Origin of the sequence: Neobacillus citreus, assembly GCF_018343545.2 — a bacterium.
GTDB lineage: Bacteria > Bacillota > Bacilli > Bacillales > Cytobacillaceae > Neobacillus > Neobacillus citreus.
The window spans coordinates 1-56,780 of the sequence record NZ_JAGYPE020000023.1 but is presented as its reverse complement, the minus strand read 5'-3'; the positions used below and the strand labels follow the sequence as shown (position 1 = coordinate 56,780).

63 protein-coding genes and 2 riboswitches (1 of these 65 running past the window's edge) are annotated in these 56,780 nt (G+C 40.5%); of the genes, 16 read left to right on the top strand and 47 right to left on the bottom strand.

Going from position 1 to position 56,780, the window contains the following annotated elements:
- Positions 1–221, bottom strand: partial view of an SA1362 family protein gene (locus KHB02_RS14105; RefSeq protein ID WP_338088288.1) — the 5' portion only. Its footprint begins 169 nt before the window's first position; the window shows 221 of its 390 coding nt (coding positions 1–221); it begins with the start codon at positions 219–221; its stop codon lies off the left edge, out of view.
- A 57-nt stretch (positions 222–278) separates the two neighbouring features.
- Positions 279–1,223 carry a DUF1385 domain-containing protein gene (locus tag KHB02_RS14100; protein ID WP_213144878.1) on the bottom strand — a complete coding sequence of 315 codons (945 nt, stop codon included), beginning with the start codon at positions 1,221–1,223 and terminating at the stop codon, positions 279–281.
- Positions 1,224–1,461: 238 nt separating this feature from the next.
- Here KHB02_RS14100 and KHB02_RS14095 point away from each other — a divergent pair, with 238 nt between their 5' ends.
- The 3 genes from KHB02_RS14095 to efp all read left to right on the top strand — a co-directional run bounded on the left by KHB02_RS14095 (position 1,462) and on the right by efp (position 3,678).
- On the top strand, positions 1,462–1,959 hold the full coding sequence (locus KHB02_RS14095) for a YqhR family membrane protein (protein ID WP_213144877.1): 498 nt from the start codon (positions 1,462–1,464) through the stop codon (positions 1,957–1,959).
- A 78-nt stretch (positions 1,960–2,037) separates the two neighbouring features.
- A complete protein-coding gene (locus KHB02_RS14090; RefSeq protein WP_213144876.1) occupies positions 2,038–3,099 on the top strand; it encodes a M24 family metallopeptidase in 1,062 nt (353 codons plus the stop codon).
- 21 nt (positions 3,100–3,120) lie between these two features.
- Positions 3,121–3,678, top strand: a complete 558-nt coding sequence (gene efp, locus KHB02_RS14085) for an elongation factor P (RefSeq protein WP_213144875.1) — start codon at positions 3,121–3,123, stop codon at positions 3,676–3,678.
- Positions 3,679–3,824: 146 nt separating this feature from the next.
- Here efp and KHB02_RS14080 read toward each other — a convergent pair whose 3' ends face one another.
- The 6 genes from KHB02_RS14080 to KHB02_RS14055 all read right to left on the bottom strand — a co-directional run bounded on the left by KHB02_RS14080 (position 3,825) and on the right by KHB02_RS14055 (position 12,673).
- Positions 3,825–5,201 carry a sensor histidine kinase gene (locus KHB02_RS14080; protein ID WP_213144874.1) on the bottom strand — a complete coding sequence of 459 codons (1,377 nt, stop codon included), beginning with the start codon at positions 5,199–5,201 and terminating at the stop codon, positions 3,825–3,827.
- Positions 5,177–5,887, bottom strand: a complete 711-nt coding sequence (locus KHB02_RS14075; RefSeq protein ID WP_213144873.1) for a response regulator transcription factor — start codon at positions 5,885–5,887, stop codon at positions 5,177–5,179. The genes KHB02_RS14080 and KHB02_RS14075 overlap by 25 nt, the downstream gene beginning before the upstream one ends.
- Positions 5,888–5,989: 102 nt before the next feature.
- Positions 5,990–8,404, bottom strand: a complete 2,415-nt coding sequence (locus KHB02_RS14070) for a heavy metal translocating P-type ATPase (RefSeq protein WP_213144872.1) — start codon at positions 8,402–8,404, stop codon at positions 5,990–5,992.
- A 40-nt stretch (positions 8,405–8,444) separates the two neighbouring features.
- Positions 8,445–8,651, bottom strand: a complete 207-nt coding sequence (gene copZ / locus KHB02_RS14065) for a copper chaperone CopZ (protein WP_213144871.1) — start codon at positions 8,649–8,651, stop codon at positions 8,445–8,447.
- Positions 8,652–8,951: 300 nt separating this feature from the next.
- Positions 8,952–11,507 carry a vitamin B12-dependent ribonucleotide reductase gene (locus KHB02_RS14060; protein WP_213144870.1) on the bottom strand — a complete coding sequence of 852 codons (2,556 nt, stop codon included), beginning with the start codon at positions 11,505–11,507 and terminating at the stop codon, positions 8,952–8,954.
- A 329-nt stretch (positions 11,508–11,836) separates the two neighbouring features.
- Positions 11,837–12,673 (bottom strand): lipoate--protein ligase family protein, encoded by an 837-nt coding sequence (locus KHB02_RS14055; RefSeq protein ID WP_213144869.1) that lies wholly within the window; start codon positions 12,671–12,673, stop codon positions 11,837–11,839.
- Positions 12,674–12,854: 181 nt separating this feature from the next.
- On the opposite strand from KHB02_RS14055, the gene KHB02_RS14050 reads away from it, so the two are divergent.
- Positions 12,855–13,238 (top strand): rhodanese-like domain-containing protein, encoded by a 384-nt coding sequence (locus tag KHB02_RS14050; RefSeq protein WP_213144868.1) that lies wholly within the window; start codon positions 12,855–12,857, stop codon positions 13,236–13,238.
- 135 nt (positions 13,239–13,373) lie between these two features.
- Here KHB02_RS14050 and gcvPB read toward each other — a convergent pair whose 3' ends face one another.
- From gcvPB to gcvT, 3 genes are read right to left on the bottom strand one after another with little or no spacing between them, the layout of a single operon-like run.
- The gene (gene gcvPB, locus KHB02_RS14045) at positions 13,374–14,834 is read right to left on the bottom strand and encodes an aminomethyl-transferring glycine dehydrogenase subunit GcvPB (RefSeq protein WP_213144867.1); all 1,461 of its coding nucleotides are present in this window, start codon (positions 14,832–14,834) and stop codon (positions 13,374–13,376) included.
- Positions 14,827–16,173, bottom strand: a complete 1,347-nt coding sequence (gene gcvPA / locus KHB02_RS14040; protein ID WP_213144866.1) for an aminomethyl-transferring glycine dehydrogenase subunit GcvPA — start codon at positions 16,171–16,173, stop codon at positions 14,827–14,829. The genes gcvPB and gcvPA overlap by 8 nt, the downstream gene beginning before the upstream one ends.
- A gap of 18 nt (positions 16,174–16,191) precedes the next feature.
- Positions 16,192–17,298: a glycine cleavage system aminomethyltransferase GcvT gene (gcvT, locus tag KHB02_RS14035; protein WP_213145301.1), complete on the bottom strand. Its 1,107-nt coding sequence runs from the start codon at positions 17,296–17,298 to the stop codon at positions 16,192–16,194.
- Positions 17,299–17,449: 151 nt separating this feature from the next.
- Positions 17,450–17,526, bottom strand: a riboswitch (glycine riboswitch).
- Positions 17,527–17,529: 3 nt separating this feature from the next.
- A riboswitch (glycine riboswitch) is annotated at positions 17,530–17,619 on the bottom strand.
- Between the two features lie 159 nt (positions 17,620–17,778).
- Between gcvT and KHB02_RS14030 the strand changes: the two genes are divergently transcribed.
- Together KHB02_RS14030 and KHB02_RS14025 are read left to right on the top strand one after the other, a co-directional pair.
- Complete coding sequence (locus tag KHB02_RS14030) at positions 17,779–19,467, top strand: DEAD/DEAH box helicase (RefSeq protein ID WP_213144865.1); 1,689 nt, start codon at positions 17,779–17,781, stop codon at positions 19,465–19,467.
- Entirely contained in the window at positions 19,445–20,236 is a 792-nt protein-coding gene (locus tag KHB02_RS14025; RefSeq protein ID WP_213144864.1) for a YqhG family protein, read from the top strand. Before KHB02_RS14030 ends, KHB02_RS14025 begins: the two co-directional genes overlap by 23 nt.
- A gap of 269 nt (positions 20,237–20,505) precedes the next feature.
- Here the strand turns inward: KHB02_RS14025 and KHB02_RS14020 are convergent, their stop codons facing one another.
- The 8 genes from KHB02_RS14020 to comGA all read right to left on the bottom strand — a co-directional run bounded on the left by KHB02_RS14020 (position 20,506) and on the right by comGA (position 24,884).
- Positions 20,506–20,700, bottom strand: coding sequence for a YqzE family protein (locus KHB02_RS14020; RefSeq protein ID WP_213144863.1), 195 nt, complete (start codon positions 20,698–20,700; stop codon positions 20,506–20,508).
- Between the two features lie 56 nt (positions 20,701–20,756).
- Positions 20,757–21,137: a competence type IV pilus minor pilin ComGG gene (gene comGG / locus KHB02_RS14015; RefSeq protein ID WP_213144862.1), complete on the bottom strand. Its 381-nt coding sequence runs from the start codon at positions 21,135–21,137 to the stop codon at positions 20,757–20,759.
- Positions 21,134–21,574 carry a competence type IV pilus minor pilin ComGF gene (gene comGF, locus KHB02_RS14010; RefSeq protein ID WP_241113858.1) on the bottom strand — a complete coding sequence of 147 codons (441 nt, stop codon included), beginning with the start codon at positions 21,572–21,574 and terminating at the stop codon, positions 21,134–21,136. Before comGF ends, comGG begins: the two co-directional genes overlap by 4 nt.
- The gene (comGE, locus tag KHB02_RS14005) at positions 21,558–21,890 is read right to left on the bottom strand and encodes a competence type IV pilus minor pilin ComGE (protein WP_241113857.1); all 333 of its coding nucleotides are present in this window, start codon (positions 21,888–21,890) and stop codon (positions 21,558–21,560) included. The genes comGF and comGE overlap by 17 nt, the downstream gene beginning before the upstream one ends.
- Positions 21,874–22,314 carry a competence type IV pilus minor pilin ComGD gene (comGD, locus tag KHB02_RS14000; protein WP_213144861.1) on the bottom strand — a complete coding sequence of 147 codons (441 nt, stop codon included), beginning with the start codon at positions 22,312–22,314 and terminating at the stop codon, positions 21,874–21,876. Before comGD ends, comGE begins: the two co-directional genes overlap by 17 nt.
- Complete coding sequence (comGC, locus tag KHB02_RS13995) at positions 22,311–22,667, bottom strand: competence type IV pilus major pilin ComGC (protein WP_213144860.1); 357 nt, start codon at positions 22,665–22,667, stop codon at positions 22,311–22,313. The genes comGD and comGC overlap by 4 nt, the downstream gene beginning before the upstream one ends.
- Before the next feature lie 146 nt (positions 22,668–22,813).
- Entirely contained in the window at positions 22,814–23,848 is a 1,035-nt protein-coding gene (gene comGB / locus KHB02_RS13990; RefSeq protein WP_338088287.1) for a competence type IV pilus assembly protein ComGB, read from the bottom strand.
- Complete coding sequence (gene comGA / locus KHB02_RS13985) at positions 23,832–24,884, bottom strand: competence type IV pilus ATPase ComGA (protein ID WP_213145298.1); 1,053 nt, start codon at positions 24,882–24,884, stop codon at positions 23,832–23,834. The genes comGB and comGA overlap by 17 nt, the downstream gene beginning before the upstream one ends.
- A gap of 258 nt (positions 24,885–25,142) precedes the next feature.
- Between comGA and KHB02_RS13980 the strand changes: the two genes are divergently transcribed.
- The gene (locus KHB02_RS13980; RefSeq protein ID WP_213144859.1) at positions 25,143–25,841 is read left to right on the top strand and encodes a helix-turn-helix transcriptional regulator; all 699 of its coding nucleotides are present in this window, start codon (positions 25,143–25,145) and stop codon (positions 25,839–25,841) included.
- A gap of 85 nt (positions 25,842–25,926) precedes the next feature.
- The gene (locus tag KHB02_RS13975; protein WP_213120184.1) at positions 25,927–26,169 is read left to right on the top strand and encodes a DUF2626 domain-containing protein; all 243 of its coding nucleotides are present in this window, start codon (positions 25,927–25,929) and stop codon (positions 26,167–26,169) included.
- A 33-nt stretch (positions 26,170–26,202) separates the two neighbouring features.
- Here KHB02_RS13975 and KHB02_RS13970 read toward each other — a convergent pair whose 3' ends face one another.
- Together KHB02_RS13970 and KHB02_RS13965 are read right to left on the bottom strand one after the other, a co-directional pair.
- On the bottom strand, positions 26,203–27,300 hold the full coding sequence (locus tag KHB02_RS13970; protein ID WP_213144858.1) for a class I SAM-dependent methyltransferase: 1,098 nt from the start codon (positions 27,298–27,300) through the stop codon (positions 26,203–26,205).
- 186 nt (positions 27,301–27,486) lie between these two features.
- Entirely contained in the window at positions 27,487–28,122 is a 636-nt protein-coding gene (locus KHB02_RS13965) for an MBL fold metallo-hydrolase (protein ID WP_213144857.1), read from the bottom strand.
- A gap of 94 nt (positions 28,123–28,216) precedes the next feature.
- Between KHB02_RS13965 and KHB02_RS13960 the strand changes: the two genes are divergently transcribed.
- Positions 28,217–28,693, top strand: a complete 477-nt coding sequence (locus KHB02_RS13960; protein ID WP_213144856.1) for a hypothetical protein — start codon at positions 28,217–28,219, stop codon at positions 28,691–28,693.
- Between the two features lie 103 nt (positions 28,694–28,796).
- The gene (locus KHB02_RS13955; RefSeq protein WP_213144855.1) at positions 28,797–28,973 is read left to right on the top strand and encodes a DUF2759 domain-containing protein; all 177 of its coding nucleotides are present in this window, start codon (positions 28,797–28,799) and stop codon (positions 28,971–28,973) included.
- A gap of 31 nt (positions 28,974–29,004) precedes the next feature.
- On the opposite strand, the gene KHB02_RS13950 is transcribed toward KHB02_RS13955, so the two are convergent.
- The 22 genes from KHB02_RS13950 to KHB02_RS13850 form a co-directional block, all read right to left on the bottom strand.
- Positions 29,005–30,141, bottom strand: coding sequence for a YqgU-like beta propeller domain-containing protein (locus KHB02_RS13950; RefSeq protein ID WP_213144854.1), 1,137 nt, complete (start codon positions 30,139–30,141; stop codon positions 29,005–29,007).
- A gap of 257 nt (positions 30,142–30,398) precedes the next feature.
- Positions 30,399–31,367 (bottom strand): ROK family glucokinase, encoded by a 969-nt coding sequence (locus KHB02_RS13945; RefSeq protein WP_213144853.1) that lies wholly within the window; start codon positions 31,365–31,367, stop codon positions 30,399–30,401.
- Positions 31,368–31,388: 21 nt separating this feature from the next.
- Entirely contained in the window at positions 31,389–31,586 is a 198-nt protein-coding gene (locus KHB02_RS13940; protein WP_213144852.1) for a YqgQ family protein, read from the bottom strand.
- A gap of 67 nt (positions 31,587–31,653) precedes the next feature.
- The gene (locus KHB02_RS13935) at positions 31,654–33,036 is read right to left on the bottom strand and encodes a rhomboid family protein (protein WP_241113856.1); all 1,383 of its coding nucleotides are present in this window, start codon (positions 33,034–33,036) and stop codon (positions 31,654–31,656) included.
- 223 nt (positions 33,037–33,259) lie between these two features.
- On the bottom strand, positions 33,260–33,382 hold the full coding sequence (locus tag KHB02_RS29785; protein WP_277398253.1) for a hypothetical protein: 123 nt from the start codon (positions 33,380–33,382) through the stop codon (positions 33,260–33,262).
- On the bottom strand, positions 33,376–33,570 hold the full coding sequence (locus KHB02_RS13930; RefSeq protein ID WP_213144851.1) for a hypothetical protein: 195 nt from the start codon (positions 33,568–33,570) through the stop codon (positions 33,376–33,378). The genes KHB02_RS29785 and KHB02_RS13930 overlap by 7 nt, the downstream gene beginning before the upstream one ends.
- Before the next feature lie 90 nt (positions 33,571–33,660).
- Positions 33,661–34,617 carry an L-lactate dehydrogenase gene (locus tag KHB02_RS13925; protein WP_213144850.1) on the bottom strand — a complete coding sequence of 319 codons (957 nt, stop codon included), beginning with the start codon at positions 34,615–34,617 and terminating at the stop codon, positions 33,661–33,663.
- Positions 34,618–34,644: 27 nt separating this feature from the next.
- Positions 34,645–35,430 carry a DUF92 domain-containing protein gene (locus tag KHB02_RS13920; RefSeq protein ID WP_213144849.1) on the bottom strand — a complete coding sequence of 262 codons (786 nt, stop codon included), beginning with the start codon at positions 35,428–35,430 and terminating at the stop codon, positions 34,645–34,647.
- Positions 35,427–35,993, bottom strand: a complete 567-nt coding sequence (locus KHB02_RS13915; RefSeq protein ID WP_213144848.1) for a 5-formyltetrahydrofolate cyclo-ligase — start codon at positions 35,991–35,993, stop codon at positions 35,427–35,429. Before KHB02_RS13915 ends, KHB02_RS13920 begins: the two co-directional genes overlap by 4 nt.
- Before the next feature lie 56 nt (positions 35,994–36,049).
- Positions 36,050–36,199, bottom strand: coding sequence for a 50S ribosomal protein L33 (gene rpmG / locus KHB02_RS13910; protein ID WP_082692947.1), 150 nt, complete (start codon positions 36,197–36,199; stop codon positions 36,050–36,052).
- Between the two features lie 54 nt (positions 36,200–36,253).
- A complete protein-coding gene (locus tag KHB02_RS13905) occupies positions 36,254–36,892 on the bottom strand; it encodes a hypothetical protein (RefSeq protein ID WP_213144847.1) in 639 nt (212 codons plus the stop codon).
- Positions 36,893–36,908: 16 nt separating this feature from the next.
- Positions 36,909–38,150 (bottom strand): glycosyltransferase family 4 protein, encoded by a 1,242-nt coding sequence (locus tag KHB02_RS13900; RefSeq protein ID WP_241113855.1) that lies wholly within the window; start codon positions 38,148–38,150, stop codon positions 36,909–36,911.
- Complete coding sequence (locus tag KHB02_RS13895) at positions 38,143–38,829, bottom strand: DUF4912 domain-containing protein (protein WP_213144846.1); 687 nt, start codon at positions 38,827–38,829, stop codon at positions 38,143–38,145. The genes KHB02_RS13900 and KHB02_RS13895 overlap by 8 nt, the downstream gene beginning before the upstream one ends.
- A 327-nt stretch (positions 38,830–39,156) precedes the next feature.
- On the bottom strand, positions 39,157–39,816 hold the full coding sequence (gene phoU / locus KHB02_RS13890) for a phosphate signaling complex protein PhoU (protein ID WP_213120170.1): 660 nt from the start codon (positions 39,814–39,816) through the stop codon (positions 39,157–39,159).
- A 13-nt stretch (positions 39,817–39,829) separates the two neighbouring features.
- Positions 39,830–40,603, bottom strand: coding sequence for a phosphate ABC transporter ATP-binding protein PstB (gene pstB, locus KHB02_RS13885; RefSeq protein ID WP_213144845.1), 774 nt, complete (start codon positions 40,601–40,603; stop codon positions 39,830–39,832).
- Positions 40,604–40,615: 12 nt separating this feature from the next.
- Complete coding sequence (pstB, locus tag KHB02_RS13880; protein WP_241113854.1) at positions 40,616–41,437, bottom strand: phosphate ABC transporter ATP-binding protein PstB; 822 nt, start codon at positions 41,435–41,437, stop codon at positions 40,616–40,618.
- A gap of 14 nt (positions 41,438–41,451) precedes the next feature.
- Positions 41,452–42,339, bottom strand: coding sequence for a phosphate ABC transporter permease PstA (gene pstA, locus KHB02_RS13875; protein WP_213144843.1), 888 nt, complete (start codon positions 42,337–42,339; stop codon positions 41,452–41,454).
- Positions 42,336–43,259: a phosphate ABC transporter permease subunit PstC gene (pstC, locus tag KHB02_RS13870; RefSeq protein ID WP_213144842.1), complete on the bottom strand. Its 924-nt coding sequence runs from the start codon at positions 43,257–43,259 to the stop codon at positions 42,336–42,338. Before pstC ends, pstA begins: the two co-directional genes overlap by 4 nt.
- Positions 43,260–43,353: 94 nt before the next feature.
- Positions 43,354–44,262 carry a phosphate ABC transporter substrate-binding protein gene (locus tag KHB02_RS13865; protein WP_213120166.1) on the bottom strand — a complete coding sequence of 303 codons (909 nt, stop codon included), beginning with the start codon at positions 44,260–44,262 and terminating at the stop codon, positions 43,354–43,356.
- A gap of 189 nt (positions 44,263–44,451) precedes the next feature.
- Entirely contained in the window at positions 44,452–46,539 is a 2,088-nt protein-coding gene (locus KHB02_RS13860; protein WP_213145295.1) for a peptidoglycan D,D-transpeptidase FtsI family protein, read from the bottom strand.
- Between the two features lie 173 nt (positions 46,540–46,712).
- Complete coding sequence (locus KHB02_RS13855; RefSeq protein ID WP_213144841.1) at positions 46,713–47,930, bottom strand: MFS transporter; 1,218 nt, start codon at positions 47,928–47,930, stop codon at positions 46,713–46,715.
- Between the two features lie 113 nt (positions 47,931–48,043).
- Positions 48,044–48,652, bottom strand: a complete 609-nt coding sequence (locus KHB02_RS13850; RefSeq protein ID WP_213144840.1) for a superoxide dismutase — start codon at positions 48,650–48,652, stop codon at positions 48,044–48,046.
- A gap of 370 nt (positions 48,653–49,022) precedes the next feature.
- Between KHB02_RS13850 and KHB02_RS13845 the strand changes: the two genes are divergently transcribed.
- The 4 genes from KHB02_RS13845 to ispG all read left to right on the top strand — a co-directional run bounded on the left by KHB02_RS13845 (position 49,023) and on the right by ispG (position 52,241).
- A complete protein-coding gene (locus KHB02_RS13845; protein ID WP_213144839.1) occupies positions 49,023–49,718 on the top strand; it encodes a Crp/Fnr family transcriptional regulator in 696 nt (231 codons plus the stop codon).
- A 109-nt stretch (positions 49,719–49,827) separates the two neighbouring features.
- On the top strand, positions 49,828–50,601 hold the full coding sequence (locus KHB02_RS13840) for a DUF1189 domain-containing protein (RefSeq protein WP_213144838.1): 774 nt from the start codon (positions 49,828–49,830) through the stop codon (positions 50,599–50,601).
- Between the two features lie 95 nt (positions 50,602–50,696).
- Positions 50,697–51,026 carry a hypothetical protein gene (locus KHB02_RS13835; RefSeq protein ID WP_213144837.1) on the top strand — a complete coding sequence of 110 codons (330 nt, stop codon included), beginning with the start codon at positions 50,697–50,699 and terminating at the stop codon, positions 51,024–51,026.
- Between the two features lie 114 nt (positions 51,027–51,140).
- Positions 51,141–52,241, top strand: coding sequence for a flavodoxin-dependent (E)-4-hydroxy-3-methylbut-2-enyl-diphosphate synthase (ispG, locus tag KHB02_RS13830; protein WP_213145294.1), 1,101 nt, complete (start codon positions 51,141–51,143; stop codon positions 52,239–52,241).
- A 54-nt stretch (positions 52,242–52,295) separates the two neighbouring features.
- On the opposite strand, the gene KHB02_RS13825 is transcribed toward ispG, so the two are convergent.
- Positions 52,296–52,655, bottom strand: coding sequence for a DUF4190 domain-containing protein (locus KHB02_RS13825; RefSeq protein ID WP_213145293.1), 360 nt, complete (start codon positions 52,653–52,655; stop codon positions 52,296–52,298).
- Between the two features lie 371 nt (positions 52,656–53,026).
- On the opposite strand from KHB02_RS13825, the gene KHB02_RS13820 reads away from it, so the two are divergent.
- Positions 53,027–53,629, top strand: a complete 603-nt coding sequence (locus KHB02_RS13820) for a 5' nucleotidase, NT5C type (protein WP_213144836.1) — start codon at positions 53,027–53,029, stop codon at positions 53,627–53,629.
- A gap of 57 nt (positions 53,630–53,686) precedes the next feature.
- On the opposite strand, the gene zur is transcribed toward KHB02_RS13820, so the two are convergent.
- From zur to KHB02_RS13805, 3 genes are read right to left on the bottom strand one after another with little or no spacing between them, the layout of a single operon-like run.
- On the bottom strand, positions 53,687–54,097 hold the full coding sequence (zur, locus tag KHB02_RS13815) for a zinc uptake transcriptional repressor Zur (RefSeq protein ID WP_213145292.1): 411 nt from the start codon (positions 54,095–54,097) through the stop codon (positions 53,687–53,689).
- Positions 54,098–54,113: 16 nt separating this feature from the next.
- Positions 54,114–54,953, bottom strand: a complete 840-nt coding sequence (locus tag KHB02_RS13810) for a metal ABC transporter permease (RefSeq protein ID WP_213144835.1) — start codon at positions 54,951–54,953, stop codon at positions 54,114–54,116.
- A gap of 1 nt (position 54,954) precedes the next feature.
- The gene (locus KHB02_RS13805; RefSeq protein ID WP_213144834.1) at positions 54,955–55,722 is read right to left on the bottom strand and encodes a metal ABC transporter ATP-binding protein; all 768 of its coding nucleotides are present in this window, start codon (positions 55,720–55,722) and stop codon (positions 54,955–54,957) included.
- 179 nt (positions 55,723–55,901) lie between these two features.
- Here KHB02_RS13805 and KHB02_RS13800 point away from each other — a divergent pair, with 179 nt between their 5' ends.
- Positions 55,902–56,159, top strand: coding sequence for a DUF2624 domain-containing protein (locus KHB02_RS13800; RefSeq protein ID WP_213144833.1), 258 nt, complete (start codon positions 55,902–55,904; stop codon positions 56,157–56,159).
- Positions 56,160–56,780 lie beyond the last annotated feature (621 nt).

Here is a 56,780-nt window from a genome sequence, read left to right as displayed (position 1 = left end):
CTTGCTGCTTTAAGAAATGCCCGCTGCTCTTTTTTCTGAGGGCTCGAATTTGAAAACTTGCGAACAACAAAATATATGACCAAACCAATTAAAACGAAGACAGCTATTTTTTGCAAAAATGCAGCCGGGTCAGCCGTAAAAGAACCATAAAGCCCAAGTAAAGCAAGGATAATTAGTACCCCCACAATATATGCGGATGTCCGATTTTTCAAGAAAGCCACCTCCCTAAGAGCATCATAAGCATTTTTTTATCCTTTTAAACACTTCCTAACAACGATTTAGACAATTTCTTCTTGTTTGACGAATCTGTCTGTTTCCTCTTCCCTTCTTAACAATTCCTTAAAGGAGAGTATGGCTACTTCCACCTGTTCATCATTTGGCTCCTTGGTTGTAAGAAGCTGAAGCCAAAGACCTGGCAGACCTAGATATTTTAAGACAGGAACGTCTCTTAGTTTATTTGTAAATTGGAGAATTTCGAAGGAAATCCCCAACACTACCGGTATTAATAAAAGGCGGTCAACAATCCTCAACCACAACGGCGAGGTCGGTACCATCAAATATACAAAAACACCGACAAAGACAGTAAATAGGATAAAACTACTTCCACAGCGGTAATGAAGCCTTGAATGGGCCTGAACGTTAGCTACTGTCAGCTCAGCTCCGGACTCGTAGGTATTTATTACTTTATGCTCAGCACCATGATATTGAAACACCCTTTTAATCAACGGAGTTAAGGAAACAAAATAAATATAGGAAAGGAGAAGGATAAGCTTGAAGAAACCTTCAATCATGACCTGGGAAAAATCCGATGAAAAAATGGGCTTTGTCAATTCCGCTAAGAAAACAGGAATAAGCGTGAAGGCAAATTTACCAAATAAAAATGAAATAACCCCGATTACCGCCACACCCAGGTACATCGTCATTTTAGAAACTTCTTTTTCCTTTAAGGTGTCATCCTCCTTTGGGTCTAAATCAAATCTTTCAGTTGAAAAATTTAAATGTTTAGAACCATTGGCACTTGCTTCTATTATAGCAACGATTCCACGAATAAACGGAATTTTTTTAATTTTCGTTAAATAAGGATTCGTTTTACGTGGCAGATGGAAATATTCGACCGAATGGTCCTTTCTCCTTATTGCGGTAACATAATGATGTTTACCGCCGAACATAACTCCTTCAACCACGGCTTGACCGCCATAAACATTCTTTTGTGTATCAGACATTAGCTAGAACACCAACCTATGCAAAAGTAGCACGATAGCAGAAATGATAAATCTGTATGTACTTAAATGTATTCTACTAGAAAAACGAAAAAACCTCTAGGAAATGACATACATTTTCCATTTAAATTAGAAAAAAATTTTTTTATGCAAGGATTGTTGTTACAGGGGCATAATAAAATTGGTATTTATTAAGGTACGAATCAATAATTTGTATCAAAAAGTTATGGAGGTTGTTGTAATGGCTTCTGAAAAAAAAGCGGGAAAATATCCTAAGCCGATGTCCTTGCCGGTAATGGTCTTTTGGACTGGTTTATTTGGAGGTGTTTTTTGGGGAACGATTGGTTTTTTTGCAAGCTACTTTAGTTTAACGGAAATTCGTCCAAATATAATCCTTGAACCATGGATGCTGGGGAACTGGAAATATGGCTGGAAAGGAACGATTTTGTCCATTCTCATCATGGGCGTGCTATCAGTTGGTGCAGCCTACCTATATTATGCGTTATTAAAAAAGCTGAAAGGTATGTGGATTGGCTTAGGATATGGAATCATTTTATTTTTAATTGTTTTTGTTGTTCTGAATCCTCTTTTTCCTGGGATGAAACCAATATTCGATTTAAGCAGAGATACCATCCTGTCTTCCCTTTGTCTCTATATTCTGTATGGGATTTTCGTTGGTTACTCGATCAGCTATGAATATCAAAATCAAGAAGTACAAAAAAACGAACCAGCCACTTAAACTGTTATTAGTCGTATTTGTGTGGTTATGATAAAATAATTGTGTCCGTTAACGGATTGGAAAAGGAGAGTGGACACGATGGAGAAATTAGAAAAATTAAGGTCAAGTTTTTCAGCAGAGGGAATCGATGGCATACTTATTACAAGCCCCTATAACCGCCGTTACATATCAAATTTCACAGGTACAGCAGGCATTGTTTTAATCAGTGCTGATAAAGCTCTATTTATTACAGATTTTCGTTATGTTGAACAAGCCCAAAAGCAATGTGAAGGGTTTGAAATCATTAAATTTTCAGATACGCTTCCTAAAGAAGTCGCTGAACAGGCGAAAAAAATAGGGATCCAAAAATTAGGTTTTGAAGAGGACTATTTAACATACTCTTCCTTTAAAGTATATGAAAAAGAGGTAGAAGCTGAACTTGTCCCTGTTTCGGGATTAATCGAAAAGTTACGCTTGATAAAGACCGATTCAGAGATTAAGATATTAAAGGAAGCAGCGGATATAGCTGATGCCGCATTTAAACATATTTTAGACTTCCTTCGGCCGGGAAAAACGGAGCTGGAAGTATCGAATGAGCTGGAATTCTTTATGAGAAAAGCCGGAGCAGTATCTTCTTCCTTTGATACCATCGTCGCTTCAGGGTATCGCTCGGCCCTTCCGCATGGTGTTGCCTCTGATAAGGTCATTGAAAAAGGGGATATGGTCACCCTTGATTTTGGTGCCTATTATAAAGGATATGTTTCCGACATTACAAGGACTGTTGCTGTCGGCGAGCCTGACGCCAAGCTGAAGGAAATTTATCAGATTGTCCTCGACGCTCAATTACGCGGCATCGATGGTTTTAGACCTGGAATGACAGGAAAAGAAGCGGATGCTTTAACTCGGGACTACATAACAGAGCAAGGGTACGGAGAGTACTTTGGACATTCCACCGGACATGGGATTGGGCTTGAGGTTCACGAGGGACCGGCTCTTTCATTAAAATCTGACATTATCTTAGAACCAGGTATGGTTGTAACTTGTGAACCGGGCATTTATATTCCTGGACTTGGCGGCGTTAGAATTGAAGACGATACGCTTATTACGAAGGATCATAACGAAAGGCTCACACATTCTACAAAAGACTTAATTATTTTGTAACTATTTTAGGAGGATTTGCCAATGATTTCTGTTAACGACTTCCGTACTGGATTAACCATTGAAGTGGATGGCGGCTTATGGCGCGTCATGGACTTCCAGCACGTAAAACCTGGTAAAGGAGCAGCGTTTGTCCGCTCTAAATTGCGTAACCTGCGTACCGGAGCCATGCAGGAAAAAACATTCCGTGCTGGCGAAAAAGTAGAAAAAGCACAAATTGATAACCGTAAAATGCAGTATCTGTATGCAAGCGGCGACCAACACGTGTTTATGGACATGGATTCCTACGAGCAGGTTGAACTGCCTGCTGCAAGCATTGAATATGAATTAAAGTTTTTAAAGGAAAACATGGAAGTTCATATCATGATGTTCCAAACCGAAACACTTGGAGTTGAACTGCCAAACACGGTTGAACTTGAAGTAACTGAAACTGAGCCTGGCATTAAAGGTGACACTGCATCAGGCGGCTCCAAGCCGGCTACGATGGAAACCGGTCTTGTTGTTCAGGTTCCTTTCTTCATTAACCAAGGTGACCGCTTGATCATCAACACAGCTGAAGGTACTTACGTATCCAGAGCTTAATTGTTAAATGAAAACTCGCCGATTGGTGAGTCCGTAAGGACGATGACAGAGGCGTAGTTGAATTTATGCGTTAAGAAAGTATAAAATTTGGGAAAATTTTATACTTTCTTATTAGCTAAAAGAGCCTTAAGACCCTATTTGGGCGCTTAAGGCTTTTTTATTTTCGGAAAACAGATGGTAAATTTACTACCTATTCCTTCTTCACTCTCTGCTTCAATGGAGGCATCGTGCAGTTGTAAGATGTTTTTAACAATGGTCAGGCCAATTCCATTTCCCTCAATTTCCTGCCTGCTTTTATCTCCCCTGTACAATCTTTCGAAAATAAAAGGGAGGTCCTCTTTGTTAATACCAATGCCAGTATCAACTACTTCCACAATAATATCATCATTCTTTTCATATAATTGGACAAGAATCCTGCCGCCTGCAGTAGTGAATTTAATGGCATTTGCCAGCAGGTTAACAAATACCTGCTTGATTTTATCTTTGTCTCCGGTAATTGAAAACTTTTTATCCGGTTGAATGGCGAGATCGATTTTAAGTTTTTTCTTTTCAGAAGGTGCATGAAAATCACGACAAAGCTCCAGAAGCAATTGATCAAGTTCGATGATTTCATAACTAAGCTTGGTGCTTTCAGACTCAAATTCCTTTAAGACATTTAAGTTGTTAATCAGTCTGCCAAACCTGATTACCTCCTCATTTAGATAATGAAGCTTTTCTTGCGTAACTGGATATACCCCGTCAATCATGGCTTCTAGATTGTTTTGCAGGACATTTAACGGTGTCCTTATTTCATGTGAAATATCTGAGATTAATCTCTGTCTGAGCATATCCTGAAACTGTAATTTACCAGCCAATATGTTTACACTTTTTCGCAAGTCCTCTAGCTCGTGAATGTTGCTTTTCACAACGGATTTACTGTTAAAATTTCCCTTGGACAAGTCAACAGAAAGCTTGGCTACTTCCTTAATAGGACTCGAAAATTGCTTCGAAAAATAGAGACCTAAACCAGTTATGATGAGGAGGGTCAACAGTCCGCTGGCAATTATGCTTTTATTTATGGACGATTTAAAGTTTTGATCTTCCTCCGTTAAGAGGACAGAAGAATACTGGCCGATATCCACATAGCCAACTACTTTATCTTCCTCATTAAGCTTAAATGTCTTTGTGGTATAAACTCCTTTTTGCTGGACTGGCATTGTCCCCATGTTTAATTGGTTTTTGATTTCCTTCGGGTCCATTCCCCAAATCGTTTGCTCATGCTGGTCCCTTAACGTAATGCAATAATTGCCCATATAGGCCTCATGCATGAGTTCAATTCCGGTATTTTCTGTTAATCTGCCATCTTTTTTATAGGCATCTTCAAAATAGGCAATAATTCTTTCGTACCTCTTGTTTTGAATGTCCATCATGTATTGATTAAATTTATTGGTAACTGTAAGATTTACAGTCAATGTCACAAGCAGGATAGAGGCAATGGTGCAAGCAATAAAAAATAAACTTAATCTGCGGCTAATGGAATGCATTTTAGCTCACCGCCAAATTTATAGCCTGCTTTCAGGACCGTGATAATATATTTTGGGTTTCTCGTATCCATTTCAATTTTCTTGCGGATATTTTTGATATGGACATCAATAGTCCGATCAAAGCCATCAAAATTTTCACCATATACCTTCCCAATTAGCTGCTCTCTTGATAATACCTTGCCCTTACTAGCCGCTAATGCCCAGAGAATATCAAATTCATTCGGTGTGAACGGGATTTCTTCTCCCCTCACGGTAACCAGCCTTTTTTCAAAATGAATGGATAAGTTCCCATCATCAAAAATCATCCAGACTGATGAGTTTGTGCCGTTTAATCTGCGGAAAAGAGCATTGACCCTTGCTGTCAATTCCCTTGGACTGAAGGGTTTAACTAGATATTCATCGGCGCCAATATTCAATCCTTCAACACGGTCATTTAGAGAACCTTTTGCTGTCAGCATAAAAATATGGACATCTGATGTTTCCCGCATAATTTTGCAAACATCCTCTCCAGCCATATCGGGGAGCATCAGGTCGAGAATAACAAGGGCTATATTCGTTGATTTAAAGATTTCCAATCCTTTTGATCCATTGCCAGCCCAGTAGACTTTGTAGCCGTTCTTCTCTAAATAAGCTTTGATTACATCTGATACGCTTCGTTCATCCTCAATCAATAAAATTTGGTTCATTTGAAATCACCTGATTGCTTTTTTTGATAAGTAAAGTATACTTGCTGGCAATGGTGAAAACGCAGGAAAAGGCTGACAATTGTGTGTCAGCCTTTTAAAAATTTATAGTTTAACTTTTTGTAATCTAAGTGCGTTCAGAACAACAGACACCGAACTGAACGCCATTGCTGCCCCAGCTAGCCAAGGAGCTAGGAACCCAAGGGCTGCAATCGGAATGCCCAGGGAATTGTAGGCCATCGCCCAGAATAAGTTCTGCTTTATGTTTGTGATTGTTTTTTTGCTCATGAAGATAGCATCTGCAATGCTGTTTAAGTCACCGCGAATGAGCGTGATATCAGCCGCTTCCATGGCGACATCGGTGCCTGTCCCAATGGCCATTCCAATATCTGCCACGGCAAGAGCAGGTGCATCATTAATGCCGTCCCCGACCATTGCCACTTTCTTGCCTTCCGCTTGCAGCTTTTTAATTTCTGCTGCTTTTCCTTCAGGCAAAACCTCCGCGATGACGGTGTCAATTCCTGCTTGGCCTGCTATGGCCTTTGCTGTCTGCTGATTATCACCAGTAATCATGATAACCTCAAGACCCATCTTTTTGAGGCGGCTGATGGCTGTTTTGGAGGTTGCTTTAATTGTATCAGCGACCGCCACAATCCCTGCATATTGCCCGTCGATAGCCGCTAACATTGCAGTTTTCCCGGCTCTTTCGAGTTCTTCCATTTGAGGAAGTACAGCTTCAATTTCCACATTAAATTTCGTCATAAGCTTTCTTGTACCAATTATTAATTGCTTTCCTTCCAGTGACGCTTTTATTCCAAAACCGGGGATGGCTTCAAAATCGGTTGGCTCCTTTAATAATACACCCTTGTCTTTAATTCCCTGCACAATGGCCTGGGCAAGCGGATGTTCTGATTGCTTTTCAGCCGAACCAACCAAGCTTAAAAATTCTTCCTCAGTAATTGAATTGGTGTGGCGGACATCAGTTAACACCGGTGTCCCATTTGTTACTGTACCCGTTTTATCCAAAACCACCGTTGTGATGCGGTGGGTCATTTCCAAATGTTCGCCGCCTTTAAAAAGAATTCCATATTCAGCGGAACGACCGGAACCGGCCATGATTGAGGTAGGTGTCGCCAATCCTAAAGCACACGGACAGGCGATCACTAATACAGCAATCATTTTTTCTAAGCCTTCAGCGAAATTACCGGGTTCTACCCACAAATACCAGATCATAAAGGTTATTACAGCAATGGTCACGACAACTGGAACAAAAACTCCGGATATTTTGTCGGCAAGCCGTTGGATAGGGGCTTTGGAGCCCTGCGCCTCTTCAACCACTTTAATAATTTGTGCTAAAGCGGTATCCCGGCCAACCTTTGTTGCTTCAACTTTTAGAAAACCATTTTTGTTCAGCGTGGCTCCGATGACTTCATCGCCAATTTTTTTATCAACCGGAACACTTTCACCGGTCAGCATTGTCTCATCGATAGCAGATTGGCCCTCTACAATTCTGCCGTCAACAGGAATTTTTTCGCCTGGCTTGATGTAAAGGATATCGCCGACAATGACTTCTTCAATCGGGATTTCCATTTCGCGGCCATCGCGGTTTACATTAGCCGTTTTGGCTTGGAGCCCCATCAATTTTTTGATTGCCTCTGAGGATCGTCCCTTTGCTCTTGCTTCAAAAAGCTTGCCTAATATGATTAAGGTGATTAAAACAGCACTGGTTTCATAATAGAGTTCCACCATATGAACACCTTTGCCAATCGTGGTGATCGACAAATATAAACTGTAAAAATAAGCGGCCGATGTTCCCAATGCAACAAGTACATCCATGTTGGCACTTTTATTTTTTAAGGCTTTATAGGCACCGATGTAAAACTGGCCGCCAATTAAGAATTGAACCGGTGTAGCGAGGAGCAGTTGAAACCATGGATTCATGAACATATCCGGTACCCAAATAAAAGATGTAAACGAAAAATGCCCTGCCATTGCCCATAAAAGCGGAAAAGACAAAATTGCCGAGAAGATAAATTTTTTTGATTGCTTTTGGATTTCCTTTTGGCGATGGTCTACTTGATCTTTTGTTTCCTCTTTGAGTCTTGCCCAGTAGCCAAGATTTTCAACCTTTTTTATGATGTCTGCAGTTGTCAGGGCGGAACCGTTGTATTCTACAGTTGCTTTTTCAAGTGCCAGGTTAACGTTTGCCTTTGTGATGCCATCTAGCTTATTTAAGCCCTTTTCAATCCGTGCCGAGCAGGCTGCGCAAGTCATTCCTGTAATATCAAATTCCACTTTTTCGGTTACGACATCATAGCCTAAATCTTTAATCTTCTGTTCGATTTCTTCCAGTTTTATCTGGGAAGGATCGTACTTAATTGCCGATTTTTCTAATGCAAGATTGACAGTTGCTGTTTCTACTCCGGTTAGTTTTTTCAGACCCTTTTCAATTCTGGCCGCACAGGCTGCACAGGTCATACCGGAAATTTGCAGGCTTGTTTCTTTTATAGTTTGACTCATAGTAAGTCAACTCCTCATATAGTGAGTTGAAATTGTCTTTTTAAACTACATCATAGCCTTGATCATCAATTGTTTCTTTGATTTGATCGAGGCTGACGGTTTGCGGGTTGAACTCGACATCAACCGTTGCTGCGTCTAAATTCACCTTAACGGCAGTGACACCATCCAGGGTCCCAACGCTTCCTTCAACCGCCTTTACACAATGTCCACAAGACATTCCTTTTACGTTTAATGTTACTTTTTCCATGTTAATCATCCTTTCAAAAATGTATTTGTTATTTTTGATTTCTAATTTTATGTTACTATACCCCCCTACCCTATGTAAAGTGTTTTGTCTGGGTTTCACAAAATGTCCACATATGCTGCTGTAGCTTTGTTTATGTTTTTAATCTAGCAAAACAATATAAAGACCGTATGTAGTTTTTTATGTGTCATGAAACGGTCAAATTTAATATGCCCCCTATTGTTTTGAAGGGCACCGGTTTGGGCAAAATAAATATAAAAAATAAGAGAATGGAGTAAATCTCCATCCTCTCTCAAAAGCATTTTATAGACCACACTTTAATTGTGCGCCACAGTTTGTGCATGTATTACAGCCGCCAATTTCTTTAACTTTTCCTTTGCGGCATACCGGGCATGTGTTGCCGACTTCAGAACCAATCGTTACGTCTGTTGAACGAAGGTCAGTGATGGTTTCGACTAAGACTACATGCTGCTTTTCTTCTTTTTCAAAGATAGATAATTGTTCATTTGTGTTTTCTTCAGCTTTCAATGTTAAAACCTGAGAATCACGTGAACCGTCCACATAGACAGTACCACCTTTTGCACCGCCGCGATATAAACGCTCGTATACCTTTTCAACCTGCTCAACGCTGTATCCTTTTGGTGCATTAACTGTTTTACTGATGGAACTGTCAATCCAGCGCTGGATGACACATTGGACATCTGCGTGTGCCTCAGGAGCAAGATTCATCGCAGTCACAAACCAGTTTGGCAGGTTATTTGAATCTGCTTCTGGGTTACGGTCTAAATACTCTTGAACGATGTCTGCTTTTACTTCGATAAATTTACCAAGGCGTCCGCTGCGGAAATATGAGAATGAGAAATAAGGCTCTAATCCAGTTGAAACGCCAACCATGGTACCAGTGGAACCCGTTGGAGCAACAGTTAGCAAATGGGAATTCCTTATTCCGTTTTCCACAATAGATTCACGGATTTCTTCAGGCATTTTCTTCATAAATCCGGTATTAATGAATGCTTGGCGCAAGCGGTTTGTTTCCTCAAGTGTTTCACCAGTTAAGAATGGGAAGCTTCCCTTTTCTTTCGCCAATTCAACAGATTCTTTGTAAGCTGTAGTTGCAATTGTTTCGAAAACTTGATCGACCAGGTTATTTCCTTCAGGTGAACCGTACTCAGTTTCGCAGTAGATAAGCAGGTCGTGCAGACCCATTACCCCAAGACCGACGCGGCGTTCACCAAGTGCTTGCTTTTTGTTTTCGTCTAGGAAGTATGGAGTAGCATTGATGACGTTGTCCTGCATACGGACACCGACTGCTACTGTATTTTTTAACTTTTCAAAGTCAACTGTCTTAGTTTCCTTATCCGCCATTTCTGCAAGGTTTACTGCAGCAAGGTTACAGACGGAAAATGGTGCAAGAGGCTGCTCACCACATGGATTCGTTGCTACTACCTGCTGACCATATGCTTTAGCATTTGTCATGTCATTTGCATTATCAATGAAGAAGATACCAGGTTCTGCAGAGTAAGTCGCACAAATATTAACTAAGTTCCAAAGTTCTTTTGCCTTAATTTTTTTGTACACACGAACTTTATGGCCCAGTCTTTCCCACTCACGAACATCTCCAACTTCATGCCATTTTTCATTATAGATTTTCATTTCCTCTTGGCCGTAGTTTTCTACGTAAGGGAAACGAAGTTCATATTCACCATCATTTTCAACAGCTTCCATAAATTCCTTCGTCAAGCAAACAGAGATGTTTGCTCCAGTGAGGAACTCTGGATTATGAACTGAATAAGTACCGCCAGTTGCGAGTTTTTCCTCAGCATCTGCAATAATTGATTCGCTGAAACCACCATAACCAGGAATGTTTTTATAATTTACAATTCCTTGGTACATCGCTTCTTCTTGAAGGGTGAATGGTTTAAATTTCAGCTTTTCTTTAGCAAGCTTTTTGATTGTTTCATCAGATGTATTTTCAATTAAGAATCTAAGGATTCTAGGATTTTGCATCTTAGAAATAATGAATTCAATGATGTCAGGATGCCAGTCCGCCAGCATGATCATCTGGGCGCCCCTGCGCGAGCCACCCTGCTCAACAAGGTGAGTCAACTTCGCAATATCATCTAACCAAGAAACCGAACCAGACGATTTGCCGTTTACGCCTCTTGCCAAGGTATTCCTTGGCCGTAATGTCGAACCATTGGTTCCAACACCGCCGCCGCGGCTCATGATTTCCATTACCTGCTTGCGGTGGTCAGAGATTCCTTCACGGGAATCCGCTACGAACGGCATTACATAGCAGTTGAAATAAGTTACCTCAGTGCCAGATCCCGCGCCATAAAGAACACGGCCGGCCGGAATGAAGTTCAAGCTCACTAGCTCTTGATAGAACTTTTCTGTCCATTCGATGCGCTTCTCTTCCGTCTCTTCTACAGCAGCAATGCCAGTCGCAACACGTTTAGCAATCTGCTCATAGAAAAGCTCTAACGGCTTCTCAATGACATCGAGCGAACTAAAAATAACTCCAGTTTCTGCTGCTTCACCATCGAGGACACCTCTAAATTCCTCTTCTACTAAAACCTTAGCTTTCTTCTTCTCCCAATCGATTTCCTGAATGTATCCTAAGCCGCGTGCCGGGAATTTTGGATCTTCTTTAATCGTAAGAACAACAAAGTCGCCATTTGTGAGGGTGATTTTTTCAGTATCTTTGAAGGTGTAGCGGTCTAACATGACTAAACGCGAAACACCCTTGTGAGTTATTTTCATATCAGGGGTGACCGGGTGCACCTGTGGAAATAGGCGGATATCCTCATTCAACCTCCCAAAATCAATATTCAATTCTTGTCTAAAAACTACAGACATGAATACAACTCCTTTATCTATATATTCTCTATCTTGTGTAAGAATCTAGTAAGCTTTTGCTTATCTAGTTGATTTAATAAATTTAAGTTACCATATATGAACATAGCATGGCAACAAAAAATCAATATATAGTACCGAAAATATTTTCGACACCCCTATATATTGTATGTCATGCAAAAAACAATTATTTTGTCAAACTTTAAAATAAATAGATTCACGAGAAAATAAAAGATATAGTGCAATTTTCGCTATAAAACGAGAAATTTTAACAATTTTCGCCGGTTGCCTCCAATGAAATAGGAAAAAAGCGGCAAAGCCGCTTTAGCAAGTCATCTCTTAAAATTCCACTCATCATTTTCATACCGTTCTTTTGCGAGCTTATTAACATAGGCAAGCTCTTCATCTGTCAACTGATAGGATTCAAGCTCAATATTTAAACCTTCTGCGAATCCTTTATAAAAAGCTTCCTTGGCCTCATCGAGAGTAATCCTTCGCGGACTAATCGCATTAATGGCAACAGCCTTATCCTTGAATGCTTTTTTCATCCGCTCCTTCACCCGGTCATTCGGGTATTTGAATAAGCTAAAAAGCTTTTCTTCATCCAGATCCAAAAGAATCGAGCCATGCTGGAGAATGACACCCTTCTGCCGTGTTTGAGCACTTCCTGCGACCTTGCGCCCTTCCACCACCAACTCATACCAGCTGGGGGCATCAAAGCAAACCGCGGACCTAGGATTTTTTAAGGCATCCCGTTCCTCTGCTGTTTTCGGAACAGCAAAATATGCTTCTAGTCCCAGTTGATGAAATCCTTTTAAAATCCCTTCAGAAATAACACGATAAGCTTCAGTAACTGTTTTGGGCATTGCTGGATGCTCCTCTGAAACAATGACGCTGTATGTCAGTTCATGCTCATGGAGAACGCCTCTGCCTCCAGTTGGTCTTCTGACAAAGCCAAGCCCGTGTGTTTTTACCGCTTCCATATCAATTTCTTTTTCAACCTTTTGAAAGTAACCAACGGACAGCGTCGGCGGGTTCCAGCCGTAAAATCGGATCACCGGTGGAATCTTTCCTTCGCTGTGCCAATCTAACAAGGCTTCATCCAATGCCATGTTAAAAGCAGGAGTACTATTACCAGAATCGATAAACCGCCATATTTCCTTTTCCATAGAAAAACCTCTTTTATTTATAATTTCCTTTTACTAGTCTATCAAAATGAGGGGGAATTTCAAAATGAGATGTTTTTGGTATAATTTTTTAAGAAGATTTTTGTCCATTCTTCTTTATCTTTAAGAAAATGACTAATATAATATATACTAGTGCAACAAGCTAGAAGGGGGCAAATAGAAGTTGAATTCACTTTATGTTTTATTAATCATTGTCGTAGCGGTTATCATCTACTCTGTTTTTACTTTTTTTTATCAAAAAAGGATTGTAAAAACAGTAACAGAAGAGGAATTCCGTGCAGGATACAGAAAGGCACAGCTGATTGATGTTCGTGAACCAAATGAATTTGAAGGCGGACATATTTTAGGAGCACGTAATATTCCAATGTCACAAATTAGAATGCGCATGAAAGAAATCAGACCGGACATGCCTGTTTATTTATATTGCCAAAGCGGCATGCGCAGTGCTCGTGCAGCTCAATTTTTACACAAAAAAGGCTACAAGGATCTAACCCAGCTTCAAGGCGGGTTCAAAAAGTGGTCAGGTAAAGTGAAAGCCAAGAAATAATCGTAATTAATGGGCTCCAGAACCTTTCTGGGGCCTTTTATATTGATTTTTATGAAAAATCACAACGTCTATTGGCGAATTGATATAAAAGCTAAAAAAGCAGGCTCCGGAGCAATCCAGAGCCTGTTAATCTTTTTATGCATTCTGATATCGTAAAACCGGCTTACGCGCAGCTGTCGTTTCATCTAAGCGGCCTACCACGGTTGTGTGCGGAGCCTCCTGGACGATTTCCGGATTTTCCTCGGCTTCCTTGGCGATTTGGATCATGATGTCGATAAAGGAATCTAACGTTTCCTTAGATTCTGTTTCTGTCGGCTCAATCATGATACATTCTTCCACATTTAATGGGAAGTAAATGGTTGGTGGATGGAAGCCGAAATCAAGCAGTCGCTTCGCAATATCCAATGTGCGGACGCCTAATTTCTTCTGGCGTCTTCCGCTTAATACAAACTCATGCTTACAATGTCTGTCAAACGGCAGATCATAATACTCCGCCAATCTTCTCATCATATAGTTAGCATTTAAAACAGCATATTCAGTCACTGCTTTTAAGCCGTCTGGCCCCATAGACCGAATATAGGTATAAGCGCGGACGTTAATGCCAAAGTTTCCGTAGTATGGCTTAACGCGGCCAATTGATTGCGGACGATCATAATCTAAGACATATTCGTCGCCTCGTTTGGCAATAACCGGTCTTGGCAGGAACGGAATTAAATCTGACTTCACACCGACAGGACCGGAACCAGGACCGCCGCCTCCGTGCGGGCCAGTAAACGTTTTGTGAAGATTCAAGTGAACTACGTCAAAGCCCATATCACCCGGGCGGGCTTTTGATAGAACTGCGTTTAGGTTCGCCCCGTCGTAATAAACCTTACCGCCAGCTTCGTGGACGATGTCAGCAATTTCGACAATATGTTCTTCAAAAAGGCCAAGTGTATTCGGGTTCGTCAACATTAACGCAGCTGTATCTTCACCCACCACTCTTCTTAAGTCTTCTAAGTCTACAAGACCATTTTCATTCGACTTTACTGTAACCGTCTCAAGTCCTGCAACTGTTGCAGAAGCTGGGTTGGTACCGTGAGCGGAGTCAGGTACGATAACCTTGGTCCGTTTTAGGTTGCCATTTGCCTCATGGTATGCACGAATCATCATCAATCCGGTCCATTCCCCGTGGGCACCTGCTGCCGGCTGTAAGGTCACTTCATCCATACCGGTAATTTCTTTTAAATGCTGCTGAAGGTCATATAAAAGCTCAAGCGCACCTTGAACGGAACTTTCATCCTGGAGCGGGTGAATATGTGCAAACCCATTGTAGCGGGCTACATTCTCATTAATCTTAGGATTGTATTTCATCGTACAAGACCCTAATGGATAAAAACCGGAGTCTACACCGTGATTCCGTCTGGAGAGGGACGTATAATGGCGCATGATATCCAGTTCTGAAACTTCAGGGAGCAGAGGTTCTTCTTCCCTTAAATATCCTTCTGGAAGGAGCGCAGCAACATCTGCTTCAGGAACATCCATTTCCGGAAGGCTGTATCCGACCCGGCCTGGTGTACTCACTTCAAAAATCAGCTTCTGGTCTTGATTATGCATGCAAATCCCCCAATTCTTTCACTAATGTATCAATCTCTTCCTTCGTTCTTTGCTCTGTCACGCAGACCAGCATATGACCTGCAAGCTCAGGATAGTCACGGCCCAAATCATAACCGCCAATGATTCCTTTTTGGAGCAGCTGCTGATTAACCTCTTTTACCGGTTTATTTAAATTGACAACAAACTCGTTAAAGGAGTGACCATCATTAACTACTTCAAATCCTGCTTGTTTAAAAGCGATTTTCGCATAATGAGCCTTTTGTAAATTGGCTGTTGCGATTTCGCGGACACCTTTTTTTCCAAGGGCAGTCATCGCAACAGATGCAGCAAGGGCATTTAAGGCTTGGTTGGAGCAAATATTAGAAGTCGCCTTATCGCGGCGGATATGCTGCTCACGTGCCTGCAGTGTTAAAACAAATCCGCGGCGGCCTTGGTCATCTGTTGTCTGGCCGACAAGACGTCCGGGAACTTTACGCATTAGCTTGGTCGTAACCGCAAAATAGCCACAGTGCGGACCTCCAAAGGCAGTCGGGATTCCGAACGGCTGGGCATCGCCGATAACAATATCTGCACCAAATTTTCCTGGAGGTGTCAAAATTCCAAGTGATAATGGATTGCTGGAAACAACAAACATTGCTTTATTTTCGTGAATAATCTCTTCAAGCTCTTTTAAAGGTTCAATTCGACCTAAAAAGTTTGGATATTGAACGACAACCGCGGCTACGTCAGCATTTAGCAATCCTTTTAGGGCTTCAACATCAGTAATGCCATCCTTCACAGGAACCTCAATCACATCAAGGTATTGACCCTTTGCGTAAGTTTCCAGAACCTCACGGGATTCAGGGTGGACAGCACCGGAAACCAGGATGGTTTTCCGTTTAGTGTGACCAGCACTTAGCATTGCTGCTTCAGCAAGTGCGGTACCGCCGTCATACATCGAGGAGTTAGCCACATCCATTCCTGTTAATTCACAAATCATTGTTTGGAATTCAAAAATCGCCTGCAGTTCCCCTTGGGAGATCTCCGGTTGGTAAGGTGTATAGGCTGTGTAGAACTCTGATCTTGAAATGACATGGTCAACGATAACTGGCATATAGTGGTCATAAACTCCGGCACCTAAGAAAGACACATTCGATTTTAAATCAGCATTTCGGCTTGCTAACTGAAAAAGTTCTTTCATCAAAGCTGTTTCTGATTTTGCCGGTTTAATATTGTATTCACCTTTAAATCGTACTTTTTCAGGAATATCACTGAATAGTTCATCGACAGTGGAAACGCCAATTGTCTCCAGCATTGCCTGCTTATCTTGTTCAGTCATGGGTAAATAGCGATGTTTCATAAACCTTGCTCCCTTCTGCTATTTCTTTTCTCTTTTATAAAAAGGTGTAGGAACCACTTTCGCTTTTAAACGTTTGCCGCGAATTTCAACTTCCACTTCGGTATCGAGTCCTGCATGTTCGGAAGAAATGAGGGCAAGACCGATGTTTTTCTTTAAGGTTGGGGACTGTGTACCGGTGGTAACTTCACCAATTAGCGCTTCCCCTTTGTAAACTGGATAGCCGTGTCGCGGAATTCCCCGGTCAACCATCTCAACCCCAACAAGCTTCCGGGACAAACTTGCTTCCTTTTGTTTCACGAGAGCTTCTTTTCCAATAAAATCAGCCTCTTTATTCAATTTCACTGCAAAGCCAATTCCTGCCTCAAGCGGGGAAATTTCCGGTGATAATTCCTGGCCGTAAAGCGCTAAGTTTGCTTCAAAACGAAGTGTGTCGCGTGCACCGAGGCCGCAAGGAATAACTCCCTCGTCTTTTCCGGCTTCAAGAATGGCTGTCCAGAGTTCGACGACATCACCGGCATCACAATATACTTCAAAGCCGTCTTCCCCTGTATAACCAGTTCTAGATACAAGTGCTTTTTTCCCATTTAAAACAACTTCCTGCTGGAATTTGAAAAAGCCGATTTGACTTAAATCCGTCTCTGAAGCAAGCTTCTGTAATACCTTTTCAGCAAGAGGGCCTTGAAGCGCAAGCTGCGCCATTGTTTCAGACAAGTTTTCGATTGTTACATCGCCTTCAAGATGCTTCTCCAGCCAGTTGTAGTCCTTTTCAATATTCGATGCGTTGACAACAAGCAAATAATGATTGTCTTCAACCTTGTAAACAAGCAGGTCGTCAATAGTTCCACCGTTTTCATAGCACATCGCAGTATATTGTGCCCCGCCGTCTTTCACTTTTGAAATGTCATTTGTCATCAATTTTTGTAAATAGTTGAGGCTGTCTGGGCCCTTTACTTCAACTTCGCCCATATGGGATACATCGAATAAACCGGCTTTCGTGCGGACAGCTTCATGCTCATCCTTGATGCTTGAAAACTGGACAGGCAACTCCCAGCCGCCAAAATCGATGGTTTTTCCGCCGTATTCCTTGTAAACTTCAAACAGCGGAGTGCGTTTTAATTCCGTCATCATAAATCCCCCTTCATTTACTACATGTTCATTATTTGTAAAAATGAATTATTGCCAATTAACAAAAATAGGAAAACTCCTTGCCGTTTTCCTAAAAACAACAAAAAGGTGCAAAAAAGGACAGAAACCTCCCTTTACCAATAAAGAAGGTCTCTGTCCTTGCACCTGAAAGTTTACCTAAATCGGCTGTCCCCTTTGGTGGCTGTTATCATCCAGCACTCTCCAGAGCTGCGTCCAACAAGAGTTCTTTTGCCTGAGAGATTCACATAAGCTGCTTGCTCCTTCGGCGCTACAAAAAGTAGTCTCTCCCCTTGTTTTCATTCGCACTTATAATATTTTTTTCCAATTTGGTCATACTAATTATACTTAAAAAATAGATTACCTTATTTAAATATTTGAAACTTTCAAAGCTATTATCATCCTACCATTAAAACAACATATCGGGCAATAACAATTTATCGAAAAAAGGAGCTGAAACGGATGAATGTCGAAATGGAATTTGATTCCTCCTGGCAGGATGATTTTTTACATAAAATTGATCATGATGGACCTTGGGGGAATTGGGAGCTTTTTAAATTGGCCATCGATATTGAAAAACACTTGGTGGTCCCGGAATTCGAAGGCCTGCAGGCCCCAAAGCATCTGCCAAATTTGACGCCTCTCCCTCATCAGCTTGAAACAGCCAAGCAGGTGGTTGAAAACATGAACGGAAAGGCCATCCTTGCGGATGAAGTGGGTCTCGGAAAGACTATTGAGGCAGGGTTAATTTTAAAAGAATACATGATTCGCGGATTAGTGAAAAAAGTGTTAATTCTTGTTCCCGCCTCCTTAGTCACCCAGTGGGCACAGGAATTAAATAGCAAATTTTATATACCAGCTGTCACTCAAAGAAAAAGCTATGTTTGGGAACAATGTGATGTCGTTGTTTCCTCCATCGATACGGCGAAACGAAATCCGCATCGGGAGATCATTTACAAGCAAGACTATGACCTCATCATTATCGATGAAGCCCATAAATTAAAAAATAATAAAACCAAAAACTACGAATTTGTTCAAAACTTAAAAAAGAAGTTTTGTTTATTGCTGACGGCAACACCGATTCAAAACAGGATTGAGGAGATTTTTAACCTCGTATCCCTATTAAAGCCTGGTCACTTAGGGAATGAAACTGTCTTTTACGAAAAATATAAACGTGATTCCCGTTCCTTAAATGATGACCAGCATCTAAAAGAGCTAGTCAATAAAGTCATGATCCGTAACCGCCGTGCCGATACAGGAATCGAATGGACGAAACGGCATGTGGAGACAATTCCGATTGAATTTACAAAATCGGAACGCGACCTGTATGACTCCATCTTAGAGCTTAAAAATGAGGGAGACTGGGTTCAAACGAGCAGTTTTTCTGTGATGACTTTGCAGCGTGAAGCATGCTCAAGCCGCGAGGCCGTTTTCTATACCTTAAAAAACATGCTTCTTAAAAAGGAAAACCCAACGCAGGCCTATCAAGAACAAATCAACTTTTTAATTAAAAAGGTAGAGACCGTCGAGCAAAATTCCAAGGCAGTAAAAGCCCTTGAATTAATTCAGAAAATAAATGATAAAGTGATTATTTTTACGGAATACCGGGCTACCCAATTATATTTACAGTGGTATTTAAAGCAGCACGGAATTTCCTCCGTTCCTTTCCGCGGCGGTTTCAAGCGCGGGAAAAAGGACTGGATGCGCGAGTTGTTCCAAAAGCATGCCCAGGTGCTGATTGCCACTGAAGCGGGCGGGGAAGGGATTAACCTGCAATTTTGCAACCACATTATCAATTTTGATCTGCCTTGGAACCCGATGAGACTAGAGCAGCGCATCGGAAGGATTCACCGCCTCGGTCAGGAAAAAGATGTCATGATTTATAATTTTGCCATCAAAGATACGGTGGAAGAGCATATTTTAAAGCTTTTATACGAAAAGATTGATTTATTTGAAAGAGTCATCGGAGAACTTGATGATATTTTAACAAAACTAGAATTCGGAAATATTGAAGATCATATAATGGATATCTTTGGCGACTCCTGCTCAGAAGGGGAAATGCGGATTAAAATGGAGAATTTATCCTCAATGATTGAATTTGCACAAAATATGAAAAAAGGAGAATCACATGCAGCAGCAGGAAATTCATAAGTTTCTTTTAAATTATTTTATGGCAAATGAATGTCCCATTGTCACTAATCACCCTGGATACTTAGATGTCCAACTAACAATTGAAATGGATAAGGAACTAATGAATCGGCCCTTTTACTGGCATTATTTAGAGAAAACTGGCGGAATACCAAATCCAATGAGATTGACCCTTATCACCAACAAAAAAGCAGCACCTGAAAATCTCAAAGGGGAAACCATCCATTTTGGTTCGCCCCGCCTGCATCAAATTTTTGAGTCTACAAAAAATTTAGCCAGATATATAAGGCTTTATGAAAATCACGGCAACTCCGCCGTCCAGACTCCCTTGCTGCCATGGCTATGCATGAATGTAAAAATCTCCTATCAATGTGACCGTAAACGCGATATTTTTAAATCAATCGGCCTTCAGCTTATTAACGGGAAAATGGTGGAGGATTTTCATAATTACCTGCTTAAAATTTCGTTAACGCCGAAAATTCCTGATTACTCGTTTACATTATCACCACTGGTTAAACCAAAAAGCGGAATGGTTCGAATTGAAAATTATTTAAAATCAGTAATTGAAAATGATGACCATACCTGGGCCGATGAAGCAAAGATACGCTGGGAGAAGGATTTAGAACTGTTGAATCATTTTTACGAGGACATCGAAGATGAAAACGAAAGCTATGAGACAGAAAAACAGGCTCTCAAGGATCAATATGAGCCGCGAATTCACATTTCCTTTATCAATGGCGGGCTGTTTTACTTAACAGAAAAAGCAATTTAAGAACAAAAGCGCAAGCGCCCTGTTCAGCGGCGTATGGCCTGGAGCTCTCCAACTGAGATAAAGGAAACACGAAGAGCGTAAGCGATTCGATGTTGACTTATCGTAGGGCGGAGAGCGAAGGACACTAGCCGCTAGGGCGCTGGAGCTGGACGTGTCTATACTAGTAACAAGTTATCAACTATGAGTTAATCTATAATTTCCTAGACCATAAGAAAACCCCCAAGTCGTAAAATTATGCTTGGGGGTTACTTTTTAAAGTCCACTGTCTTTCATTTTCCGTCTCTTATTTTCCGTCTCTTAACCTCTGAATACACAATATAGGGAAGGATGCCAAACCAGCGATACCAGAAGGATGCTTTGGTCTGTTTTCGCTCGAGGCGCTGACGTTTTCGTTCGTCTTTCGGCTGGTCCGCATATTTGACAATTGTTTGCGTCATATATTTTACATAATCATTCGTTTTCATGTACACACCTGCCTTTAACTTACATTACAAGTATGTCCAAGGTTTATCCTTTCAAATCAATAAGTAATCCATTTCATTAGCTTTTTTGACCTCGTGTCAAAATATCCTTTTCCGTTTACCAATTCTCCCGACTGAAGCCGGAGTGTAAAGGAAACTCTTTGGACATATCCTGACGGGGGATCGGCGAGAAAATCCATATTCCCCTTCTGAAATCCAAACGTTCCTTTAGACGGGATTGTTCCTGACACCTGAGCCTGAGTTTCGAATTTCTTTACCGATGACAAGAAATAATACTCTTCCTGCAAAATAACGGCTGATTCGTGCGCTAGCTTTCTCTCCGACAGAAGCTTCTCCACCTCCATTGAAAAAAACAGCAGAAAAATGATCAACAGACATAATGTAAGGGGATAAGTGAAGCCTTTTTGGCTATTTTTCATGTGCTCTTATTCCAATCAATTAAAGAATAGGCGGTAACAGAATACTCTATTCCTTTTAAATCCTTTACCGTTACCTTTACGGCATTATTCACCAAAGCAAACGAATGCTGTGAAACATTCTGCAGGATAATTTCATGCCCCGTCGAGTTAACCCGTCTTCTTAAATTGCTGCCGTAAATTTCATAATAAATGGTTTCTCCGTCTTTTGTTAGGATCAGCCGATTGGAAACTACCTCTGCCTTGGTCGACCAGCGGATTTCTTTTTTTATTTGGCTGCAGAAAACCTCCCATTCCATTGCCTGAATACTCGCTTGATTCTCCTTATTGTCAAGAATAAGTTGAAAGAGAGGTGTCATATAAAAAACAATAATTGAAAAAATTACCAACGAAAACATTACCTCAATGAGCGTAAAACCTTTTTCATTCGAGACTGCCACAAATTTCATTTTCCAAATGTAAGGGCGTTTTTTCAACTTTAACGCAAACCTCCTTTTGCCCGAAGGAGTCCTTCCAAGTAATTTGATAACCAATCTCATTTTGTACCAATGTATAATTGGCAAATGTCCGATTATCAATTAATTTTGCCTCCAGTTCCTCATACATGATCTGCCTCATCTTTTTCTCAATCTGCAAATTTACGGATTGCTTTCTTAAATCCGTGACCGACGGAATGAAAACCAAACAAATCAAAAACATAGCTGATAAGGACAACAGTAATTCTAATAAAAAGAACCCTTTATTGTTCTGTAACATAAAACCGGCCTTTTCCAATTAAAATGGTCATTCGATAAGTCTTCTTCTCAGTTTCTATGAAGAAAGAACCAAATTTATTTACATTTCCATCAGGCTGAAATTTGAAATATAAGGGCATCGAACCTTCGATGATATGAAAACTTGAGGAGTAAGTTCTGTCGAGCAGATGCGGCTGGTCAGAGCGCAAAACAAGCGAGTATTTTGATTCGTTAGGCAAAATGACGACCGACACTTCCTGCTGGTGGGACATCGCATAGGACTGGGCATAAAATAAATCCGCTTTTAATTGGGTTAATAAGGCTTCATCCTCGACCATCGTATGCTGTGGTTTTAACGAAAAAACGGTTACCGAAGACAAAATCATGAAAATGGATAGGACTACTAATGACTCGGCTAAAGTGAAGCCTTGCTGGTTATGTTTCATTGGTTAGTGGTGATATCAGATGCAGTTTTTGTATCGATGGCATCTTCCAACGTAACAGAACCATCCGACCCAATCACAACTTCTTTTCCTGGGCAGCCCTTGGCATCTTTATTTATATATCCTGCACTTATTAGTTTTTCCATTGTTGCTGGTTCATTTTTTTCCATTTCATAGGCTTGTACCTGAGCCTCGACCATTTTCTGAAAGCCTTCACAGCCCTTAGTCTTTATATTTGCGTTATGTTTAGCGACGTTTGGAATTGTAATAATTAAAATTACAGAAATCACGAGCATAACAATCATCATTTCGATCAGTGTGAAACCAGCTTGTTTATCCCTTTTAATATTTTTCATTTTCCTAAACCTCCATTTTTTTAATTGTCTAGCTCAGCGCCTAGGGGCTCGCAGGTCTACAGCCAATCCGTCCTGAAGGTTACAAAACAACCTTCACGCCGGCTCGTCTTATGCCTGTCGCCCCTGTGCAAGGCGCTTCCGCTTTTCTAAATTCCATCAAGCATATGAAACATGGGTAAAAGGATCGCTAAATACATGGAAACAACTAATAAACCGATAAACAGATAAAGAATGGGCTGAATCGTCCGTAGGCTTTTTTCAATTAGTACTTCCAGGTTCATCACACAATGCTTGCTGAAAAAGAGCAATTCCTGTTCCAATTTGCCATTTTCCTGGCCGTGTTTAATAATCATCGGAAAACCCTTGTCAAAAAAAATCATCGAAGCCAATATGGTTTCTAATTTTTCGCCCGTTACAAGCTTGGCCTTAATTTCTTTACCGAGTTCACTGTAAAAAGGCTGTCTTTTGTTTACCTCAAAGAGACCCAAGCTCTCTGAAACTGAAATTCCGCCAGATAAAAGGAAGCTTAATTGAATGGAGAAATAATGAGTAAACAGCAATTTGAGGATTCTGCCGATAAAGGGCAGACGCACGAGCAGCATTCGCTGCTTTAAAATGGGATAGTTTCGGAAGATAAAATAATAATAAATTGCTGTTGCTAATAATAATGCAAGCAAAGCACCAATGACGATTGGGAAAATTTCATCGAAAGCATAGATGACCTTTGAAAAAAAATTCTCCTCCAAACCAAGCGATGAAAAAAGTTCTGTAAACCTTGGCAGCAATGTATTCTCTAGAAAAACGAAGAGAATCCCGGTAATAAAAAGCAACAATACTGGATATTGAAGCAATTTTAAAAGCTTATGCAGATCCTTCTCCTTTAACAATGCGAGACGGCTGCCCTCAAGCAGCGCTTCGGCAAAATTCCCATGCTGCTCAGCAAAGTAAACAAAACCGGTTAAATCCTTGTGAAAGCCAAGCCTTTCAAGGACCTCATGAAACGGCAGCCCGTTTTTTAAAACTGTTAATGATTGATATAAATCCTCCTTTCTCTTCTGAGGCAAGTACAATGCTATGGAATCAATTGCTTCGGCAATTGGATATCCCCGTGCCAACAGCTCGCCAATTTGTTTTAAGAAGTTGGCTTGCTCAGTTACAGACCATTTATGATTCTTCATCATAAACCAGCCTGTCGTATTCAGATTCCTGAATAAATCCTAAGGCAATCCCCTTTTTAATGACATCCCGGATTGTCCGATAACGGGTTTCAACCTTCTCTCCCTTTGCAGCTTTCATGGCGCTATTCAAATTTTTCCCCGCCAAAAGCTCAAACACACTCGCCCTCTTCCACCTTCCATACGAATAACAAAATGGAGTGCATTCACCCTCGCAAAATGGACAGGTTAATTCAACAAGTCTTTGGGCAGTCACCGCAATTAAGGTCTGTTCAACCTCCAGCCAATTCACTCCAAATTCGTGCAGGCGGAACACCGCTCCCTTCGCATCTCTAGTGTGCATTGTTGAAAGCACTAAATGCCCGGTTAAGGCTGCGCGTACAGCAATCCTAGCTGTTTCTGCGTCCCTTATTTCCCCGACCATTATGATGTCCGGGTCATGCCTTAAGATGGCTTTGAGGCCGGCCGCATAAGTGACACCAGCTTTTTCATTCACTTGTACCTGCAGAACGGAATCGTAATTTTTTTCAATCGGATCTTCGAGTGTTATAACATTGCGATGGAATAGGTGGGCGGTTTCATTTAAAAGGGAATATAAGGTAGTTGTTTTCCCTGAGCCAGTCGGTCCGGTAAAAATGATTAAACCGTGAGCATGTTTTAATAAAGCTAGAAGTTTTCTGGTCATTGCCGGGAATAAGGAAAGTTGATGAAAAGGGATTTGCTCCTGCTGGGGCAATAGCCTGATGACAAGGCTTTCGCGTGTATTGGATGGCAGGGTAGATAGCCTAAGCCCCATTAATTGTCCGTTAACCTCACAAAAAATTGCACCGCTTTGCGGACGTCTTCTTTCGCCGATATCCATATTCGCTTTAAATTTAAAATGGGAGATCAATTTGTCGCATTCATCTTTTGGAAGGGATAATCGAGGAATGAGTTTGTTGGTTAACCGGATTTGAACGAGTGTGTCATTCTGCCTGGGAATTATGTGAATGTCAGTTGCTTGGTTTCTTGCAGCGTCACGAATAATTCTGTCAGCTAACATTTCAATTGAACTAACAATGGGAATCACCGCCTTTAAATTTTCTTTTCTGATATTTCGACAGTCTTCTTACCCTTCCTTCTTTATTTTAAAAAAGTTTTTTTGTAAAGAAAAGGAGTATATTTCTAATTTTGTTACAATTTATCGTCAATAATTGTGAACATTTTCTAAACATATAGTGTTTACCTTGTTAACCTCATTCCCACTTTAGTATCGCTGTATTATAATGGAATAAATCATGGGGGTCCGAGGTGAAACGAGATGGAACAAACGTTAAAAATTACTAACGTGTTGTCAGATCCAACTAGATATTACATTTATCAATACATTACGAAACGCCACAAGGAAGTAACCGTTCAGGAGATCGCGGATAATTTCAACATCCACCCGAATGTGGCGAGATTGCATCTTTCTAAGCTCGAAGATGTGAATATGCTGGTTTCGGAAACAAAGAAAACAGGGAAAGGCGGACGGCCAAGCAGATTATATCGTTTGTCAGAGGATGTAATCCAGCTCCACTTCCCATTCCGCGATTATATGCTTTTATCAAAAGTGGCCATTCAAACGATGATTTCCCTTGGCGAGGCTGGAAGAGATGCACTTTATTTAACAGGGAAGCGTTTTGGGGTTGAAGTGATTGAACAGGAAAAAGCAAAAAAAGCTCTTGGCGATGAATTAAATTTTGATGAAAAGCTAAGCATATTAAAAAATGCAGCCACGCTGGCAGGCTTCTATCCGGAATTTGAAGCAAATGGAGATGAAACGAAAATTTATTTCTCGATTTTCAATTGCCCATTCAAAGAAATAGCGGAAGAACATACCGAAGCTGTCTGCAATATGCATCATGAATTTTTAAAGGGAATGTTTGAAGCTCTGTTCGATTCAGTTGACCTGATTGAAAAGGAAAATATGATTGCTGGCTGTGAAACTTGCTCTTATCAAGCATTTGTAACAAACTAATTCTGAAACCATTATTTACATTATTCCTTCTTTTACTTATAATATTGTAATGATGGTATCGAAAGGGTAAAAGGAGGGGATACATATGGACCGCATGTTCAGAGTATGTGGTTTCTGGACGGGCATTTTTACTGTGATGTTATATCTTGGCGATTTAAACAAAACAGCATTGCTTTTCCTAGCCCAAACAGGATTCTTCGTTCTACTTAGTTATCTTAAATTGTCTGAACGTATGTATATGTATGTGTTCGGAGCATATCTAACTATTTTCTTTGCTGGCTTTACATATTGGACTACGTTCATGATGCCGCTTGGTGGAGGCCACTAAGAAAAATAAAAACGCCGTTTCGATACGGCGTTTTTATTTTTGATTTTGAAATAAATTTATATCCCGCGTTACCATTCCTTTTTCCTGAATAACAATATGAAAATAAGAACTCATCCCACCCGGCATAATTAAACTGCGGATGGCCCGATTTCTTTTGCTGACCTCAGAAAATGGATTAGGGTCATAATGGTTCTCAAGCTCCTGAAGGATTCCTGCCTTCAACAGAAACTCATCCTGACGCAGCATGGTGACAAATTCTAACGCTAACTGTCTCCCTCTTTCAATCAGGTAGTCGAAATGGATATGCGTGGTGACATCCATCGCTCCAGGATTTTCTAAAATATTATCAAACATTCGATGCTGAAAAAATCCTCTCAGACTTCCGGTCGACCTTGCTGGATGCATCCATTCCTCGTTGGTATAGCCATAATCAGCCGTTACAATCAGCCCTTTTTTGATGGTAGTCGCGATGGAACCTAACATCTTCTTCATCGCTAATGGCACTTCAATCCGTTGCTTCTCTTTTAATTCCAGCCCGCTTTCCTGCAAAAATTGCAAAATAGCTGGATTGGTCAATGGAACCCCTTGCTCAACAAATCCTTCGTTTTGAATGCCTATCATAACCTCAAGCAATTCACCATTTATTTTTTCAATGACATGAACAGGGAGGGCATCGAAAAGCTCATTTGAAAAAATCATTCCTTCGAAGTCCTTTATAGCCGTTATATCCTCTACCTGAATAACTGAAGGATATTGATCTAATAAATTTTGTTGCAGTCTCCGATGGTAGGGGCTTGTTTCGACAATGACATATTGTAAAGGTCTTTTTATGGATTCCTGCCACTCCTGCAAAAAGGCATGGGCAAAGCGTCCGTTTCCTGCGCCAATTTCGCAAAAGGCATTAGGAAGTCCCGTTTTTTCGCAAACATAAGCAAACCATTTTGCCGCCAGCCTGCCATATATATCTGAAATATTGCTGGTTGTAATAAAATCACCCTGCCGCCCGATTTTCTGCTGGTCTCGCATGTAGTACCCATATTCCGGATGGTAAAGGGCAGCACTTATATAATCTGCATAGGTAATCAATTGGTTAGGTGAGTGTTGAATAAAGCTCTTTATGTACGAAATCATATTTTCTCCTTTTGAATTAACACTATTGACACGGTGTTAACTTTGGTATATTGTAAAGTTAGTAGCTTAACAATATCCCCTCCCATTATATGAATAGAACATCCCCCGAAAGACCCTTTCCTAAATGGAAAAGGGTCTTTCTATTTATTTCCGATGTCCTGCTCCAGGCTCGCACCGCTTTTCTTATTAAAATCCATTTAAAAAAGGATTGCTGTCCATTTCGTCTGCGATGGTGGTAACAGCTCCGTGACCTGACAATACATACGTTTCTTCTGGTAATATTAACAGCTTATCATGGATGCTTTTTAAAAGCTGGGTATGATTACCCCCTTGTAGGTCAGTACGTCCAATACTGCCTTGAAATAAGGCATCACCAGAAATCACAAACCCTTCCTTTGCAAAATAATAAGACACACTTCCTGGTGAGTGCCCAGGAGTATGATAAACGTGGAATGTAAATTCACCGATGTTCATTTCTCCTTCATCCTTGATTAGATGATCAGCTGCATTGGCTTTAATAGGTTCAATTAACGGGAAAAACTGTGATCCGTTTAGAGCTGGATCCCCTAACCACTTTTCTTCTTGTTTATGAATATAAACCGGGATTTGATAAGCGTTTCGGACGTCTTCAACTGCCCCAATATGATCAAAATGCGCATGTGTCAATAGCACGGCCAGCGGTTTTAATCCTCTTGTGTTTAAAAGATTCAACAGCTTTTTTCCATCACCGCCAGGGTCGACAATTAAGCATGTTTTATCTTTGTTTTCAACAATGTAACAATTTGTTTGAATGCTCCCTAAGGGAATTTGCTGCCACTTCATTACTTTACCTCCAATTTGGATTTGCATTAGAATTATTTTACACTATATTCATGTCTTGGAGAAAGAAATGAATTAAATACAAGGGGGAATGAGAATGAAATCGGCCTTTGCGGTTGAAGCTAAGGGAGAAATAGAATTTCTGCCTGAGATTAAAGAGTTAATATTAAAGGAGACAAACATAGCCTTCCAAAAAGATAACATGTTTATTTATCTACGTGCCGATGATGCGGATTATGCAAAAGAAATTTTAACGGCTGCAGAATTGTTTGAGGAACTGCATCAAGTCATCCTTACTAATAACGGAATAGCAGGACCGTATTTCGAGGATTTTGGCATTCAGTTATTAGACGATTGCTATTGTTTGTTTAAAGCAGATTTACTTTATTTCTCATTTACTGCAGGAAACCCAAATGATATTCAGATGGCCAAATATCAGGTAGAAGAGCATTTGGTGTTTGAAACCATCCATAATGAGACAGCTTTATTTTTTTCAGAGACACATAATAATGAACTGATTCAGAATATTGCTAAGGCATATAAAACTGTTCTTTCATTTACTATCGACAAATGAAAGAAAAAAATATAAAATAAGAAGCGAATGTATATAATATTGTTACATAATTTTCTAATCATGCAGGTAACTACCTAATTTTATTGGAAAAGGGGGATTATTCATGGGATTGGTCATCATTTTCGCGTTAGTAACCATTTTAGCAGCACTCGGTGGATTTCGTTCACTAAAGAAAAAAAATTTATTAGGTGCATTTTGGGGAATCGCTTCCTTTCTAGTTTTCGGCTGGTTCACCGTTATGACTCTTATCAACTCAGGTTACCCTACAGGAACCCACTAAAAAAGACTGCCCTTGGCAGTCTTTTTTATGATTATTCCTTGACCAAATCGAAAATTTTCTTGGTATTCAAATCAATGATTTTTTCAAACCGCTCTCCATATAGAATCGTTTTTCCTGATGGTGAAATCATTATTGGAGCATTTTTAAGGCCGGTTAAAATTTTTTGGCTGCTGTCTTTTTTCAAATCATAAGCAACAAGATTAAAACCTTCTGTGTACACATCAGCTTCCCCATCTTTTACTGCATTTAAAGTAATAAATTCCTTCTCCTTCTCGTTATAATCAAAATAAGGGACGAGCCAATCAGAATATTTCGTCAGCAGTGGGTTTGAAAAAGAATAGATTTCCTGCAAATCTTTATCCAAGAAAGAATAACGCGCTAATTGGTTTTGGTCATTTATCTCAATCTTGACAAGAAGATCTTTAAATGTTGAAAATTGTAAAACAGTTGGAAATAACGTTTTTTCCATCCCATTATTTAACCCTTTCTTAATCAGCGGAGCAAATAAAGAAGGATGTTCTTGATCCCAATTTAGAAAAGCAAGTTCATTTGCACCCATCCATTTATTAAATGGCTGCGGGAGTGACAATTCCTTTGTCTCACCAGACTTAAAATCCAATAGGAAAACGTTAAAATCCCAATCTTCACTGAAAGTTGATACAAGCACTTTTGAGTTATCATACGGATTCCACTCAAAGGATAACTCGTAGGATGGAAACGACTGCTTAAGTTTTTCATTTCCCTTCGTATCGATTATTGTTACTAAACCCTCGTAGGAAGATGGCGAAGAATGAATTAAAATAAAACTTTTGGAAGGACTAATTTGCGCGGTGACAATCGGAAATTCACTTTTGTAGATTAACTCGCTTTTCCCCGTCAAGAGATGATAACGATATACATTAGAAGATTGCCCGACATTGGTGATATAAACTATTTCCTGATCTGCCAGCCAGCCAATGCTTTTATAAAATTCACCATCCGGAATGGAAATGGGAAGCACCTGCTCATTACTTTTCTCTGTATTCGGTGCTTTCGGCTTCTCCGTTCCAGCAGAGCCTTTAGACTTTATCTGCTTATTGTCAGAACACGCACCGAGCAGGAGGGCTAAAACGATTAAAAACATGGTTATGGCTAAACCTTTTGGAGCACTTTCCTTTATTTGAATCACTTTTCCCCTCCCCTCCAATTTCCTCTCTATATTTAGTACGAAAAAACAGCCTATTTTGTTTCAATAATATTAACTTTATTACAAAAACAGTAAATGAAAACTCGCCGATTGGCGAGTCCGTTAGGACGAAGACAGAGGCGTAGTTGAATTTATGCGTTAAGAAAGTATAAAATTTCAGAGAATTTTATACTTTCTTATTAGCGAAAAAAGCCGCAGAAATTTCGGCTTTTTTCAAAAATTAAAAGCATCCTAATTATTTACAATTTATTTCTAATAAGCCAGGCTGCTCCTAGCACTCCAGCGTCATTTCCTAAATTCGCGATTGCCAGTTTGGTGGAGTTTCTGACAGGTGTAAAAGCAAACCGCCCAAAATTCTCGATTACAGGCTCTAACAGAATCTCACCTGCTTTGGATACACCACCGCCCAAAACGATTTTCTCAGGATTTAGCAGATTAGCAATATTGGCCAAAGCAAGCCCTAGATGAAAGGCAACCTCCTGAAGGATAGTAAGCGCCAGTTCATCACCCGTTCTTGCTGTATCAAAAACATCCTTTGCAGTTATCTTCCCATTTTTTGCATAAACATCCGCTAACGGACCTTTAACTCCATCCTTGTGAATTTCTGCAAGCGCCTGCCGCACAATTCCTGTTGCTGAAGCAACAGTCTCAAGGCAGCCCGTTTTTCCGCAATTACAAGGTGCCCCTCCGAACGGAATAGCAGTGATATGACCAATTTCTCCCGCGGCCCCGTTTACTCCCTGAACAATGTTTCCGTTTGAAATCACACCGCCGCCTACTCCAGTCCCCAGCGTGACACAAACCAGATTCTTCGCACCATTGCCGGCACCCTTCCACATTTCTCCCAAGGCAGCGCAGTTTGCGTCATTTTCAACAGCAGCAGGAAGTGATGTTGCGTTCTCCAGACTATCCTTTAGCGGAAAATTATCCTTCCAGCCCAGGTTAACTGTATTTAATATCACACCTGTTTCATAATCGACAGGGCCTGGAGCACCCATTCCAACCCCCGCCAATATATTTTTCGGCTGATTAAGCTCAAGCAGTTTTTCTTCTATCGATTTCGCAATATTACTCGTAATATACTGGCCCTCATCAGAATTATCGGTTGGGATTTCCCATTTATCAATAATTTCCCCATCCAATGTGATAAAAGCTATTTTCGTCGTTGTCCCCCCTAGGTCAACTCCCGCTATCCATTTTTCTGACAATATTCTCACCTATTTCTTTTGTCATTTTTCTTTTAAAAATTGGATTTCATGTCTTAAGATTAACAGGGCCGTTTGATATTCTTTAGGCTCCATAAGCTGAGACTGATACAGCTCTTTCAGTTCAGCCTCCATCAGCTCAAGATCTGCTACCCTGTCGCCAATATAAATAATGGTTCCAAACCTTTTTAGAAATTGTTGAATTTCATAAACCGTTTTCATCGTGGGTCTCCCTCATTCCTAGTCAACAAAAAGTATAACCTATGCCAAAATTGTCCTCAAGGCAAATCTATTCACTGCCTGATGTTTTTATCTGTTGATTAATTTCATCAACCAAATTTGTATATTCTTTTTGGTTCGGGTTTAATTTGACTGCTTTTTCAGCATTGAGTTTTGCCGCATTTAGATCATTTTCCTCAAGATTTATTAACGCCAAATTAAAGTAAGCTTGATGAAAATTCGGATCAAGCCGAATAGCTTTCTGCAAATGGAGTTTGGCGTCTGTAAGCATTTGCTTTTTTATTTCAACGTAGGATAAAAGAAAATAGGTTTTTTCTGTTTCGGACTTTGAACGATCCTCAAAACTTTTCAAAACACTGTATGCCTTATCGTAGTTGTTTTGTTTGATATACTCCTGCGCCAGCAGGATTTGCGAATCTTCATCCTGTTTTTGCCCTGCAGCACTAAATCCATAGTTTAAGGAGCCCCAAACAATACCTGCACTCATGATTAAAAAGATGAGCTGAAGCGGAAGCTTTGGCTTCTTCGGGAGATTGACCACACCGGCAGCCAGAAATCCTCCGGCCAAACCGCCTAAATGGCCGGCATTATCGATGCCAGATGCTGAAAATCCAAATACAAGATTGATAGCGAGAACGACAATTACATTTAGCCCCATCGTTCGAAAAAATAATTTTGGGTTCATCATGCCAAAATAAAGCAAAGCTCCGAAACACCCAAAGATGGCCCCGCTTGCTCCAGCAGATAAATGCGTACTAAACAAAAGACTCGCGATGACGCCAGCTACACCAGCAAATAAATAAATAAGGAAAAAACGGATTCTGCCGAAGATTTGTTCGACAGCCGTGCCCAAAAAATATAATGCCAAGGTATTCATCGCCAAATGCAAAAAACCGATATGAAGAAAAACAGGTGTTATGAATCTCCAGTATTCTCCTTCATATATTAGCTGATTAACCTTTGCCCCATATTTGATTAATGTCGAAGTATTTGTGCTTCCCCCATTTAATTCCATCCATATAAAAACGGCCAGCTGAATCACCATAAACACATAAGTAAAGAAAGGCTTGCTATAAGTGAGGACAGCCTTTTCCCTTTTTACTTTATTTACTGCCGTCCCTAAGGTTACTCTTTTCAGCTCTTCCACTTCATTTTCCGAATAATCGTTTTGGATATCAAAATGGATGTCTTTTTGCAGCCGTTCTGCAAGACCCTTCAAGCCTGTTTCCCATTCTCCCTTCGTTAATAGAAAAGAACTGACGGATGTTTTACTCCCTTCAGGAAAAAGGTAGGGATTCCTCAGCCTAAATTCATACTCATCGACAGGTGGAAATTCACTAATATAAATATTAGCGATATCCAGATGAGGGCGCCCTAACTGCTTGCGGATTTTTTCTCCATTGGCAGCCGCAAACTCGATATCTCTTTGCATAACATTGCTCCAATCAAGATTTTCAAGATGAACTCTAATGATTGGGGCTTTTTTGTTTTCTAATTTTTCCAGCCATATTTCCTTTTGGTTCTCAAATAATTGAATAATTCGATAGTCTTGTTCAGAAATAAAAGAAAAGACAAGCCTCCAAAAAATATATTTCTCTCGATTAATGGCTCTCCCCTGCTTTCTTTCATAACAATTATTTTATAAATATTTGTATTCATTTTTGCCGCGTTTCTTTCATTATAAACGAAACTAAAGGCTTTACCGTTTTATAAGGCCCTAAAAACATGAGATGTTGATTTTTTGTCAAAAATAAAAAACCATCTGTGGTTTTCACCATTCAGATGGTCCTCCAAATACTGATTGCATCATTCTTCGTTTTATTCCGGGCAGACTCATCATTGAGCTAACCGCAATTCTCCGCAACCAACCGGAAGAAAGGAGTGTGTTGATAATACGGTATCTAAACCTATAAGCAAAATAACCAAGCGAACCAATCATTATAATAGAAGTCAGCATTCGAGACATTTTTATCCCTCCTGCCATTATTTTGTGATTCTGATTGAAAGATTATCCAAACGTTCCAGAAAAAATAAAAATTTACTCGAATAAGAAAAATTATTTACCAGCAGGAAATACTGAATTCATTGTCTTCTTTAGTACATCGACAGAATGAGTAAATTTCTGTTGTTCCTCTTCACTTAATTCAAGCTCTACAATATCTCTTACACCATCCCTGTTCACGACGGCAGGAACGCCAATATACAGATCTTTTTGTCCATATTCTCCATCGAGATAAGCTGAAACCGTCAGAACAGAATTTTCATTTTGCAAGATTGCCTTTGTTAATCGCACCAGTCCCATAGCAATACCGTAATAAGTGGCACCTTTTTTCTCGATGATATGATAGGCGGCATCACGTACATTCATAAAAATCTGATCAAGTTCTTCCTGCCGGAACCCGTCCTTGCTTTCTGCCCATTTAGAGATAGCTGTACCGGCAATATCAGCATTACTCCATACAGGAAGTTCAGTATCCCCGTGTTCACCAATAATATAAGCATGAACATTACGTGTATCAATATCGAAATAATCACCAAGCAAGAAACGGAACCGGGCCGTATCTAGAATAGTCCCTGAACCAATTACACGTTCTTTTGGAAATCCGGAAAATTTCCAAACAGCATAAGTAAGGATGTCTACCGGATTAGTAGCAACGAGAAAAATCCCATTAAATCCGCTGGCCATTATTTCTTCAACGATACCTTTAAAAATTCTCGTGTTTTTTTCAACCAAATCAAGGCGGGTTTCACCTGGCTTTTGGTTAGCACCGGCTGTAATAACTACGATGTCCGCTTCACCACATTCGGAATAGTCCCCGTACCAGATCTTTGTATGGGACGGCGCAAAAGGGAGACCGTGATTTAAATCCATCGCATCTCCTTCGGCTTTTTCTTTATTTAAATCAATTAAAACGAGTTCTTCAGTAATACCTTGATTTAAGAGGGCAAAGGCGTAGCTTGAACCCACAAACCCTGCTCCGATTACGACCACCCTATTCACACGATTCAACAAACTAAATCCCCCATTAACAAAATATTATTAAAGCATTTGAGCGACAAATATTGCTAAGGCCGCTGCCAACAAACCGGATAGAAAATTAACCATATCATTATCTACCAGAGAAATGCCCTTAATGCGGGAAGTCGGCAGACCACAATGGTTTCGTTTTTCTGTTTCTATACCGCATTGCTTGCAGACATACGCCTGTTGATAAAATGCGCCAAATAATGTATCAATGACATTCCCAATATAGCCAAATAAAAATACCAACATTACATTAACGAGACTTAACTGAAATAAACAAAAACTAACCAATGCGACAATCAGTGACCCTAGTAGTGCTGCCATACTGCCAAGGAGACTGACTGCCCCGGAGGTGCCCTTTTCTACTCGCTTAAATGTCCGAATGAAAATCGGCTCTTTCCTGCTTAAACTGCCAATCTCCGAAGCCCAGGTATCTGAATTGGAACTAGCCAATGAAACAATAAAGCCAATTACCCAGCTTTCTCCTGGATGAAAATAATAGCAGATACTAAATAATGCAGCCATGCCGCCATTGGCGATTACCTGACGCCAATCCCTTGTAGACCCTTTTGCTAATTTCTCTTCCAATTCCTTTTTGGCATAACTTTTATATTTTGACCAGAAACTTGAGGAAACAAAAAACACGCCTAATATAACAAGCCCCTTAATTCCAAATCCAGCATAAATGGCAAGACCGACAAAAACAGCTGCAATAGCACCTGAGGCTGTCAGCGATTTCTCCCGATAACCAGCTAAACCTCCTGCAAGGAGGATAACAATGATAAGGATTGGTACAATCATACAGTTTTGATAACCTCATTTGATGTAACAATTTTTGCTACTGGGATATCATATTGTTCAACAGGAAATTCTGGAATCAACTGCTCTTGGAAAGCAAGGGATAGGGTGTTCCCAGAGTACCCTGATAAAAACCGGTCGTAGTATCCCCCGCCAAAGCCCAGGCGAAACCCCGAACGAGTGTAGACAAGCCCGGGTACAATGAGAAGGTCAATTTTATCTGGACTGACTTCAGTAGTTTGTTCTACATTTGGCTCAAGCAACCCATAGAAAACTGATTCTAATTGAGAAAACTCAGTTAAGCTTCGAAAAGATAACCTTTTCTCCTTTGGGTAACATTTTGGAACAACAACTTGCTTGCCTGATTCCCATGCTTTTCTAATAATTTGATATGTATCGACTTCAGGTACCCTGGAGATGGTAATGCCAATCACTTGCGCTTGCTCCCAATCTTCCATTTGATAAAGCCTGCTGGCAATTTTATAAGAGTAATCCTCATAAATAGGTTTTGTGAGCTTTGACAGCGATTCTTTCATTTGTTGACGAATGGAATTTTTATCGTGCATTTTAGAACGCCCCCTTGTTTTTAGGCAACAAAAAAAGCAACAGGAAGCCCTGCTGCTTATTTTGTTTCGCGGTGTACAGTTGTACGCTTTTCTCTTGGGCAATATTTCTTAAGCTCAAGACGATCTGGGTTGTTGCGTTTATTTTTGTTTGAAATATAGTTACGGTCTCCACACTCAGTGCAAGCTAACGTAATATTTACACGCATGTCTATTTCCCTCCAAACAATTAAGCTGTTCGTTCATACGACTTTTCTATAATATCATTTTTCGTTTGGAAATGCTAGTGGGTTTTTTAAAAGTGCTTGCTCCATTAAGATTAATTCCTTTTTACTCGAGCCGGAAATCGCCCAGGCATTCATTTTTTGGGTTTCCCGAGAACCAAGGGACATTTTAACGGTAAAAATGCTCGCTGCCGGCCCTTTTGCCATCGGCTGGTATCTTAAGGCTCCATTCTCCAATGAACTCCAAATTTGGTCGGTATACGCACTCCAAAGCGGAATGGTTGTATACTCACTTAATCCCGCCCCATTAAAATTCCCATTGACGAGAAATACCTTATGGTCATGGGCGTGAAAAATTTTGCTTTCTGCTGGTGAAATAAACGTGAGGCTGTCTGTGTTGACATTAGAAAAATGATGCATGACAATGACTTTAATATCCTTCTTGACATTGCTATGATTGCTAATATAAACGCTGAAGAAGCGAATTTTAGAATGGACCTGCTCCGGTTTAATTCTTAGAATTAAGCCTTCTTCATAGATGACCTTTTCGGCACTATTATGCAGAAAGTAGCATTTTCCTTTTACCCAGATGCCGAGAACTATTTGCAGCTGCTCCATTAAACCATGGCGGATCGTGTTCTGTTTACTTTTTTGGGACTCGATTAATTCCTTCATCACTGCACCTTTCACCTTATTATTTTTTCATAGTTTCGTTTACTTTTTTCTGTAGAGCCATATCTCCCATCACTTTGCCAGTCTCCAAAGCAATTCGGCTCCAGCCATATAAGCTTTTTACAATTTCCTTGCCTTTAGAGCCGATCTCCTCGGCAATGGCTGGATTTTCCTCGAGATAGCCGATCTGTTCAAGCATGCTTTCCGCATCCCCCGGATTCATCAACAGGCCCGTTTGCAAATGCTTGATGATCCCTTTCATGCCACCCGTATTGGACAGAATAGTTGGTTTTCCAAGCGCCATTGCTTCCAAAGCAACAATTCCAAAGGGCTCGTACAAACTAGGAATAACAGCCATTGAACACTTGTCAATTAACGCATTTCTCTGTTCATCTGTAATATAGCCGACAAAAGCAATCTGGCCGGCCAATTGCATTTCCAGAACTTGCAGGCGGTAAGTCTCGAGCATTGGCCCCTTCCCGGCAACAACAAAAAAGTAATCCAAACCCTTTACCTTGGCAATTGCCGCTGCTTCAATAATCGTTTCAAACCCTTTTTCCTTTACGATTCTGCCAATTGAAAAAATATATTTTTTTTCTTGCAAGCAAGGAATTACCTCTCCGGCACCCATATTTGAACTCGGCTCTTCAACCCCGTTTGGTATGACGATTACTTTTTTATCATCAGCCTGAAAAACGCCAGCAAGGTGCTCCTTCATGTAGCTGCTGCAGACAATAAGCTGATTTGATTCCCTCATTAATTGCTCTTCTTTTTCATGGATAAATCTTTGGATACCTGTAAAAATTCCATTATTCCGGCCATGCTCCGTTGCATGAATGGTCGTTAAAAGCGGAATGTCCAGTAACTCTTTCAAAGTAATGGCGGCGGCACCCACAAGCCAATCATGGGCATGGATCAAGTCAAAAGAGATTTCTTCTGCCAATTTTTCCGCCCGAAAAGCCATTGCTAAATTAAGTCCGCCAATCCATGACAGAAAGTTTTCGTCCAGTTCATTGATGGGGAAAACACGGTGTATGTTTACTTGGTTCACGATTTCATGGTCAGGAAGCTTCCTTTCTCCGGCAGTGATGACATGAACCTCGTATCCCATTTTCGCCAAATGAACCGACAATCCGTATACATGTCTTGCTAAGCCCCCAACGACATTCGGCGGATACTCCCAGCAAAGCATCAGCAATTTTACCTTTCTTCCAGATAATCGACTTTGCTTCAAGTCAGCCTCAGGGACAAGCATGTTAGGCATTTTTATTCTCCAAATTGGTTGATTTTTCATAATAACTATACGTACTGACATGGCTTCGCCACTTCGGAGGGCTATCCTCATACCGTTTAAATTGCAGTAAATCTTGATGCAATTCATTCCCACTTGGTATTTCAGCCGCTGGTGTTTGAATACAATTGGACCTGTAAAGAGGGAAAAATCCTGTTCCCGGCAAAAGCACACCTAGCTCCGCTATAAAGCTTCTATTTCCTGTTAATCCTTTAACAAACCAATACCCGTTCTGATAAGGAACAGTAATTTCATAATAATGGTGTGCATTTTTTCCATTAAAAATGATATCTTTCACATCGTAAACCCTTAATACAGTAACTAACTCCTCAAAAGGTTGATTAAAATATAAACGAACGATTTTTTTTGGTGTTTCTGAAAAATCCCAATAGAGAAACATTTTTTGGGGTGTAACAAGCTTGGCTTTAAGTTCACCCTTAAGAGGAACAAAGGTTTGTGGAGTAGATGTAACCGAAGATTTTTCCTGGTTCAGGTTCTTTTGAACATGGAGACTTTCACTATTATCTTGGTTCTCGCTTTCCATCCATTTATTCCAGCTGTATTGGACTTTCCCAACGGTAGTATTAAGTACTACGGCAATCTTACGGAAGGAAAGTCCCTGCCTTCTTAATTCGATAATTTCATTAATCATGGTTTCCTCCATTCTGCAATCAAACAATATATGCATTAAATAACAATTTATTCCTATCAATCGTTTATTTAATCGTAACACCAGAAAGAGAGTCAGACAATGAACGCAATTTGTCGTATTTTGCCTAAGCCATATGCAAAGCGTGTTTGACGACGGGAAATTTTTATTAACTTATAAATTATGCGAATTTCAATTAAAAATCGACAACATAAATGAAAACTCGCCGATTGGCGAGTCCGTTAGGACGAAGACAGAGGCTAGTTGAATTTATACTTTCTTATTAGCAAACAAAATAGGATGAGGCCTAAAGCCCCATCCTTCATCATATTATTTGTTTAAATTCAGTCTTTTTCCAGTTTCCTGGTAAATTACATTTTCTGCAATATTCGTTGAGTGGTCGGCAATTCTTTCAATGAACCGGCAAATAAAGGACAATTGGATAATTTGGTTCATAGAGTTTGGATTTTGCGGGATATAGGTCATAAGCTCATGAACTAGGTTTCCAAACATATTGTCGACTGCATCGTCCTTTTCCGCACATTTTTGAGCAATCGTGATATCCTCTGTATAAAATGCGGTTATAGAATCAGTCACCATCTCCAAGGCAGCTTCCATCATCTGCGGGATATCAACAATTTCTTTAATATACTTTTCCTCCCCAATATGGACGACTGACTTGGCAATATTGACGGCCATATCCCCCATCCGCTCAACCTCGGATGAGACCTTCAATGCGACATTAATTCTTCTTAAGTCCCTGGCTACCGGTGATTCTGTAGCAATCAACATTAGTGCTTTTTCATGTATTTCCTGTTCCAAGTCATCAATGGCATTATCACCGTTAATGACACGGTTTGCTAATTCAAGATCTTGATTTAGCAAAGCAAGCATGGCGTCTTTAATTGCCTGTTCCGATATCCCGGCCATTTTAAGCAGCATTTCTTTTAAATGTTTTAAATTGTTATCAAAATTAGACCTTGTATTCATCCTGTTCACCCCATTATCCAAATCGTCCAGTGATATAGTCTTCCGTTCTTGAATCTTTTGGCATTGAAAAAATGTTTGGTGTCAAATCTACCTCAATTAATTCCCCCATAAGAAAGAAGGCCGTTTTGTCTGAAACACGAGCAGCCTGCTGCATATTGTGAGTGACGATGACAATGGTATACTTTTCTTTTAACTCAAGGATTAACTCCTCGATTTTCAGGGTTGAAATCGGGTCTAGCGCCGAGGTTGGTTCGTCCATTAGTAAAACATCAGGCTTAGTTGCAAGAGCCCTTGCGATACACAGGCGCTGCTGCTGTCCGCCGGACAGTCCAAGTGCAGGGGCGTGCAAACGATCCTTCACTTCGTCCCATAAAGCTACATCGATTAACGCTTTGGTGACAATTTCATCAAGATGCGTTTTTTTCTTAATTCCATGAATTCTCGGCCCATATGCCACATTATCATAAATGGACTGTGGAAACGGATTTCCCTTTTGAAATACCATGCCAACATGTTTACGCAATTCTACTAAGTCCGTTTTAGGATTTAAAATATTTTCACCGTCAAAGTTCACTTCTCCGGTTATTTTTACATTCGGTATCATTTTATTCATCAAGTTAAGCGTCTTTAGAAAAGTTGATTTCCCGCAGCCCGAAGGACCAATCATGGCTGTGACTTCTTTTTTCTGGATAGGAAAGTTGATGCCTTTTAAGGCATGGTGCTCACCGTACCATAAATTAAGATCTTTTACATCGAAAATATCTCTTGTTAATGTCTGAGTGGACATGAGTTTTCCCCCTTATCCGAATCGGCCGGAAATGTATTCTTCTGTCTTTTTAACCGATGGATTAGTAAAGATTGTTTCCGTGCTGTCGTATTCAATTAAATCACCACTTAAGAAGAAAGCCGTTTTATCCGAAATCCGGGAAGCCTGTTGCATATTATGAGTAACAATAATAATTGAGTATTCCTTCTTTAAATCAACAATTAGGTCTTCAACCTTGGCATTCGAGATTGGGTCAAGTGCTGAAGATGGCTCATCAAGCAGGATGACGGTCGGTTTCATGGCAATCGTTCTGGCAATGCAAAGGCGCTGTTGCTGCCCGCCAGAAAGCGAGAGGGCTGATTTATGAAGTCTATCCTTCACCTCATCCCATAGAGCCGCTTTTCGTAAACTCTCTTCGACAATTTCATCAAGTTTGCTTTTTTTCTTAATCCCAGCAAATTTCAAGCCATGGGTAATATTTTCATAAATGGATTTTGGAAAGGGGTTAGGCTTTTGAAATACCATGCCAATTTCCTTTCTTAAGGCAACTACATTGATATCTTCAGATAAAATATTGAGATCTTCATAGATAATCTCACCGATTGCTTTTGCCCCGGGGATCAAGTCATTCATGCGGTTGATACTCCTTAGAAACGTTGATTTCCCGCAGCCTGACGGACCGATTAGGGCAGTCACAGAATTCTTCTCAATATCCAAAGAAATCCCATTAACCGCTCGTTTTTCTCCATAAAAAATTTCTAAATTCTTCACAGCTAAAATAGTTTCAGGCTGGAATACACTTGTTGTTTGAAAAGGTAATTCCACATTCGTTCTCTCCTTTATCGCTGTCAACATTCGACTCCACCTCTTTATTTAGTTGCTGTTGCCCGTTTGTGAATCAAACTTCCGATCCAGCGCGCCAATAGATTAAAGATCAAGACTGAAAGAACGAGGACCGCAGAAGAACCGCTGGCAACTTCATTGACATCAGGAATTAATCCTTGTGTATTTACAGACCATATATGAACCGCCAATGTCTCAGCAGGGCGGAAAATATTCAACGGTGATTGTTCTGAAAAAGGATTCCAGTTTGTATAATCCAGTCTTGGCGTTGACAGACCTGCTGTAAATAATAATGCTGCCGCTTCACCAAAAACCCTTCCTGCAGCCAGAATGGCTCCAGTTAAGACGGACGGGAATGCCGCTGGCAAAATAATCGTTTTAATCGTATGCCAATGGGTAACTCCCAAGGCGAGGCTGGCCTCTTTTAAATCACGAGGTACTGCCCGGATGGCATCCTCGGTCGTACGTACCATTGTCGGAAGGTTAAAGATTGTCAGTGCCAATGCACCGCCTAAAATGGTGTAACCCCAGCCGGTTGTGTTGACAAAAATCAATAATCCAAACATACCAATAACTATGGAAGGCAATGACGATAACACTTCAATACAGGTCCGGATTAAGTCGGTTACTTTACCCGGTTTCGCATACTCAGCCATATAGACGCCGCCGCCAATTCCAATCGGAACGGTAATCAGCATCGTGATGAACAAAATATAAAATGAATTAAATAATTGGTCGCGAATACCTCCGCCAGCCCGGACATTACTAGAAGGGGTTGTTAAAAATTCAAGCGAAATATGTTTAAATCCATTGACGAAAATATAGAAAAACAATCCTGCTAGAATCGTTACGATCGTGATGGCAATAGCTACAAAAACCCCTGTTGCAATTCGATCGGCTGCTTTACTATTCATCGTAACTTCCTCCTTGATGACAGATAACGAATGAGGAGAATGAAGGCAAACGACATAATCAATAAAATAAGACCCATTGACCAAAGCGTGTTATTCTCCACGCTGCCATAAGTGGTATGCCCCATATTTAATGTAATAATGGTCGTTAATGTTGCTGATGCATCCAAAATGCTTGATGGCAAATTTCTCACGTTTCCGATGACCATCTGAACTGCCAATGCTTCACCAAATGCTCTCGCCATACCAAGAATGATGGCTGTAAGCAAAGAAGGCATTGCAGCCGGCACCAACACTTTTCGAATCGTCTGCCATCTAGTTGCACCTAAGGCATAAGATCCTTCCCGGAGATGGTTCGGAAGTGAACTCATTGCATCAGTTGCAATCGTTGTAATCGTCGGTAAGATCATGACGGCAAGGACAATCATCCCGGATAGTAAACTAAATCCAAGCCCGCCGACATTTTCTCTGATAAACGGAACTAACACAGTTAAACCAATAAATCCATACACAACTGATGGAATACCTACTAATAGTTCCACAATCGGCTGAAGAATTTTTCTTCCCCAAGAAGGAGCAATTTCTGTCATAAAAATCGCTCCGCCAATTCCTAATGGCGCGGCAATAAGTGCAGCAAGAAAGGTAACAGCAAAGGATCCGAAAATAAACGGAAGAACTCCATACATCGGGCTTGCTTTATCTGTAGGATTCCAGTTAGTGCTTGTTAAAAACTCGATGATGCTGATCCCGTTCTTCGTAAATGATTGCATTCCTTTTGTTCCAAGGAAGATCGTAATCGCAATCGTAGCCGATATCATGATAACGGCACACAAAATGACAATTAATTTCCCTCTAAATTCCCCATCAAGACTGCTTCTCTTTGATTTTAGCAATCTATCTTTTGCGGGAAGAAGTTTCTCCATATTAAACCAAACTCCTCTTGAATACGTCATAATAGGGTAAACGCTCTGCATTTACCCTCTTTTATTTTTCAACAGTTCATTCTAGATGTTTCTATTAGATATTTTTTTGATTTCCCTCAGCATCGCGTTCTACTTTCATTTTTGTAACAGGTAGGTATCCTTGTTCCTTTAAAAGAGTGTTTTGGATATCATCTGACATTAAATAATCTAAGAACGCTTTTGTTAAACCTTCTGCTTCACCTTTAGTATAAGAGTGCTGGTATGCCCAAACCGGGAATTTTCCGGATTGTACATTTTCTGCAGTCGGTTTCACACCATCAATCGAAAGCGGAGTTACAGAATCATCAGTGAAGTAGGAGAATGCAAGGTATCCAATTGCACCTTCAGTTTCGTTTATAATCTTTTTAACCGTGTTAGAAGAATCCTCGGTAATTCCTTCAGCAGGTGTCGCACCATCAAGAGCAAAGTGATTGAATACTGCACGAGTTCCGGATGAATCAGGACGGTTTACAAGAACAATCTTTTGGTCTTTACCGCCAAGCTCTTTCCAGTTTGTAATTTTTCCTGTAAATACTTTGATTAGATCTTCTTTTTTAATATCATCAATTCCTACTTTAGGGTTAACAGCAGCTGTCATCCCCACCACTGCCACTTTGTGGTCAACAAGTTTATCAGCAGGAATTCCTTCTTTTTCTTCAGCGAAAACGTCTGAGTTACCGATTTGAACTGATCCTTCAGCAACCTGTGATAAGCCTGTCCCAGAGCCGCCGGCATTTACTTGTATATCAACTTTTGGGTTTTCAGCCATAAATTCTTCAGCAGCTGCAGCAATTAACGGTTGCATAGCTGATGATCCTGAAACAGAAATTGAGCCTGATAGTTCTCCAGAGTCTTTCCCTCCACCACTATCTTTATCTGAAGAAGAATCACTTCCACATGCTGCTGCTATAATCATGAAAGCCGCAATTAACATCATTAGGCTAATTTTTTTAAAACTTTTCATTTACTAATTCCCCCTAAGAGTTTGGCTGTTTGTTCTGCCTTACAAACATAAGAATAAAGGATGACTGTAAATAGAGTTTTAATGTTTTGTAAAGGTTATGTAAATGAATGTTTAGTTTTTGTAAATCATAATCTAGCAATCTGGCAAAAAAAAACACCTGCCTCATCCTGGAGACAGGTGTCACTTTTATTAATGTTGTGGTTGGTCAGCGGGTGGGTTTGCCGCTGTGTTATCCTCCCCTGCAGCTGCTGTTCCGTTTTGGCGGGCATTTTTTAAGTTAAAATAGGCATCCATTGCCCTTGTGCCAATTAGGTGGTTAATACTTGGGCCGCTGTTTCCTTCATAAGCCCATGGCACCACTACGGCAATGGCCACTTCAGGATTATCGTACGGCGCAAAGCTGACAAGACTTAAATTCCAAACTTCGGTTCCACGTTTCGATTTATCAGAGCCATCATAAAAAGCTTCCGCTGTACCGGTTTTGCCTGCCGGATTATATGGCTTACTTCTCCAGAAGCCGGTACCGGTACCGTCGCCAACCTGCATAACCATTCGGAATCCCTCTTGGACGCGTTTAATCCATTCATCCTTCATTTCAACACGATTTAATACCTTCGGCTGAATTTCCGCCACAATCGGACCCAATTCATTGTTATCCAATTCTGGTTCACGAATTTCCTTCACAACATGCGGCTGAATACGGTAGCCCCCGTTTGCGATGGTCGAAATGTATTGCGCAAGTTGAATAGGTGTATACGTATCGTACTGGCCGATGGCAAAGTCAAGAAGCAGACCTGACCGTTTGTCAGAGCCTGGAAAACCGCTCATTTCATTGGGAAGATCAATACCTGTACGAATTCCAAGGCCAAATTGATTAAAGGATTTCCGCATTGTACTAAAACCTTTGTCCGTATCCAATACAAGCGGTCCATTCGGAATATAACGGCCGCCAGCCATAGCAATCACCGTTTTCCACATGTACACGTTCGAGGAGACCTGCAGCGCCCGTAAATCGTTAATGTCGCCGAAGGTTTTCCAAGATTTTTTAACAGGTGTTCCTTTAATGACTAGAGGTTCATCCCGAAGGACAGATCCCGGTCTTATGGCACCAGTTTGATAGCCTGTTAAAATAGTCGCACCTTTAACAGCTGACCCCATGTTGTATGAGCTTGTAAACGTCCCTTGGGCATAATCCCGCATTTCCAGTTTGCCTGTTTCCTTATTCTTTACAAGCTGTTTACCTGACAATGCCAGGATTTCACCCGTTTTTGGGTTCATCATAACGGCAAAGGCCCTATCCATAAGTCCAGTATTCGGACTCTTTTTTGCGTTCCAAATCTCTTCTTCAATAATTTTGTCTACTTGTGCCTGAAGGTCCATGTCAATGGTTAAGACAAGATCTTTTCCTCGATTGCCTTCCGATATGACCTCTGAAGATAAAATTTTCCCTGACTTATCGGTTGTATTTTTTACTTTAGCCTTCTCCCCGCGAAGGACATCTTCGTATTTTAATTCCAGATAACTCTTTCCGACCCGATCGTTTCGGCTGTAATCTTTGGCAAGATACTTGTCCAATTGTTCCTTTGGCAGCCCCGAATCAGAAGATGATACATCCCCTAAAATAGATTTTAGGGTATCTCCAAAAACATAGTTTCTGGCCCAATCTGTGGTGGTATCAATCCCTGGGAGATTTTCCAGGTTTTCGCTGACTGCAGCAAATTCCTCTGGGGTTACATCTTTATTTTTGACAATTTGCGGCGTTAAAGCGTAACCGCTGTTGAATTCCCGATAAATAGCCAGCGTTTCTACCTCTTCCGGGGTTAGACTGTTCAAATCTTCTTCCGTAATTCTCTTAAGCTGTAGTTTATAAATGTCTTTATCATCCAGCTTTTTATTTTTAAATTCGGTCCATTCTTTATCGGTGATTTTTTCTTTTGCCTTGTCCGGATGAATTAGGATCCAAAAATCCTTTTTATCACGTTCACGGACCTTTGAGGTGTCCATAGTAATTAATTTTGCTAATTTTTTAGCTGTTTCCAGCATTTCCTGCGGTGTTGTATTTTGATATTTAGTATACGTAATCGCATTTAGCGGTGAATTATCTACAATAACGTTCCCGTTTCGGTCATACATTTTCCCTCTAGGCACGGGATTTGAGACCGTAATATTGTCTGTTCGTTCAATTTCCCTTTTAAAATCTTCTCCGAATACAATTTGTAATTCTCCAAGCCGTAAAACAAGGATGGAAAAAAGCAAAAAGACGACAAAGAAAAGCATGTTTAAGCGAAAAGGAACCGCCGGCTTCTTCTTTTTCTTCTTCAAGGTCAAAACGCACCTCCCTAAGTCAATAACCTAATTAATTGTATAAGAAAGTGTAGTTTTTTTCTATGGAGAAGACTTACCATTTTTTCAAAATAAAAAAGCGATGAGCAAATCTTCACTCATTCGCTTTATACAGCAGGCAGTCGGACCCTTTTTATAAATAGATAAATCAATGTATGCCCAGCACCCAAAATCAATAATAAATATGGGATGCTTTTTTCTTCATTAAATAAGGTGACTGCTGCGAGGAAAGCAAGGACGGAAACAATACGGCCAACATTTAAGAAAATTTCCCTCACTACAATATATTCAATCCGCATTTCCGCTGCCTTCCAACCCGATCCAATCACATCATACGTTGTTGACATATACGGAACGAGCAAAAGCGGATAGGCAATCGCGATCATAGCAGCATAAATTAACAGCTTTGCGTAGTTTACTTCCCAGGCTATCAGAATGACTGCGGCATACAGCATAAGTCCGCCAATGAGTATGGCCTTTTTCCGATAACTTTTTTTAATCAGCCTAGAAGCAAGAAAATAGGCTACAAACGAAATTCCCGAATTTAGCAGTCCAAAGGTCCCCAAAGCCATTTCGCTGCCTGTTGAAATATACACAAAGACAGAAATGACAAATAAAAACGTCCCTTCTCGGAGCCCCTGAAAAAAATGGGCGTTCGTGATAAGACGCCAATTTTCATTTTGTTTTCTTTCTTCCAATATTCGTTTGAAGCAATATCTCCCCTTCGCTGGTCTAGGTTTCAAAGAAAAGCTTAACAGCACCGCAAGGGCAAATAATCCTAACGACAAGCCAAAAACAATCGTATAGCCGGTAAACTTTTCGAATCGGGTAATAATCACCCCTGCTGCGATCGGACCAATCATCCCGCCTAAGGAAGATAATATTCCCAAAAAACCATTGAAAAAATCTCTTGTTTCCGGTTCGGTGATTTCAAACGTCAGCACATTGTAGGCTAGCCAATAAAAACCGTACCCTACTCCTAACAGTCCCCCTAAGAGCAGCAAATAAGTGGCAGCCTTAGTCCCGGATAGCAACACGGCCAAATAGAAGAACGCTAAAAAAGAAACTCCTATTCGGAGAACAATCACGCGGTCAATTTTCTTTGCCCATCGGCCCGCCAAGATAAATGTGAGTGGCTGCAAAACGACGATGGAAAGGTTATATAAGGCGAGATCAGAGTATTGGCCAGTTTGCTTCCATAAATAAATATTTACGAATGTGTTGGATAAGGCAACGCTTAAAGAATATAAGCCGCCAATCATCAGTAAAAGGGTTAAATCCTTTGTTAATTCAACATCCCCTAAAAACTTAAATTTTTTTGCCATAAAAAAACTCCCCTTTGTCTTAAGAGGTAGTCTTTAACAAGCGGCAGGTTATTATTCAAATTTGGGCATGAAAAAAGACAGCTGCAAAGAGCTGCCTTTTTTACAATTATTAATTATTTCGCTGCGCTGTAACGCTTGGAAACTTCGTCCCAGTTTACTACGTTCCAGAATGAAGCGATGTAGTCTGGACGCTTGTTTTGGAATTTTAAGTAGTAAGCATGCTCCCAAACATCTAGGCCAAGGATTGGAGTTTTGCCTTCCATCAATGGAGAGTCTTGGTTTGGTGTGCTGGATACTTCTAATTCGCCGTTATTAACGGATAGCCATGCCCAGCCAGAGCCAAAGCGAGTAGTTGCTGCTTTTGCGAATTCTTCTTTGAAAGCTTCGAAGCTGCCAAATTTGCTGTTGATTGCATCAGCAAGTTCTCCACTTGGAGCACCGCCGCCATTTGGAGAAAGAATTTGCCAGAATAAAGAGTGGTTCGCATGACCGCCGCCGTTGTTACGAACAGCAGTGCGTGCTGCTTCTGGAATAGCATCCAAGTTTGAGATAACTTCTTCAACTGACTTAGAAAGCAATTCTTCGTTGCCTGCTAAAGCGTTGTTTAGGTTAGTCACATAAGTGTTGTGATGTCTTGTGTGGTGAATGTTCATAGTTTCCTTATCGAAATGTGGCTCAAGTGCATCTTCCGCGTAAGGTAATTTTGGTAATTCAAATGCCATGAAAAATTCCTCCCTATGTACTATTTTTTAAAGGCCTTGGCACACTAAAATTCATCGCAAAGAATTTTAAAATATTTCCAAAGCTTTGTGACTTTAGATTACCAAAGTTGAGTGGCAAGTATCAAATAATTTGCTTAAACCACCATATATAAAATATCCACTTTTCAGCTTTTTATGCAGTTTTTTCACATTAACATTTCACAACTATTCACTTTTCGAAAAATTGTCATGAATCATGCAATCGGCATGCTGTCAACGATTTATGTCATAGCAGTTATTTTTATTTACATATTTTGTAAAACAGCATATTGACTAGATGGATTTTATTCCTTTTAATCATCATATACATGGTTTTAAGGAGTGGCAGGACATGCAGAAAAACAGCCTTTCTATTTATGAAATAGTACATTATTTTTTCAAAAAGACTGAGCCGGTACAAAAGATAACAGCAGGTAGTGTGCTGTTCCATGAGAAAGATCCGGCCGAATTTATATACCTACTCCTAAATGGCGGTATTGCCTTAGGACGAATGCACGTTAGAGGAAAGGATTTTATTTTAAAAATCGTGAATGACCAAGAATTAATAATTGAATACCAGCTTTTTAAAACAAATCCCCGCTATCAGTTCTATGCCAAAACTTTGACGGATTGTGAAGCGATTGCCATCAAACGGGAGGACTTTGAAAATTTCGTGTTAACGGATCCGGAAGCCATGCAAGCACTTGCCACATGGCTATCAACAAGCTATTTGAAGGTGCAGATGAAATGCCAGGATTTAATCATGAACGGTAAAAAAGGCGGCCTATACTCAATCCTTATCCGTCTATGTAATTCGTATGGAGTCATGACACCCGATGGGATCCTGATTGATTTACCCTTGACTCACCAAGAATTGGCCAATTTGACTTTTGGCACTAGGGAAGTGATTCAGCGTGCCCTCAAGGAATTACGAGAGCAAAACATTATCTCCTATGACAATCAAAAATTTACGATAAGAAATCTCAACTACCTCAAGCAAACCGTGGATTGCCAAAACTGTTCTGCGGAAATTTGCGGCTTAAACTGATTGAATTTGCCTCTATGGCGCTTCTATTTAAAGTGTTAACTACCTTGTTCTTGTCTATCATAGCTTCAAAAGCTACAATAGAATGGTGAATCTATATGAGGTGGTTATTATGAATATTTTCAAGCAATTATTTAAAAGTATCTACTCGCCGAAGGACATAGCTTTATTTCGTTTCCAAGGTATCGGAAAAACAATTCTTTTTGTTTTCTTATTGACTTTTATTTCCGTCCTTCCGTCGATTGTTTATTTCAGCACAGCGTTAACAACCGGATTGGATTCTGCCGAAACCTTTCTGGAAAAGGAGGCTCCTGATTTTACGATAAAGAATGGACAATTAGAGGCAGATACTAAGGTCCCTGTAACGATTAATAAGGATAATTTTACGATTATTTTGGACCCTACCGGCGTCGTTTCTAGTCAAGATGCAGCCGATCAAGGAAATACGTTCGCCCTGTTAAAAGATGAGTTTGTTATGACAGCCGGTGGCCAAAGCGATACATACCCCTATTCCATGATGGAAGGGCTGAAACTTTCAAAGAACGATCTCGTTGACTTTATTAACTCGATTAGTGGACTAAAGGGCATTATTATCCCGATTGTCTCCTTATTCATCTATTTGTTTTCAAGTGCCGCTAGTTTCATTGAAGTTTCTGTTCTTGCTTTAATCGGACTTGTGTTAAAAAATCTTGCCGGAAGAAAGCTTACCTATCGCCATTTATGGAGAATGGCCGCATACAGTGAAACATTGCCGACATTATTTTTTACGATAATGGCCGCACTGAAAACAGCCGTACCAAACAGCTTTTGGATCAATTGGTTTGTCGTTATCATTGTTTTATATTTGGCGATAAATGAAATCCCAAAACCGAAAAAAAGTAGTTAAAGCATCCATTGAATGGATGCTTTTTTCATTTATGAGTTCTATTTAAAGGTGGACAAGCATAGGTTTGTAGAAACTTTTGTTTGGAGGCTTGTCCAATGAAAAAATTGTTTGGTGTTTTAATTGCCATTTTAGTCATATATGTGATTTACTTCGACTTAACTGTCGGCACTTTGCCTTCTACAGCAAACATTCAGGTAGAGGCAAATGTTAATCAAACCGCTAAACCTAGTACCAGCATCCCTTCTTTTACAGAAAAGGTAAAACCAGGTCAAACTGTTATTTCCATTGTCGAGCACCAATTAGGAAAATCTCTTCCTGTATCTATTTCTGAGTTAATAGAAGACTTTCAGGCATTAAATCCAGGAAAGTCACCAGAAAAAATACAAATCGGTTCTACATATCATTTTCCGGATTACTCAAACTAATGAGGATAATCCTTATTCTTGTCAAAATTAGATGCAGGCTGATACAATAAAAGGTGAATTGTTTTTAATTCTATATTCGAATCCAGCTAAAGGAGCGAATTCCACGTGAGTGAAATTATACATCGTACGAAAACACGGCCGATCAAGGTTGGCAATTTAACCATCGGCGGCAATAATGAAATTATCATTCAAAGTATGACAACCACTAAAACCCATGATGTAGAGGCTACTGTTGCCGAAATCAAACGGCTTGAGGAAGCAGGTTGCCAAATTGTCCGGGTCGCATGCCCAGATGAAAGGGCTGCAAATGCCATTCCTGAAATCAAAAAAAGAATCAACATTCCACTTGTTGTTGATATCCACTTCGATTATAAATTGGCACTAAAGGCGATTGAAGGCGGCGCTGATAAAATCAGGATCAATCCTGGAAATATCGGCAGAAAAGAAAAGGTTGAAGCGGTAGTAAAAGCCGCTAAAGAAAAAGGAATTCCAATCCGGATCGGTGTAAATGCGGGGTCATTGGAAAAACGAATTCTTGATAAATACGGCTACCCAACCGCTGATGGAATGGTCGAAAGCGCCCTCCATCATATCAAAATTCTAGAGGACTTGGACTTCCACGATATTATCGTTTCAATGAAGGCTTCTGATGTCAATTTGGCTATTGAAGCATATGAAAAAGCGGCCCGCACCTTCGATTATCCATTGCATCTTGGGATAACCGAATCCGGAACACTTTTCTCCGGAACCATTAAAAGTGCAGCCGGATTAGGTGCAATTATCAGCAAAGGTATTGGTAATACGGTAAGGGTTTCATTAAGTGCAGACCCAGTTGAAGAGGTTAAAGTAGCTCGTGAGCTTTTGAAGGTATTCCACCTTTCCTCCAATGCTGCTACCTTAATTTCCTGCCCTACCTGCGGGCGCATTGAAATAGACCTGATCAGCATCGCCAATGAGGTAGAGGAATATATCTCCCATATTAAAGCACCTATCAAGGTTTCAGTTCTAGGCTGCGCGGTAAATGGACCTGGTGAAGCTCGTGAAGCAGACATCGGAATTGCCGGTGCCCGTGGTGAAGGTCTATTGTTTAGAAAAGGCGAGATTGTCCGGAAGGTGCCAGAATCACAAATGGTCGAAGAACTCAAAAAGGAAATTGACCAGCTTGCCGAAGAATATTTCCGCAAGAAGGAAGCAGAAGAAAAGGTAAACAAATAGGTAAACATCACAAGAGGCCGTCCCGAAAGACAGCCTCTTTTCTTTGCTCCTATGTTAAAAGAACGGAAGAATAAAGATTCCGATGATAATCGATACCGCTCCAATCCCAATAGCCCACGCTCCAAGCCCTTCGGAGCCGCGGCGCCTAGCAACAAATCCCAGAATAATTCCTGCTGCACCAAACAGGATTGGCATTACGAACAAGGATAAAATGGAAAGGACCAGTGCGACAGTCCCTAGTCCGGCACCGCCGACCGCACGTCCTCGACCATTATCACCAATATCGTCTTTTTCCCTGCCTCTTATAATAGGTACGGGGGCCGCGATTTCGGCAGCAGTTTCTTCATTATAGGAAGAACGGATTGGCACGGATGCCCCAATTGGCGGATCATCTTTCTTTAAAGATACCCTCATTGGGACAGACGCTCCAAATTCATCTGCAGTTTCCTCATTATATTTGGAAGCTTGGGTTGTTACAGGTGTTGCGATTTCGGAAGTTGTGGCCTCACGATAATCCGATGGAGAATTTGGTATATCTTCACCGATAATTGGGCCACGAAGAGCTTCTTGCACCTTCGTGTCGCGTTCATCTGCCATCCTTTAATCCCTCACTTTCAATGTAGGAGCATTTATTATTGTTTGTCATTAAAGCCTTTTTACTATGACAATGTTTGTCTTAACTAGTTAGTTATTTCATATTCCGCAAAATATTTCATGCCAAACAGTTCACGGTCTTTGGTAAAATAAAAATAGAACTGAGGAAACAACAGAAGGTGAATTTAAAAATGAAAAAAAGATTTGGAATTGATATTGATGGAACAGTTACCTGCCCTACATCGTTATTGCCTTTTATAAACAAGGCATTTGGGATGAACATTGCTTATGAGGACATCACCCAATACAATTTAACTCCTTTTGTGAAAGTGGATGAAAAAGTATTTGCCCATTGGTTTTCAGAAAATGAGCCGATTATATATGAAGGTTCTCCACTTGCTAAAGGCGTAAAGCCGATATTAAATAAATGGAAAAATGAACATGAATTGTTTTTTATCAGTGCCCGAGGACCGCATCTGCTCGAGGTGACCGAAAATTGGTTTTCAGCGCATGGATTAACCTTTCATCACATCGAACTGATTGGCTCTCATGACAAGGTAGAAACGGCTAAAAATCTGAAAGTGGATCTCTTTTTTGAGGATAAACACGACAACGCCGTTGCCCTTCATGAAGAATGCGGAATTCCGGTCATTTTATTTGATACTCCCTATAATCAAGAGCCCATTCCACAAGGTGTCATCCGGGTCAATGACTGGGCAGAAGCAGCCATTTGGGTAGAGAACTGGCTTAGGAAGCAGGAAAATATACGAGAAATGGCTGGGTCAATGAAATAAAAATAAAAAAAGCTGTCCCAAATGAGCAGTCACTCCGCTCATGGGTCAGCTTTTTTATTATACACAATCCGGACAGCGGCCATATATTTCGAATTTATGCCCGGAGATGTCGTAGCCTTTTAAATTTGCACTGAGGCCCTCCATCGGACATGTTTCAATTTCTTTCGACTTGCCGCAGCTTAAGCAAATAAAATGATGGTGATGATGGGTGTGCGAGCAGGAAAAACGAAAATGTTTTTCGCCTGACAACTCCGTCATCTCTAGTATCCCCATGTTAACAAAAAGGGAAAGGTTACGGTAAATAGTATCAAAACTTAAGCCCGGGTAATCATCCTTCAATAGATCTAAAACATCTTTTGCTGTTAAATATTTATCGCTTTCAGCAAACAATTGAAGCATATCTTCCCTTTTTCCTGTCTGCTTAAATCCATTTTCCTTTAAAAATTGAAGTGCTTCTTGTACATTCATCATTTACACACCTCGCTTATGCTTTATTCACCAAGATTTTTTTATAAAATATCGCCAATATTAATATCAATACAGAGAGCATGACAATTGTTCCACCTGGAGCCAAGTCCAAATAATAAGCAAGGCTCAGCCCGCCAAGCACCGAAGCTTCACCGAAGATAACCGATAAAATAATAGCCTGCCTAAACCCTTTGGCAATTCGGATACTTGCTGCAACAGGAAGTGTCATTAACGAAGAAACCAACAGGATTCCAACAATTCTCATTGAAGCTGCTATGACCAGCGCCACTAAAATAATGAAAATGAAATGGATGCTTTTTGCTGCAATACCGGAAGCCTTGGCGTATTCCTCATCAAAAGACAATAAAAACAGCTCTTTATACAAGAGAACCACAGCCAGTACCACTGCAATACCGATTACCAGAATCACCCAAAGGTCGGTACGGCTGACGGCTGATACACTACCAAATAAATAACTGAACAAATCTGTATTAAAGCCTTTGGCAAGAGATATAAATATAACCCCCAGCCCGATTCCTCCGGAAAGAATAATCGGAATCGCCAGCTCTTGATAGTGCTTGTAGACTCCTCTTAGCTTTTCAATAAATAAGGCCCCGCCAACCGAAAAAACCATGCCCATATACAATGGATTCAGGCCCGTAAGTGCGGTAACATAGCGCTCAAGCAACAGACTTGCCGCAATCCCTGCCAAAGTTACATGGCTAAGCGCATCGGCAATCAAAGACAATCTTCTAACCACAATAAATACTCCCAATAATGGAGCTAGAATGCCAATTAACATTCCAGTTAAGAAGGCGTTTTGTAAAAATTCATAATGTAAAATCCCTTGAATCATACTATACGCCTCCGTGTTCATGATGATGAGTTAGCAATTGCACATCATGTCCATAGAATGATGACAGGTCTTCCATTCTCATCTGCTCAAATTCATTTGTCAGTCCGTGAAAATGCAAATGCTTATTTAAACAGGCTACATGGGATACCTTATCGGAAACGGTCCCGATGTCATGTGTGACCATCACCAATGTAATCGCCTTATTTTTATTTAACACATCAAGCATTTCATAAAAAGCCTTTATGTTCTCTGCATCAACCCCAACGGTTGGTTCGTCAAGTATCAACAGCTCTGGCTCACTCACCAAGGCTCTAGCTATAAATACCCGCTGCTGCTGCCCGCCTGAAAGCTCGCCAATATTTCGGTCTTTAAATTTTTTCATCCCTACTGCATCCAATGAGGCTAATACTTTTTCCGAGTACTCCTTTTTGAAAAAAGACAACAGGCCCAGCTTTTTTGTTAACCCGCTTGCCACTACCTCATATACGGTCGCCGGGAAACCCGTGTTAAAGGAGTTGGCTTTTTGGGAAACGTAACCGATTTTGTCCCAATTTTTAAATTTATTGATTTCTTGGCCAAATAGGTAAATTTCTCCCTTTTGCAGCTTTAATAATCCCAAAACTAACTTTAATAGTGTTGATTTTCCAGAACCATTGGGGCCGACAATGGCGAGAAACGCACCCTTTTCCACGGATAAATTGATGTTTTCAAGAACGATGTCCTTTTCATATCGATAGGACAGCTGTTTAATATCAATAATTGATTGCATAGATTTCGCACTCTCACTTTAATTTTAAGAATCATTCCGATTTAACTTTATGTAGTATACAATAGTTATTTTGTGTTTGTAAAGCAGAGCAATTCGCGAATGTCTTATTTAACCGCCTTTATAAGTCACTGTCACACTCCAGCCGCTTTTTCATAAATTAGCATGGAGGAGTGATTAAGGTGAAGATTTTTGAAAGTATTATCAATCATAAAATAAATACCATCACTGCCGATGAACTGCTAAAATATGCAAACCAATTTAATATAGCCATAACCCGCAGTCAGGCAAAAAAAATAGCCGAATATTTAAGAGGAAAAAATATTAATATTTTTGATGACCTCCAGCGTGCCCAATTGGTAAGGGAAATTGCCAAATCCGCCGGCCCGCAAACAGCCCGGGAGGTCAATAAACTTTTTGCAGAATTAGTAAAAAAATGAAAAGCATTGCGGATTTGCACAGAACAGGCTGTCGAAAATCATTCGATAGCCTTTTATTTTGTTTATTATAATAATGTAAATATATAGGCTTTTTAACAAGTCTGTTGATTGGCGCTCCAGGCACTTCGCTTTCCGCGGGCGTTGCGGGGAGCCTCCTCGTCGCTAAAGCTCCTGCGGGGTCTCCCCTGCCCCGTACTCCCGCAGGAGTCTTCGTGCCTTCCACGCCAATCAACAGGTGTATTAATAAAGACCTCGATTTTTACAATAAATAATAATAAAAGTGGTGTTCTGTTGTCTTAACCAACACTACAGGCATGACTTTTAATATTATTTTTCAAATGATATATAACTTAGGCATTGTTCGTTTGTTCCTTATCTAATTGAAAAAAGCCTGCCAAAATAAAAAAATTGCAACACACATAGCCAGCCAGGTTAGAAACAAGTGTGTTGCAATACTTTAGGTTGTATTGCCTCCCTGTTGATTGGAGCGGAGGGCACTCGACTCCTGCGGGATATAGAGGTCACTGGAGACCCCACAGGCGCAATAGCGCCGAGGAGGCTCCAGGACCTCCCCGCGGAAAGCGAGTGCCCGGAGCGGAAATTAACAGGCCTAGTTGCAGA

Bases quoted from the DNA above. Each gene is read 5' to 3' on its own strand.
- KHB02_RS14100 (WP_213144878.1), bottom strand. From the start codon at position 1,223: ATGTCTGATACACAAAAGAATGTTTATGGCGGTCAAGCCGTGGTTGAA.
- KHB02_RS14095 (WP_213144877.1), top strand. From the start codon at position 1,462: ATGGCTTCTGAAAAAAAAGCGGGAAAATATCCTAAGCCGATGTCCTTG.
- KHB02_RS14090 (WP_213144876.1), top strand. From the start codon at position 2,038: ATGGAGAAATTAGAAAAATTAAGGTCAAGTTTTTCAGCAGAGGGAATC.
- efp (WP_213144875.1), top strand. From the start codon at position 3,121: ATGATTTCTGTTAACGACTTCCGTACTGGATTAACCATTGAAGTGGAT.
- KHB02_RS14080 (WP_213144874.1), bottom strand. From the start codon at position 5,201: ATGCATTCCATTAGCCGCAGATTAAGTTTATTTTTTATTGCTTGCACC.
- KHB02_RS14075 (WP_213144873.1), bottom strand. From the start codon at position 5,887: ATGAACCAAATTTTATTGATTGAGGATGAACGAAGCGTATCAGATGTA.
- KHB02_RS14070 (WP_213144872.1), bottom strand. From the start codon at position 8,404: ATGAGTCAAACTATAAAAGAAACAAGCCTGCAAATTTCCGGTATGACC.
- copZ (WP_213144871.1), bottom strand. From the start codon at position 8,651: ATGGAAAAAGTAACATTAAACGTAAAAGGAATGTCTTGTGGACATTGT.
- KHB02_RS14060 (WP_213144870.1), bottom strand. From the start codon at position 11,507: ATGTCTGTAGTTTTTAGACAAGAATTGAATATTGATTTTGGGAGGTTG.
- KHB02_RS14055 (WP_213144869.1), bottom strand. From the start codon at position 12,673: ATGGAAAAGGAAATATGGCGGTTTATCGATTCTGGTAATAGTACTCCT.
- gcvPB (WP_213144867.1), bottom strand. From the start codon at position 14,834: ATGCATAATCAAGACCAGAAGCTGATTTTTGAAGTGAGTACACCAGGC.
- gcvPA (WP_213144866.1), bottom strand. From the start codon at position 16,173: ATGAAACATCGCTATTTACCCATGACTGAACAAGATAAGCAGGCAATG.
- gcvT (WP_213145301.1), bottom strand. From the start codon at position 17,298: ATGACGGAATTAAAACGCACTCCGCTGTTTGAAGTTTACAAGGAATAC.
- KHB02_RS14030 (WP_213144865.1), top strand. From the start codon at position 17,779: ATGAATGTCGAAATGGAATTTGATTCCTCCTGGCAGGATGATTTTTTA.
- KHB02_RS14025 (WP_213144864.1), top strand. From the start codon at position 19,445: ATGCAGCAGCAGGAAATTCATAAGTTTCTTTTAAATTATTTTATGGCA.
- KHB02_RS14020 (WP_213144863.1), bottom strand. From the start codon at position 20,700: ATGAAAACGAATGATTATGTAAAATATATGACGCAAACAATTGTCAAA.
- comGG (WP_213144862.1), bottom strand. From the start codon at position 21,137: ATGAAAAATAGCCAAAAAGGCTTCACTTATCCCCTTACATTATGTCTG.
- comGE (WP_241113857.1), bottom strand. From the start codon at position 21,890: ATGTTACAGAACAATAAAGGGTTCTTTTTATTAGAATTACTGTTGTCC.
- comGD (WP_213144861.1), bottom strand. From the start codon at position 22,314: ATGAAACATAACCAGCAAGGCTTCACTTTAGCCGAGTCATTAGTAGTC.
- comGC (WP_213144860.1), bottom strand. From the start codon at position 22,667: ATGAAAAATATTAAAAGGGATAAACAAGCTGGTTTCACACTGATCGAA.
- comGB (WP_338088287.1), bottom strand. From the start codon at position 23,848: ATGATGAAGAATCATAAATGGTCTGTAACTGAGCAAGCCAACTTCTTA.
- comGA (WP_213145298.1), bottom strand. From the start codon at position 24,884: ATGTTAGCTGACAGAATTATTCGTGACGCTGCAAGAAACCAAGCAACT.
- KHB02_RS13980 (WP_213144859.1), top strand. From the start codon at position 25,143: ATGGAACAAACGTTAAAAATTACTAACGTGTTGTCAGATCCAACTAGA.
- KHB02_RS13975 (WP_213120184.1), top strand. From the start codon at position 25,927: ATGGACCGCATGTTCAGAGTATGTGGTTTCTGGACGGGCATTTTTACT.
- KHB02_RS13970 (WP_213144858.1), bottom strand. From the start codon at position 27,300: ATGATTTCGTACATAAAGAGCTTTATTCAACACTCACCTAACCAATTG.
- KHB02_RS13965 (WP_213144857.1), bottom strand. From the start codon at position 28,122: ATGAAGTGGCAGCAAATTCCCTTAGGGAGCATTCAAACAAATTGTTAC.
- KHB02_RS13960 (WP_213144856.1), top strand. From the start codon at position 28,217: ATGAAATCGGCCTTTGCGGTTGAAGCTAAGGGAGAAATAGAATTTCTG.
- KHB02_RS13955 (WP_213144855.1), top strand. From the start codon at position 28,797: ATGGGATTGGTCATCATTTTCGCGTTAGTAACCATTTTAGCAGCACTC.
- KHB02_RS13940 (WP_213144852.1), bottom strand. From the start codon at position 31,586: ATGAAAACGGTTTATGAAATTCAACAATTTCTAAAAAGGTTTGGAACC.
- KHB02_RS13935 (WP_241113856.1), bottom strand. From the start codon at position 33,036: ATGCAAAGAGATATCGAGTTTGCGGCTGCCAATGGAGAAAAAATCCGC.
- KHB02_RS29785 (WP_277398253.1), bottom strand. From the start codon at position 33,382: ATGGTGAAAACCACAGATGGTTTTTTATTTTTGACAAAAAATCAACAT.
- KHB02_RS13930 (WP_213144851.1), bottom strand. From the start codon at position 33,570: ATGTCTCGAATGCTGACTTCTATTATAATGATTGGTTCGCTTGGTTAT.
- KHB02_RS13920 (WP_213144849.1), bottom strand. From the start codon at position 35,430: ATGATTGTACCAATCCTTATCATTGTTATCCTCCTTGCAGGAGGTTTA.
- KHB02_RS13915 (WP_213144848.1), bottom strand. From the start codon at position 35,993: ATGCACGATAAAAATTCCATTCGTCAACAAATGAAAGAATCGCTGTCA.
- rpmG (WP_082692947.1), bottom strand. From the start codon at position 36,199: ATGCGTGTAAATATTACGTTAGCTTGCACTGAGTGTGGAGACCGTAAC.
- KHB02_RS13900 (WP_241113855.1), bottom strand. From the start codon at position 38,150: ATGCCTAACATGCTTGTCCCTGAGGCTGACTTGAAGCAAAGTCGATTA.
- KHB02_RS13895 (WP_213144846.1), bottom strand. From the start codon at position 38,829: ATGATTAATGAAATTATCGAATTAAGAAGGCAGGGACTTTCCTTCCGT.
- phoU (WP_213120170.1), bottom strand. From the start codon at position 39,816: ATGAATACAAGGTCTAATTTTGATAACAATTTAAAACATTTAAAAGAA.
- pstB (WP_213144845.1), bottom strand. From the start codon at position 40,603: ATGTCCACTCAGACATTAACAAGAGATATTTTCGATGTAAAAGATCTT.
- pstB (WP_241113854.1), bottom strand. From the start codon at position 41,437: ATGTTGACAGCGATAAAGGAGAGAACGAATGTGGAATTACCTTTTCAA.
- pstA (WP_213144843.1), bottom strand. From the start codon at position 42,339: ATGAATAGTAAAGCAGCCGATCGAATTGCAACAGGGGTTTTTGTAGCT.
- pstC (WP_213144842.1), bottom strand. From the start codon at position 43,259: ATGGAGAAACTTCTTCCCGCAAAAGATAGATTGCTAAAATCAAAGAGA.
- KHB02_RS13865 (WP_213120166.1), bottom strand. From the start codon at position 44,262: ATGAAAAGTTTTAAAAAAATTAGCCTAATGATGTTAATTGCGGCTTTC.
- KHB02_RS13860 (WP_213145295.1), bottom strand. From the start codon at position 46,539: ATGCTTTTCTTTGTCGTCTTTTTGCTTTTTTCCATCCTTGTTTTACGG.
- KHB02_RS13855 (WP_213144841.1), bottom strand. From the start codon at position 47,930: ATGGCAAAAAAATTTAAGTTTTTAGGGGATGTTGAATTAACAAAGGAT.
- KHB02_RS13850 (WP_213144840.1), bottom strand. From the start codon at position 48,652: ATGGCATTTGAATTACCAAAATTACCTTACGCGGAAGATGCACTTGAG.
- KHB02_RS13845 (WP_213144839.1), top strand. From the start codon at position 49,023: ATGCAGAAAAACAGCCTTTCTATTTATGAAATAGTACATTATTTTTTC.
- KHB02_RS13840 (WP_213144838.1), top strand. From the start codon at position 49,828: ATGAATATTTTCAAGCAATTATTTAAAAGTATCTACTCGCCGAAGGAC.
- KHB02_RS13835 (WP_213144837.1), top strand. From the start codon at position 50,697: ATGAAAAAATTGTTTGGTGTTTTAATTGCCATTTTAGTCATATATGTG.
- KHB02_RS13825 (WP_213145293.1), bottom strand. From the start codon at position 52,655: ATGAGGGTATCTTTAAAGAAAGATGATCCGCCAATTGGGGCATCCGTG.
- KHB02_RS13820 (WP_213144836.1), top strand. From the start codon at position 53,027: ATGAAAAAAAGATTTGGAATTGATATTGATGGAACAGTTACCTGCCCT.
- zur (WP_213145292.1), bottom strand. From the start codon at position 54,097: ATGAATGTACAAGAAGCACTTCAATTTTTAAAGGAAAATGGATTTAAG.
- KHB02_RS13810 (WP_213144835.1), bottom strand. From the start codon at position 54,953: ATGATTCAAGGGATTTTACATTATGAATTTTTACAAAACGCCTTCTTA.
- KHB02_RS13805 (WP_213144834.1), bottom strand. From the start codon at position 55,722: ATGCAATCAATTATTGATATTAAACAGCTGTCCTATCGATATGAAAAG.